Origin of the sequence: Rhodococcus rhodnii NBRC 100604, from assembly GCF_001894925.1 — a bacterium.
Classification (GTDB): Bacteria; Actinomycetota; Actinomycetes; order Mycobacteriales; family Mycobacteriaceae; genus Rhodococcus_F; species Rhodococcus_F rhodnii.
On record NZ_BCXD01000030.1, the window covers coordinates 1 to 42,559 of the forward strand.

The 42,559-nt window shown below is 69.3% G+C and carries 39 protein-coding genes, 1 tRNA gene and 1 pseudogene; 26 read left to right on the top strand and 15 right to left on the bottom strand.

All coding sequences use genetic code 11. The features are described from left to right. The 3 genes and pseudogenes from RR1_RS22655 to RR1_RS18280 all read left to right on the top strand — a co-directional run. Positions 1 to 412, top strand: a pseudogene (locus tag RR1_RS22655) (hypothetical protein); the annotation flags it as partial. Further along, positions 376 to 1,224, top strand: a complete 849-nt coding sequence (locus RR1_RS18275; protein ID WP_040772321.1) for an SDR family oxidoreductase — start codon at positions 376 to 378, stop codon at positions 1,222 to 1,224. The pseudogene RR1_RS22655 and the gene RR1_RS18275, both read left to right, overlap by 37 nt. Before the next feature lie 24 nt (positions 1,225 to 1,248). Then, on the top strand, positions 1,249 to 2,082 hold the full coding sequence (locus tag RR1_RS18280; protein ID WP_010836991.1) for a VOC family protein: 834 nt from the start codon (positions 1,249 to 1,251) through the stop codon (positions 2,080 to 2,082). Positions 2,083 to 2,110: 28 nt separating this feature from the next. On the opposite strand, the gene RR1_RS18285 is transcribed toward RR1_RS18280, so the two are convergent. Then, positions 2,111 to 4,132: a CocE/NonD family hydrolase gene (locus RR1_RS18285; protein ID WP_040772326.1), complete on the bottom strand. Its 2,022-nt coding sequence runs from the start codon at positions 4,130 to 4,132 to the stop codon at positions 2,111 to 2,113. Positions 4,133 to 4,469: 337 nt separating this feature from the next. Between RR1_RS18285 and RR1_RS18290 the strand changes: the two genes are divergently transcribed. From RR1_RS18290 to RR1_RS18335, 10 genes are all read left to right on the top strand, one after another. Beyond that, positions 4,470 to 5,921 (top strand): flavin monoamine oxidase family protein, encoded by a 1,452-nt coding sequence (locus RR1_RS18290; RefSeq protein WP_238558934.1) that lies wholly within the window; start codon positions 4,470 to 4,472, stop codon positions 5,919 to 5,921. Continuing rightward, positions 5,918 to 7,960, top strand: coding sequence for a neutral/alkaline non-lysosomal ceramidase N-terminal domain-containing protein (locus tag RR1_RS18295; RefSeq protein ID WP_010836994.1), 2,043 nt, complete (start codon positions 5,918 to 5,920; stop codon positions 7,958 to 7,960). Before RR1_RS18290 ends, RR1_RS18295 begins: the two co-directional genes overlap by 4 nt. 110 nt (positions 7,961 to 8,070) lie before the next feature. Then, on the top strand, positions 8,071 to 8,871 hold the full coding sequence (locus RR1_RS18300) for a hypothetical protein (RefSeq protein WP_010836995.1): 801 nt from the start codon (positions 8,071 to 8,073) through the stop codon (positions 8,869 to 8,871). Between the two features lie 108 nt (positions 8,872 to 8,979). Continuing rightward, a complete protein-coding gene (locus RR1_RS18305) occupies positions 8,980 to 10,245 on the top strand; it encodes an aspartate kinase (protein ID WP_010836996.1) in 1,266 nt (421 codons plus the stop codon). Positions 10,246 to 10,248: 3 nt separating this feature from the next. Then, positions 10,249 to 11,289, top strand: coding sequence for an aspartate-semialdehyde dehydrogenase (locus RR1_RS18310; RefSeq protein WP_010836997.1), 1,041 nt, complete (start codon positions 10,249 to 10,251; stop codon positions 11,287 to 11,289). 109 nt (positions 11,290 to 11,398) lie between these two features. Continuing rightward, positions 11,399 to 11,851 carry a cyanase gene (cynS, locus tag RR1_RS18315; RefSeq protein ID WP_010836998.1) on the top strand — a complete coding sequence of 151 codons (453 nt, stop codon included), beginning with the start codon at positions 11,399 to 11,401 and terminating at the stop codon, positions 11,849 to 11,851. A gap of 40 nt (positions 11,852 to 11,891) precedes the next feature. Next, positions 11,892 to 13,412, top strand: coding sequence for a flavin-containing monooxygenase (locus tag RR1_RS18320; protein WP_010836999.1), 1,521 nt, complete (start codon positions 11,892 to 11,894; stop codon positions 13,410 to 13,412). Positions 13,413 to 13,678: 266 nt separating this feature from the next. Beyond that, positions 13,679 to 14,128 (top strand): Fur family transcriptional regulator, encoded by a 450-nt coding sequence (locus RR1_RS18325; RefSeq protein WP_040772322.1) that lies wholly within the window; start codon positions 13,679 to 13,681, stop codon positions 14,126 to 14,128. A 56-nt stretch (positions 14,129 to 14,184) separates the two neighbouring features. Next, positions 14,185 to 15,642: a catalase gene (locus tag RR1_RS18330; protein ID WP_010837001.1), complete on the top strand. Its 1,458-nt coding sequence runs from the start codon at positions 14,185 to 14,187 to the stop codon at positions 15,640 to 15,642. 144 nt (positions 15,643 to 15,786) lie between these two features. Then, complete coding sequence (locus RR1_RS18335) at positions 15,787 to 16,260, top strand: Dps family protein (protein ID WP_010837002.1); 474 nt, start codon at positions 15,787 to 15,789, stop codon at positions 16,258 to 16,260. 72 nt (positions 16,261 to 16,332) lie between these two features. Here RR1_RS18335 and RR1_RS18340 read toward each other — a convergent pair whose 3' ends face one another. Together RR1_RS18340 and RR1_RS18345 are read right to left on the bottom strand one after the other, a co-directional pair. Further along, on the bottom strand, positions 16,333 to 17,160 hold the full coding sequence (locus RR1_RS18340; protein ID WP_040772323.1) for an ABC transporter permease: 828 nt from the start codon (positions 17,158 to 17,160) through the stop codon (positions 16,333 to 16,335). Continuing rightward, on the bottom strand, positions 17,157 to 18,167 hold the full coding sequence (locus tag RR1_RS18345; RefSeq protein WP_010837004.1) for an ABC transporter ATP-binding protein: 1,011 nt from the start codon (positions 18,165 to 18,167) through the stop codon (positions 17,157 to 17,159). The genes RR1_RS18340 and RR1_RS18345 overlap by 4 nt, the downstream gene beginning before the upstream one ends. A gap of 59 nt (positions 18,168 to 18,226) precedes the next feature. On the opposite strand from RR1_RS18345, the gene RR1_RS18350 reads away from it, so the two are divergent. From RR1_RS18350 to RR1_RS18375, 6 genes are all read left to right on the top strand, one after another. Continuing rightward, positions 18,227 to 19,072, top strand: a complete 846-nt coding sequence (locus tag RR1_RS18350) for a TetR/AcrR family transcriptional regulator (RefSeq protein ID WP_010837005.1) — start codon at positions 18,227 to 18,229, stop codon at positions 19,070 to 19,072. A gap of 29 nt (positions 19,073 to 19,101) precedes the next feature. After that, complete coding sequence (locus tag RR1_RS18355; protein WP_010837006.1) at positions 19,102 to 19,683, top strand: TIGR03086 family metal-binding protein; 582 nt, start codon at positions 19,102 to 19,104, stop codon at positions 19,681 to 19,683. Positions 19,684 to 19,721: 38 nt separating this feature from the next. Next, positions 19,722 to 20,408 carry an HAD family hydrolase gene (locus RR1_RS18360; protein ID WP_040772324.1) on the top strand — a complete coding sequence of 229 codons (687 nt, stop codon included), beginning with the start codon at positions 19,722 to 19,724 and terminating at the stop codon, positions 20,406 to 20,408. Then, positions 20,408 to 21,397 (top strand): LLM class F420-dependent oxidoreductase, encoded by a 990-nt coding sequence (locus RR1_RS18365; RefSeq protein WP_040772325.1) that lies wholly within the window; start codon positions 20,408 to 20,410, stop codon positions 21,395 to 21,397. The genes RR1_RS18360 and RR1_RS18365 overlap by 1 nt, the downstream gene beginning before the upstream one ends. A 104-nt stretch (positions 21,398 to 21,501) precedes the next feature. Next, on the top strand, positions 21,502 to 22,302 hold the full coding sequence (locus RR1_RS18370) for a metal-dependent hydrolase (protein WP_010837009.1): 801 nt from the start codon (positions 21,502 to 21,504) through the stop codon (positions 22,300 to 22,302). Further along, positions 22,280 to 23,128, top strand: coding sequence for an SDR family oxidoreductase (locus tag RR1_RS18375; protein WP_010837010.1), 849 nt, complete (start codon positions 22,280 to 22,282; stop codon positions 23,126 to 23,128). Before RR1_RS18370 ends, RR1_RS18375 begins: the two co-directional genes overlap by 23 nt. A 115-nt stretch (positions 23,129 to 23,243) precedes the next feature. Here the strand turns inward: RR1_RS18375 and mbp1 are convergent, their stop codons facing one another. Together mbp1 and RR1_RS18385 are read right to left on the bottom strand one after the other, a co-directional pair. Next, positions 23,244 to 23,486 (bottom strand): microaggregate-binding protein 1, encoded by a 243-nt coding sequence (gene mbp1, locus RR1_RS18380; protein ID WP_010837011.1) that lies wholly within the window; start codon positions 23,484 to 23,486, stop codon positions 23,244 to 23,246. A gap of 102 nt (positions 23,487 to 23,588) precedes the next feature. Then, positions 23,589 to 24,392 carry a sigma-70 family RNA polymerase sigma factor gene (locus RR1_RS18385; protein WP_143153921.1) on the bottom strand — a complete coding sequence of 268 codons (804 nt, stop codon included), beginning with the start codon at positions 24,390 to 24,392 and terminating at the stop codon, positions 23,589 to 23,591. A gap of 185 nt (positions 24,393 to 24,577) precedes the next feature. On the opposite strand from RR1_RS18385, the gene RR1_RS18390 reads away from it, so the two are divergent. Beyond that, positions 24,578 to 24,817 carry a DUF6480 family protein gene (locus RR1_RS18390; protein ID WP_040772330.1) on the top strand — a complete coding sequence of 80 codons (240 nt, stop codon included), beginning with the start codon at positions 24,578 to 24,580 and terminating at the stop codon, positions 24,815 to 24,817. 122 nt (positions 24,818 to 24,939) lie between these two features. On the opposite strand, the gene RR1_RS18395 is transcribed toward RR1_RS18390, so the two are convergent. From RR1_RS18395 to RR1_RS18415, 5 genes are all read right to left on the bottom strand, one after another. Then, the gene (locus RR1_RS18395; protein ID WP_010837015.1) at positions 24,940 to 26,268 is read right to left on the bottom strand and encodes an HNH endonuclease signature motif containing protein; all 1,329 of its coding nucleotides are present in this window, start codon (positions 26,266 to 26,268) and stop codon (positions 24,940 to 24,942) included. 60 nt (positions 26,269 to 26,328) lie between these two features. Further along, a complete protein-coding gene (locus RR1_RS18400) occupies positions 26,329 to 26,982 on the bottom strand; it encodes an alpha/beta fold hydrolase (RefSeq protein ID WP_010837016.1) in 654 nt (217 codons plus the stop codon). Continuing rightward, positions 26,982 to 27,200 (bottom strand): hypothetical protein, encoded by a 219-nt coding sequence (locus RR1_RS18405; RefSeq protein ID WP_010837017.1) that lies wholly within the window; start codon positions 27,198 to 27,200, stop codon positions 26,982 to 26,984. The genes RR1_RS18400 and RR1_RS18405 overlap by 1 nt, the downstream gene beginning before the upstream one ends. A 150-nt stretch (positions 27,201 to 27,350) precedes the next feature. Next, positions 27,351 to 27,424, bottom strand: a tRNA-Pro gene (locus tag RR1_RS18410). Between the two features lie 66 nt (positions 27,425 to 27,490). Next, positions 27,491 to 28,507: a metallophosphoesterase gene (locus tag RR1_RS18415; protein ID WP_010837018.1), complete on the bottom strand. Its 1,017-nt coding sequence runs from the start codon at positions 28,505 to 28,507 to the stop codon at positions 27,491 to 27,493. 67 nt (positions 28,508 to 28,574) lie between these two features. Between RR1_RS18415 and RR1_RS18420 the strand changes: the two genes are divergently transcribed. Beyond that, positions 28,575 to 29,042 carry a GatB/YqeY domain-containing protein gene (locus tag RR1_RS18420; protein ID WP_010837019.1) on the top strand — a complete coding sequence of 156 codons (468 nt, stop codon included), beginning with the start codon at positions 28,575 to 28,577 and terminating at the stop codon, positions 29,040 to 29,042. Positions 29,043 to 29,051: 9 nt separating this feature from the next. On the opposite strand, the gene RR1_RS18425 is transcribed toward RR1_RS18420, so the two are convergent. Further along, positions 29,052 to 29,852: an IclR family transcriptional regulator gene (locus tag RR1_RS18425; RefSeq protein WP_010837020.1), complete on the bottom strand. Its 801-nt coding sequence runs from the start codon at positions 29,850 to 29,852 to the stop codon at positions 29,052 to 29,054. 68 nt (positions 29,853 to 29,920) lie between these two features. On the opposite strand from RR1_RS18425, the gene RR1_RS18430 reads away from it, so the two are divergent. The 3 genes from RR1_RS18430 to dmpG are packed head-to-tail and all read left to right on the top strand — an operon-like array spanning position 29,921 to position 32,705. Further along, entirely contained in the window at positions 29,921 to 30,742 is an 822-nt protein-coding gene (locus tag RR1_RS18430; protein WP_010837021.1) for a 2-keto-4-pentenoate hydratase, read from the top strand. Next, on the top strand, positions 30,739 to 31,680 hold the full coding sequence (locus RR1_RS18435; protein WP_010837022.1) for an acetaldehyde dehydrogenase (acetylating): 942 nt from the start codon (positions 30,739 to 30,741) through the stop codon (positions 31,678 to 31,680). Before RR1_RS18430 ends, RR1_RS18435 begins: the two co-directional genes overlap by 4 nt. After that, positions 31,677 to 32,705 carry a 4-hydroxy-2-oxovalerate aldolase gene (dmpG, locus tag RR1_RS18440; RefSeq protein WP_010837023.1) on the top strand — a complete coding sequence of 343 codons (1,029 nt, stop codon included), beginning with the start codon at positions 31,677 to 31,679 and terminating at the stop codon, positions 32,703 to 32,705. The genes RR1_RS18435 and dmpG overlap by 4 nt, the downstream gene beginning before the upstream one ends. Positions 32,706 to 32,744: 39 nt before the next feature. On the opposite strand, the gene RR1_RS18445 is transcribed toward dmpG, so the two are convergent. Next, entirely contained in the window at positions 32,745 to 33,458 is a 714-nt protein-coding gene (locus RR1_RS18445) for a hypothetical protein (RefSeq protein ID WP_010837024.1), read from the bottom strand. Between the two features lie 427 nt (positions 33,459 to 33,885). On the opposite strand from RR1_RS18445, the gene RR1_RS18450 reads away from it, so the two are divergent. Beyond that, a complete protein-coding gene (locus RR1_RS18450; protein ID WP_338010964.1) occupies positions 33,886 to 37,317 on the top strand; it encodes an indolepyruvate ferredoxin oxidoreductase family protein in 3,432 nt (1,143 codons plus the stop codon). On the opposite strand, the gene RR1_RS18455 is transcribed toward RR1_RS18450, so the two are convergent. Further along, a complete protein-coding gene (locus RR1_RS18455) occupies positions 37,289 to 39,682 on the bottom strand; it encodes a penicillin-binding protein (RefSeq protein WP_010837026.1) in 2,394 nt (797 codons plus the stop codon). The two genes, RR1_RS18450 and RR1_RS18455, sit on opposite strands and share 29 nt — an antisense overlap. Positions 39,683 to 39,995: 313 nt before the next feature. Between RR1_RS18455 and RR1_RS18460 the strand changes: the two genes are divergently transcribed. Further along, positions 39,996 to 40,316, top strand: a complete 321-nt coding sequence (locus tag RR1_RS18460; protein WP_040772336.1) for a WhiB family transcriptional regulator — start codon at positions 39,996 to 39,998, stop codon at positions 40,314 to 40,316. A gap of 49 nt (positions 40,317 to 40,365) precedes the next feature. Here RR1_RS18460 and bagB read toward each other — a convergent pair whose 3' ends face one another. Both bagB and bagA read right to left on the bottom strand, forming a co-directional pair. Then, the gene (bagB, locus tag RR1_RS18465; RefSeq protein ID WP_010837029.1) at positions 40,366 to 41,499 is read right to left on the bottom strand and encodes an ArsA family ATPase; all 1,134 of its coding nucleotides are present in this window, start codon (positions 41,497 to 41,499) and stop codon (positions 40,366 to 40,368) included. Beyond that, positions 41,496 to 42,509, bottom strand: coding sequence for an ATPase BagA (gene bagA, locus RR1_RS18470; RefSeq protein ID WP_040772337.1), 1,014 nt, complete (start codon positions 42,507 to 42,509; stop codon positions 41,496 to 41,498). Before bagA ends, bagB begins: the two co-directional genes overlap by 4 nt. Positions 42,510 to 42,559 lie beyond the last annotated feature (50 nt).

A 42,559-nucleotide genomic window follows, 5' to 3' on the forward strand; every position in this document is an offset into this window, starting at 1 on the left:
AGTGAGTGCGTACGACCGAAAGTACGGCCCGGACCTCGGCGACGACGTGCCTCGCATCGGCTGGGGGCTCATCGCATGGATCGTGCCGTCGATCATCGGGATCGTGTTGCTCGAAGCACCCGGCGTGCCGCTGCTCGCGAATCAGAGTGCGCAGCTGGTGGTGCTGGCGCTCTCGGTGATCGTCTACGCGATCACGTACCGGCTGGCCCGCGGCGCGTCCCGGAACCCGCTGTCGCCACCGTGCCGGACGCGCCGGACAGCGAGGGAGATTCGGCGCGCAGCGTGCCGGCACCCTGATCCTCCCGCTCGGCGCGACAGTGAATCCAATTATGTATACACTTTGGGTGCGCTCGATCAGGGAGCAACGGAACGGAGATGGCCGTGGGTGGTGATTCACTCGACGATCAGGTGATCGTGCTGACCGGTGCCGCTGCAGGCATCGGCCGATCGGTCACACGGGCCTTCGTCGCCGAAGGAGCGCGCGTCGTCGCAGTGGACGTGTCCACCGACGTCGACTCTCTCGCAACCGAATACGGCGACCGCGTCGTCCCCGTCGTCGCGGACGTCTCGCGGTGGGAGGGCAACATCGCCGCGGCGGCGGCCGCCCTCGACACCTGGGGACGGATCGACGTGTTCGTCGGGAACGCCGCCATCACCGATTCGGCGACGGCGCTCGAAGAGATCGACGGTGATCGTCTCACCGGAGCCTTCCACGAGGTCTTCGGTGTGAACGTTCTGGCACCGCTGCTGGGGGTGCGGGCGTGTCTCGACGCGCTCGTCGCCTCTCGCGGCAGCGTCGTCCTCACGGGCTCGTTCGCGAGCACGCACGCAGGAGGCGGCGGTTCGCTCTACACGGCGTCCAAACACGCTGTGCACGGGCTGATCCGGCAGCTCGCCTACGAGTTGGCGCCGGACGTCCGGGTCAACGGTGTCGCGCCCGGCGTCGCACCGACGCGGCTGAAGGGAACGAGCGCCCTCGGCCAGACCACCGCCGATTCGGTGCTCGACGGGACGCAGCGGGCACTTCCGCTCCAGGAGATCGCACCCGTGAGCGCCTACGACGGCATCTTCACCCTGCTCGCGTCCCGCCGGTACTCGGCGGCGATGACCGGAACCCTGGTCACCGCGGACAGCGGACTGTCCGTGCGAGGAATCGCGAAGCCCGGCGGCAGGGTGCCGGCCATCGGGCACGAGCACACAGAGGTACCCGCGCCGCGGGCGTGACATTCGTACAGGAAGGGCTCGAGAATGAAGATCTACGGTATGCGCTGGGTTGGCTCGCGAACGAGCAACTACGACGAGATGCGCGACTTCGTCGCGAACAAGCTCGGTCTCACGATGGGGCTGGATCAGGAGAACGCGGTCGTCTTCGATTTCCCGGACGGATCGGCGTTCGAGGTGTTCAAGCCGACCGACAACGAGCATTCCTTTTTCGATCACCCGGTCCCGGGCATCATCGTCGACGACGTGCGCGCCGCTCGCGCCGAGCTCGAAGAGAAGGGTGTCGAGTTCATCGGCGAGGTGCACGACGGCGTCGACACGTCGTGGGGCACGGCATGGTCGCACTTCACTGCGCCCGACGGACATACGTACGTCCTGATCAGCCGCCCGGCGATGCACCCGGGCAAGACGGCCCGGGAGTTCGACGAACTGCGGATCTGCCTGAAGGTGGACGACATCGACGAGGCGGTGAAGGTCTATCGCGACGGCCTCGGTCTCCCCGTCGTGGACGACTGGACCCATCCCGGCGGCCAGCGTGGCGTGTTGTTCGGCGTCGCTCCCGCTGCGATCGAACTCTTCGACAAGGACCAGTGGGATCTCGTCGACGATTCCGAACTGGGGGAGCGGACCGGAACAGATCACGCGCTGCGGGTCGAACTCGCCGACACCGACGCCGTCGAGGCGCTCGCGACGAAGCTCGAGAAGCTCGGTGTGGGTCGCGACGGCGCGCTCACCCGTACCCCGTGGGAGCAGAACTGCCTGCGGATGAGCACGAGCGAGGGCGAGCAGTTGACGCTGTTCACGCTGCCCGCGGAGGAGCGGGTCGTCCGCGAGCACGCGCGCAGCCTGCTGCCGTACTGATCTGCCCGCGTCGGGTGATCGACCGCCGTCACAGCATCGGGACGGTGATGTAACTCGGGGCATCGGGCGACAGGAGCAGATGCTGCGGCCGCAGTTCGGATTCGTTGAGCAGCGGCCGCAGCATCAGTCCCTTCGGGACGTTCGCGGCGTAGACCGAGACGCGGAGCCGATGCCCCGGAGCGATCACCGCCTCGGTCGCGAGGAGACCGAGGTCGATCCCGGTGCGTTCGCCCGGCACGACCGGCTGCCGCGATGCGAGAGTGAGGGTGTGCACCGGGTCGACGAGGTCGCCGTTCGGTGCCCGCACGCTCTCGCTCTCGGTGACGGCCCGCAGCGAGGCCGTCACTTGCCCGGACGTCAGCTGACGAGACGTTCCGTCCGGTGCGACGTCGTCGAGCGTCACCGCCCAGTAGCCGTCCGTCGCGTCGAGGATCGTCTCGAGATGCACGCCGACGGGCCCCGAGACGACGGTCTCGCGGTCGACCGGTGCGCTCGTGAAGGTCAACGCATTCGTCTGCGCGATCCGGCCGTCCTTACCGCACGCATCGATCACCGCGAGCAGGCCCGCAGTCTGTTGCGCGGCGTCGCGAGAGCACATCGTCGTGAGTCCTGGTGCAACCGTGAGCGTCTCGGACGATGCCGAGGGCTCGCTGGTGAGCGAGCCGTCGTGCACCGACTGCGCGGTCCCGGTCGGCTCGGGCGAGAGATGCAGCCGGGTGTATTCCGCGTCGGGATTCGGGAAGGCGTCGCTGCGCTGCCACGTGCCGCCCTGCTGGAACAGCGTCACCGGCCCGTACTCGTCGATGCCGTTGTCGATTCCCTTGAGCCACTTGTCGAACCACGCCCGCTGCAACACCTCGAGGCGGGGCGGTGCGCCGTCGCGACCGAGCCCGGACGTCGCCGAGATGTGATACCACTCGCCCATCATGAGCTGCTTGCGTCCGGGCTCGGTGTCGATCGCGTCGTAGATCCGGGGCTCGGAATAGGTGAACAGATCGTGCCACCCACCCACGACGAACGTGGGAATCGTGATGGCGGAGGGGTTTCCGCTCCAGTCGCGGCGGATCGAGCTGTCGGCGTCGAGCAGATCGCGCATGTGCGGCGGGATGTCGTCGATCGTCGGCGTGAGCAGCGCGGCGGCGACGAGGTCGAAGAACACCGTCGGATGCTCGACGCGTGAGGCGAGCCAGGCCCAGTCGAACTCGCCGCGAGCGAGTGCGCCGAGGTCGGGAATCAGCTTGAGTGCGTTGACTCCCGCGAGCCACGGCGGCAGGAACCCGACGCCGAGGCCGCCGCCGGGAGCGATGATGTCGCGCAGCAGGTCGCTCCCCGGTACCAGCGGGAAGATCGCCTTCAACGCCTCGGGTCGCTTCTCGGCCGCCTGGAGCTGGTTGATCCCGGAATACGACGCACCCGTCATGCCGACGGAGCCGTCCGACCACGGCTGCGCCGCGGCCCAGTCGATCGTCTCGACGCTGTCGCGCTGTTCGCGTTCCTGGAAGACGTCCCACACGCCCTGCGAGAAACCGGTGCCGCGCACGTCGACGACGACCTGTGTGTAACCACTGCGTACGGTGTCGCGATCGAGCGCGAAGCCGCGAACGAAACCGCCGTCGAGAGTGTTGATCAGGTCGCCGAGGCCGGAGACACCGGTTCCGCTCAGGTCGACGTCGCCCGCGAGTTCGGTGAGCGCATCGGACATCCCGGGGATCGAGAACGCCGCATCCGCGAGTGCGCTGATCAGCTTCGTGTACGGCGTCATCGTGAGCAGGGTGGGCATCGGCTCGTCGATCGGTACGCCGGTCGCGTCCGCAGGCCGATAGACGTTGGCCTTCAGGACGGTTCCGTCGCTCATCGTGACCGGGACGTCCCACTCGATGTGGACGTCGGGGTACTGCGGCGGGGCGGTCGCGGCGTCGATCCACGACGACTGGTCTGGTAGCGGATCCGCCTGTGCGGGAACGGCGACGGCGGTCGCCGCCACCAGCAGTCCCGTCGCGGCCGTACCGACGAATCGTGTGACCGCGAGCCGCGAACGCGTCCTCTTCATCGCCACCCCTGTCGTCGACGAGTCGCGTGGGTCCGCCCGGCTGTCACCCGGCGAATGACTGCGGGGACTGTAAACGGGGTCACACGCGGTGGCAAGGGTTGGACGGCGTGTCGCCGAAAGTGGTGATGTCGGTGCGGTTTCCTGTGGGTCGATCGTGTGTCGGCTCTTGTCAAGGGCCGCAGGGTCCGCCACTATGCCTGAATTGGTCAATCGTCCAACCGGTTCGGCGGCGGGGAGGTCACCGATGGGGAGAAACTCGACGAGTGCACGATTCGGCGGCGGGGATTCGCCGAATTCCGGCATCCCGCGACGCCTGTTCCTTCGAGGCGTGGCAGCGATGAGTGGAGTGGCGGCAGCGATGGTGCTCGCGGAGCCCGCGCTCGCCGCGCCTGGAGAAGCCCGGCGGCGACGCGAGCACGATCCGACGCTGTACGACGCGATCGTCGTGGGCGCGGGGATATCCGGGCTCGCTGCGGCGAAGTCGCTCGTCGCCGCAGGCCGCACGGTCAAGGTCCTCGAAGCCCGCGGCCGTGCCGGCGGACGAATCCACAATCACCCCACCGCGCGACTCGGGCTCACCACGGATGCGGGAGCCGAGTTCATCGGGCCGACACAGAATCGCGTCGACGCCCTCGCCCGCGAGTACGGCGTCGAGCAACTGCCGACGTACGACGACGGTTCGAGCGTGTTCTGGAACTCCGGGCAGCGCCGCCTCTTCGCGGCGCAGCCCGGACTGCCGCTCGACGGCGGTGTGATCGCCGCGCTGCCGGTTGTCGCCGAGATCGAAGGCATCTGTGCCGGTTTCCCCGTGGGGGAGCCCTGGCGGCACCCGCGTGCGGCGGAGTGGGACGCCCTCACGTGGCGGCAGTGGGTGGAACAGCGAACGTCCGTGGCGACCGCACGGATGGTCCTCGACCTCGCGGCGTCGGCGGCGCTGTCGGTGAAGGGAGACCAGTTCTCGGCGTTGTACATGCTGAACTACGTCGCGTCGTCGACCGACGAGAACACCGGTGGTCCCTCGTATGTCGCGCGCCTGCTCGGAACCGCCGGAGGCGCTCAGGAGAGAGTCTGCAACGGTGGGGCCGCGCTGATTCCCTTGCGGATGGCCGAGGCGCTGCGTGAGCACATCGTGTTCGACGCGCCGGTGCGAGCGATCGATCAGGCCGGCGATCACGCCGTCGTCGTCTCCGACGCCGGGACCTTCTCGGCGCGCCGTGTCGTCGTGGCGATGTCGCCGGCGATCTCGCACCGGATCGAGTACATCCCCGCTCTTCCCGAGCGTGCTGCGCTGTGTGCGGGCTACACGATGGGCCGGATCGGGAAGTTCGCGGCGGTGTACGAGCGACCGTGGTGGCGCGAGAAGGGCCTCTCCGGACAGGCATTCGGAAACGCGACGCCCACCGACGTGACGTTCGAGAACTACGCCGAAGGCAATCACATCCTCATGGGTTTCGTGTCGGCGGACGAGATGGCCCGGCTTGACGGAGCGCCCGAACAACAGGTCGTCGACGAATGCATCGATGCCTTCGCCGGGTACTTCGGCGACGAAGCGCGCGAGTACATCGACTACTCGCTGTTTCGCTGGGACGACGAGGAGTGGTCGTGGGGCGGCCCCGTCGCGACCAGTGCGCCGGGAGTGCTCACGACGTACGGTCACGCTCTGCGCGATCCCGCGGGCGTCGTCCACTGGGCCGGAACCGAAACGTCGGACTACTGGACGGGATACATGGACGGAGCCGTGCGTGCAGGCGAACGCGCGGCAGCCGAGATCGTGGCGGTGTCGAGATGACCGCGAACCGACCGGTGACCGCCGCCGCGATGCCGGCGCTGTCGCGACGAACGTTTCTCGGTGCCGGAGCGCTCGCCGCGGCGGCCGCCCTCCTCGGCCCCCGCGCGCTCGCCCGGGCACAGGTGAGCGGGCTTCGGGCCGGACGCGGCCGGGCCGACGTGACCGGTGAGATCCTCGGTGCAGGCATGCTCGGTTACGCCGTCCTCGATCAGACGACGAGCGGACTGCACCTGCGGCAGTACTCGCGGGCGTTCGTCGTCGAGGATCCGTCGTCCGGTGAACGGATCGCCCACGTCACGGTGGACGTCGGGCTCATGTTCCAATCGATCCTCGAAGAGGTCGTGCGGCGTCTCCAGCAGCGATTCGGCGACCTCTACCATCGCGGCAACGTCCTGCTCGGCGCGACGCACACCCACGCGGGCCCCGGCGGGACGAGCGGTCACGCGATGGTCGACATCACGGCACTCGGCTTCCGGCAGCGCAGCTTCGAGGCGCAGGTCGCCGGAATCGTCGAGTCGATCGTCGCCGCACACGACGATCTCGCGCCGGCCGAACTGGCGGTGTCGATCGGGGTCGTGGAATTCGGGGGAGGTAATCGCTCGCCGCTCGCGTTCGCCCGCAACCCCGATGCCGACCGCGCGCGGTTCCCGAACGGAATCGATCCGCTGACACGCAATCTCGGAATCGTGCGAGCCGGTGAGCTCGTCGGCACGATCAACTGGTTCTCCACGCACGGCACGTCCCTGCCCGCCGACAACACGCTCGTGAGTTCCGACAACAAGGGGTACGCCGCGCTGCTCGCCGAGACCGAGCTGTATCCGGGGATGCGCGGCGACGGCAAGCCGTTCGTCGCGGCGTTCGGTCAGGCGACGCCCGGCGACGTCAGCCCGAACCTCACCGAGGGGATCGGCGACGACCCGTTCGCGGCGACGGCCCTCGTCGGCCGTCGTCAGCTCGACGGGGCGGTCGAGGCTCTCGGTGGCGGCGCCGCGGTGGGGACGGGTCTCGATCAGCGCCACCGCTACGTGCACCTGCCGTCGTTCGTCGTGGCGGCGCAGTACACGGGCACCGGCCGCGACGAGCGGCTGTCGCCCGCGATGCTCGGGGCGTCGTTCGCCGCGGGCAGCACCGAGGACGGTGGTGGCGGCGACGATCTGCCGTTCTTCGAAGCCGAGTACGGCGGAAACCCGCTGATCGGCCGCATCGGCGACGTCGTCGTGCCGCCGCATCTCGCCGAGCCGCAACACCCCAAGGACATTCTGCTGCCGATGGGGCTGATCGACGGGATGATCCAGCAGACCCTGCCGTTCCACCTCGTCCGGATCGGCGGGCTGTACCTGTTCACGTGCCCGTTCGAGGCGACGGTGACGGCGGGCCTGCGGCTGCGCCGCGCGATCGCGAGTGCGGTCGGCACAAGCGAGGATGCCGTCCAGATCCAGGGCTACACCAACGGATACGCGCACTACGTCACGACGCCCGAGGAGTACGACCAGCAGGAGTACGAGGGCGGCTCGACGATCTTCGGCAGATACCAGTTGCCGGCGGTCGTCCAGATCGCGACCGAGCTCGCCACCGACCTGGCGAGCGGCCGCCGCAGCGATCCGGGTGCACCCGAGCCCGACATGATCGGGCGGATCCCGCACTCGCCCGTCGGCAACCCGTCCGTCGACGTGGCGCCGGACGGTCGCACGTTCGGCGACGTCCTCACGGCACCGGCCGCGTCGTACGCGCGGGCGGAGACGGCCGTCGCGGTGTTCGTCGGTGCGAACCCGAACAACGTGCTGCGGCGCGGCGACACCTATCTCGCAGTCGAACGGCGCGACGGCGCCACGTGGTCGACCGTGGCGACCGATGCGGACGTCGCGACGTTCCTGCGGTTCGACACCGAGGGCCTCGCGACGCGAGCCCGGGTCGAGTGGGTCGTGCCCGCAGGGCAGCAGCCGGGCACCTATCGGCTGCGCTACTTCGGGGACTCGCGCGCCGCGAGCGGGGTGACGACGCCGTTCGCCGGGGCGACGGAGCCGTTCGCCGTCGCCTGACGCTCCCGCCGTGGTGCGCACGCTCCCGCAGCAGGGGGAGCGTGAGCGCGAATCGGGGAGCGTGGCGCTAGTGTCTGCGTGATTCGGCAGGCGGACGGGGGGGACACGGGATGACGCGGCATTTCTCGAGGACGGTGCTGATCGCGGTACCGGCCGCACTCGCGGTGGCCTGTGCGCCGGTGCAGGGCGAGCCGGCGACCACCGAGACGGTCGCCGACGCGGTGCGCGTGCTCGATCCGTGCGCACTCGTGCCCGAGGACTCACTGGGGGACGGCGAGATCCTGCAGTACGGCTCGGCCGTGCAAGCGACGGTGTGTGCCGCGCTCGTCCGGCGGCCGGACGGCACCGAGGTGCGCGTCGAGCTGTCGCTGCTGCCGTCGTCGTTCGCGCGCAGCGATGGCCCCGACCTCGCGCGCGGGCTGTGCGAGCGGACGTTCACCGTCCCGGGCGGCCACGGTTCGGTCCGTGTCGCGGAGGTGCCCGGCGTCGACACGTGCGACGCGGCGCAGGCCGTCGCGGACGGCGCCGCGGCGATCCTCGACGCCGGCGAGGGGCGCCGCGGCCCCACCGATCCGCTCGCCACCGATCCGTGTTCCGTCCTCGACGCGCCGGTGCCGGGGCCGCCCGGCCCACCGCGCCCCTTCCACTGCTCCGACGACGCGGGAACGAGCGTCGATCTCTCGTTGCGGACGGTCTCCGATCGAGGGCATTCGGACGAACCGGTCGTGGGCCCGGACGGCTGCACGCGCGTGATCCCGGTCGGGAAAGAGATCGACATCACTCGCGAGGACGTGGACGTGGACGAGTTCGCCCGCTCGCTGGGCCGCGCGCACGTCGTCGTCACTGTTCGCGCTACGAATTGCGGCACGCTCGCGACGGTCGCGGAGAGGGTCGAACGCGCCTTCGCGTGACGGCCGAACACCCCCGTGAAGTGCACGCACTTCCCGGACCGTACGGCCTTCTCGGTAAGGTTGCTTCCCGGACCAGCAATTTCCCTATCGCCCCGGAGGTGGGTACGCGTGGCTCTCGTCGTCCAGAAGTACGGCGGATCGTCGGTCGCAACGGCCGAACGAATCCGTAGGGTTGCTGAACGGATCGTCGAGACCAAAAAAGCGGGCCACGACGTCGTCGTCGTCGTCTCCGCGATGGGCGACACCACCGACGAGCTGCTCGATCTCGCCCAGCAGGTCTCCCCGGCTCCGCCGGCGCGTGAGATGGACATGCTGCTCACCTCGGGTGAGCGCATCTCGAACTCGCTCGTCGCGATGGCGATCCATTCGCTGGGAGCGCAGGCGCGCTCGTTCACCGGCTCGCAGGCGGGTGTCATCACGACGTCCGTGCACGGCAACGCCAAGATCATCGACGTCACGCCCGGCCGTGTCCAGGACGCGCTCGACGAGGGCTCGATCGTGCTCGTCGCCGGTTTCCAGGGCGTCAGCCAGGACAGCAAGGACGTCACGACGCTCGGTCGCGGCGGGTCGGACACGACGGCCGTCGCGCTCGCTGCGGCCCTCGACGCCGACGTGTGCGAGATCTACACCGACGTCGACGGCGTCTACACCGCCGACCCGCGCATCGTGAAGGACGCGCAGCGGCTCGAGAAGGTGTCGTTCGAGGAGATGCTCGAACTCGCCGCGTGCGGCGCCAAGGTGCTCATGCTGCGGTGCGTCGAGTACGCCCGCCGTTACAACCTGCCCGTACACGTTCGCTCGTCGTACACCGACAAGCCCGGCACCATCGTGGCCGGATCGATGGAGGACATTCCTGTGGAAGAGGCCCTGATCACCGGAGTTGCGCACGATCGCAGCGAAGCGAAGATCACGATCGTCGGCCTGCCCGACACCCCCGGCTACGCAGCGCAGATCTTCCGCGCCGTCGCCGAGGCGGAGATCAACATCGACATGGTTCTGCAGAACATCTCGAAGGTCGAGACCGGCAAGACGGACATCACGTTCACGCTGCCGAAGACCGACGGCCCGCGTGCCGTCGAGATGCTGAGCAAGCTGCAGGACAAGGTCGGCTTCAGCCAGGTGCTGTACGACGACCTCATCGGCAAGGTCTCGCTCGTGGGCGCCGGTATGCGCAGCCACCCGGGCGTCACCGCGACCTTCTGCGAGGCGCTCGCCGACGCCGGCATCAACATCGACCTCATCTCGACGTCGGAGATCCGGATCTCGGTCCTCGTCGACGACACCGAACTCGACGACGCCGTGCGCGCGATCCACACTGCATTCGAACTCGGCGGCGCGGAAGAGGCCGTCGTCCACGGCGGAACGGGGCGATAGATCATGACCACCATCGCTGTCGTCGGTGCGACCGGTCAGGTCGGCATCGTCATGCGCGCGCTGCTCGAGCAGCGCAACTTCCCTACCGACTCGGTGCGGTTCTTCGCGTCGGCGCGGTCGGCGGGCAAGAAGCTGCCGTTCCGCGGCGAGGAGATCGTCGTCGAGGACGTCGCCGCCACCTCGGACGAGGATCTGAAGGGCATCGACATCGCCCTGTTCTCGGCGGGCGGCACGCTCTCGAAGGAGCAGGCACCGCGCTTCGCGGCCGCCGGCGCGACCGTCGTCGACAACTCGTCGGCGTGGCGTAAGGACCCGGAGGTCCCGCTCGTCGTGAGCGAGGTCAACCCCGAGGAGACGAAGAACCCGCCCAAGGGCATCATTGCGAACCCGAACTGCACGACGATGGCCGCGATGCCCGTCCTCAAGGCGCTGCACGACGTCGCGGGCCTCCAGCGGCTGATCGTGTCGAGCTATCAGGCGGTCTCGGGCAGCGGCGTCGCCGGCGTCGAGGAACTGCTCACCGAGACGCGTGCCGTCATCGACGACGCCGAGAAGCTCGTCCACGACGGCAGCGCCGTGGATTTCCCGGCGCCGAACAAGTACGTCGCGCCGATCGCCTTCAACGTGCTGCCGATGGCGGGCGACCTCGTCGACGACGGCAGCGGCGAGACGGACGAGGACCAGAAGCTCCGCAACGAGAGCCGCAAGATCCTCGGCCTTCCCGATCTGCTCGTCTCGGGCACGTGCGTGCGCGTCCCCGTCGTGACGGGGCACTCGCTCTCGATCAACGCGGAGTTCGCGAACCCGATCACGCCCGAGCAGGCACGTGAGATCCTCGCGAAGGCGCCCGGCGTCGAGCTGTCCGACGTCCCCACACCGCTGCAGGCGGCGGGCGCGGACACCTCGTTCGTGGGCCGCATCCGGCAGGATCCCGGCGCCCCCGAGGGACGCGGTCTCGCCCTCTTCGTCTCGGGGGACAACCTCCGAAAGGGAGCTGCGCTCAACACGATCCAGATCGCAGAGATCCTCGTCGCGAACAGCTGATCGCACCGCTGCGTCGGCCCCGTCCTCTCGCGAGGGCGGGGCCGATGTGCGTTCCTGCTCGTTCGCTGCGAACCGCGCCCGGGTGCGGGCAGGCGCACGCCGCCCCACAATGGTCGCCATGATCGACAAACTGGAAGCCGGACAGATCGTTTCTCGTGCGCGGTTCGTGAAGGGCACGACGTGGCGCAGCCTCGCCGACGCCATCGACAAGCCGGTCGTGTGGACGACGGCGGCGCTGCTGGGTCAGCATGCGCTCACGAGCGACGACGCGTGGAGGATCGGGGAGATCCTCGAACTCGGCGACGACGTCGTCGAGGCGATGCAGGTGCAGCCGTATCGCGGCAGCGGCACGCAGCAGATCCCGACCGATCCCACGATCTACCGCTTCTACGAGGCGCTCGACGTCTACGGCCCCGCACTCAAGGAACTGATCCACGAGGAGTTCGGCGACGGCATCATGAGCGCGATCAACTTCAACGTCGAGATCGAGCGCCGCGAGGACCCCAAGGGGGATCGTGTCGTCGTCACGCTCGACGGGAAATTCCTCGATTACAACTGGTGAGGGTGGAATCCGGCATTTCGGGACCGCTAGAGTCTGCTCCGTGACGGAGAACACAGTGCTTCCCGGGTCGGTCGACACCCTCGTCGTCGGTGCCGGCTTCGGCGGGCTCGGCATGGCGTCGCGACTGCTCGCCGCCGACCCGGACGCCGACGTGCTCGTCGTCGACAAGGCCGACGGCGTGGGCGGGACGTGGCGCGCGAACACCTACCCCGGATGCGCGTGCGACGTACCGACGTCGCTCTACTCGTACTCGTTCGCGCCGCACCCGGGGTGGAGCCACACCTTCGCCCGGCAGCCCGAGATCCTCGACTATCTCGAACGATTCGCGACGACGGCGGGCCTGCGCGATCGCATCGTCGGCGGCTGCGAGGTACTCGGTGCGGCATGGGATTCCGTCGCCGGCCGCTGGCAGGTGACGACGTCGCTCGGTGACGTGTCCGCGCGGTTCCTCGTCGCGGCGACGGGTGCACTGTCGGCGCCGTCGGTCCCCGATCTTCCCGGCACAGCGGACTTCCCGGGCGTCTCGTTCCACTCGGCGACGTGGCGCCACGATCACGATCTCACCGGGAAGCGGGTCGCCGTGATCGGCACGGGCGCCTCGGCCGTGCAGTTCGTGCCCGAGATCGCCGAGCGCGCCGCGCACGTCACGGTCTTCCAGCGGACACCCGCGTGGGTGATCCCGCGCCCGGATCGCGCCTTCTCGGCGACAGAGAAGGCGCTGTACCGCCGAGTCCCGCTCCTGCACAGGATGGTTCGCGGCACCGTCTACACTTTCCGGGAGTTCCTCGGCGGCCTCATGGCCCACGCCACGGCGCTGCTGCCCGTCGTCGAGAAGGTCTCGAAGGCCCATCTGCGTCGTCAGGTGCGCGACCCGGAGCTGCGTCGCCGGCTGACCCCGGACTTCCGGATCGGCTGCAAACGCATCCTGCTGTCGAACGACTGGTGGCGCACCCTCGACCGCCCCGACGTCACCCTCGTCGACGAGCGAGCGAGCGCACTCACCGCGTCGGGCGTGGTGGACGCGACCGGAACCGAGCACGCCGTCGACACCATCGTGTGGGCGACGGGCTTCACACCGACCGAACCGCCCATCGCCCACGCCCTGCGGGGCGAGAGCGGCAGCACCCTCGCCGAGCAGTGGGCGGGGAGCCCTGCTGCCTACAAGGGCACGACGGTGCACGGGTTCCCGAATCTGTTCCTGCTGTTCGGGCCGAACACGAACCTCGGTCACGGCTCGATCGTGTACATGCTCGAGTCCCAGATCGCGTACGCGGTGAACGCCGTCACGACGCTCGGCGACGGCGAGTACTTCGACGTCACCCGCGACGCCGAAGCCGGATACAACGACGCGATCCAGCGTTCGCTGCGCACGACGGTGTGGAACGCCGGCGGCTGCTCGAGCTGGTACGTCGACGCGACGGGCCGCAACTCCGTGCAGTGGCCGACGTTCACCTTCGTGTTCCGGCGGGCGCTGCGACGCTTCGACCGCGACGCGTACGCGATACGCCGTGTGGGCGAGCGGGTACCGGAAACCGTCGTCCCGGAGGCGCCCGCAGGCTGACACCGGTGGCGTGAGCGAGGCCGCATCACCGACAGCCGGAAGCGATCGTGCGGCCGGGACCGGCCGGGCTCTTCCGGTGGCGTGTTCCGCTCTCGGTGGGCATCGAGGTGGAGGTCGACTCTCGTGGTGGTGCTCGTCGTCCGGTCCCCGGTCGAGCGCGGCACGTTCACCCCACCGCCGGGTGCACAACGGACAGGCTGGTGTGAGAAGCCGAACACCCCTCCGGTTTTCTTGACTAGTTCCAGAAAAGCGGCATACTGGAGACCATGCGACACGATCTCGACCCCACAGCGCAGCTGCGCAGCGCGGGACTCCGCGTGACAGCCCCGCGTGTCGCAGTATTGAACGCCGTTGCGAAGCAACCGCATTCGGACGCCGATCACGTCGCCGCCCTCGTGCGCGACGAACTCGGCTCCGTCTCGACGCAGGCCGTCTACGACGTGCTCAGGGCCTGCACGAGCGCGGGACTGCTGCGCCGGATCGAACCCGCGGGTTCGTCGGCGCGGTACGAGGCACGCACCGGCGACAACCACCACCACCTCGTGTGCCGGCAGTGCGGCACCGTCGTCGACGTCGACTGCGTCGTCGGCTCGGCCCCGTGCCTGACGCCGTCCGACGCCCACGGTTTCGCCGTCGACGAGGCGGAGGTGGTCTTCTGGGGCACGTGCGGCGACTGCCGCGACACGAGCGAAGCCATGCCCGATCACCAGCGGTAACCGGAACACCCCGAGGGTCAGCCCCCCCTCGGGACACACCTCTCCGAGGAGGAACGATGTCCGACGCGTTCACCACCAACAACTTCGGCATCCCCGTCGCGAGCGACGACGAATCGCTCACCGCGGGAACGCAGGGACCGATCCTGCTGCACGACCACTACCTCATCGAGAAGCTCGCCCAGTTCAATCGCGAGCGGGTCCCGGAGCGCGTCGTCCACGCCAAGGGCGGCGGTGCGTTCGGCGAACTCGTCGTCACCGGCGACGTCAGCAAGTACACGAAGGCGAAGCTCTTCCAGCCCGGTGCGCGTACCGAGTCGCTCGTGCGCTTCTCGACGGTCGCGGGGGAACAGGGCAGCCCCGACACCTGGCGTGACCCACGAGGTTTCGCGGTGAAGTTCTACACCGAGGACGGCAACTACGACCTCGTCGGGAACAACACGCCCGTCTTCTTCATCAAGGATCCGATCAAGTTCCCCGACTTCATCCGCTCGCAGAAGCGGCTTCCGGGGTCGGGCCTGCGCGATCACAACATGCAGTGGGACTTCTGGACGCTGCGTCCCGAGTCGGCACACCAGGTCACCTGGCTGATGGGAGACCGCGGCCTGCCGAAGACGTGGCGCCACATGGACGGTTTCGGCTCGCACACCTACCAGTGGGTGAACGAGGCCGGTGAACGGTTCTGGGTCAAGTACCACTTCAAGACGAACCAGGGCATCGAGTTCCTCACGCAGGACGAGGCCGACTCGCTCGCCGGCAGCGACCCCGACTACCACCGCGCCGATCTCTACGACGCGATCGAGCGGGGCGAGCACCCGACCTGGACGTTGAAGGTCCAGGTCATGCCCCTCGACGAGGCCGAGGGCTACCGCTTCAATCCGTTCGACCTCACCAAGGTCTGGTCGCAGCAGGACTACCCGCTGATCGAGGTGGGCACGTGGACGCTGAACCGCAACCCCGAGAACTTCTTCGCGCAGATCGAGCAGGCCTCGTTCGAGCCGTCGAATGTCGTTCCGGGAATCGGCTTCTCGCCCGACAAGATGCTGCTGGGCCGCGTCTTCTCGTACGCCGACGCACACCGCTACCGCATCGGCCCGAACTACGCGGACCTGCCCGTCAACGCGCCGAAGAATCAGGTGAACTCCTACTCCAAGGAGGGCCCGATGCGCTACAGCTACAACTCGCCCGACACCCCGGTCTACGCACCGAACTCGTTCGGCGGACCGCACGCCGACCCGAACCGGGCCGGCGACGAAGGGCTGTGGAACTTCGACGGCGAAGCGGTGCGCGCGGGCTACATCGAGCACGCGGAGGACGGCGACTTCACCCAGGCCGGCACGCTCGTTCGCGAGGTCCTCGACGACGCCGCACGTGAGCGGCTCGTCGGCAACATCGTCGGGCACGTCCTCGGCGGCGTCTCCGAGCCCGTCCTGTCCCGTGTCTTCGAGTACTGGAAGAACGTCGACGCAGACCTGGGCAAGCGTGTCGAGGAGGGTGTGCGCGCCGGGCTCGGGTGACCCGTGCGGACAATTCTGTGACTTTCGCAGCAGCCCCGTGAGCGCCCCACGACCGGCCGTTTCTCGCCTAATGTCGAAGGTGGAACGGTTCGGCAGGGATCGCGCCGACACCGCTGCGTTCGACCGAACGAAACGAGGTAGACAATGAGCAATCCCATCACCAGCACACTCGACGCCGGCCAGCAGAAGATCGCAGGTGAAGCCCTCCAGGCCACCGTCGTCGATCTGATCGACCTCTCGCTCATCGCGAAGCAGGCGCACTGGAACGTCGTGGGTCGCCAGTTCCGGTCGGTGCATCTCGCACTCGACGAACTCGTCACCGCGGCACGCGAGTTCACCGACGAGGCCGCCGAGCGCGCGACCGCGATCGGCGTGAGCCCCGACGGCCGCGCGGCCACGGTCGCCCGCGACTCCGGTGCCAAGGGCTTCGGTGAAGGCTGGACGAACGACACCGAGGTCATCGCCTCGATCGTCGGCAATCTCGCCGCCGTCGTCGAGCGTCTGCGCGAGCGGATCACCTCGACCGAAGAGGCCGATCCGGTGACCCAGGATCTCCTCATCGCGATCACCGCTCGCCTCGAGCAGCTGCACTGGATGTGGCAGGCGCAGGTCGCCTGACCGCTCCCACTCACGGAAGGCCGTGCCCCGCTCCCGGGGCACGGCCTTCCGTCGTCGTGGCGGCGTCGCGCGTCAGATCGTCCGGTTCACCCTCCGGATTCCGACCCACACGCCGATCACGCACGTCGCGACCGCGGCGACGGCGCCCCACGCGACCGTGGAATCCCACAGCGTTCCCGAGAACAGCGTGCGCTCGGCATCGACGATGTACGTCAACGGATTGACCTTCGAGATCGCCTGCATCCAGCCCGGTCCCGCCTCGAGTGGCAGCATCATGCCCGAGAGCAACAGCAGCGGGAAGATCACCGACTGCTGCACGCCCCAGAAAACCCACTCACGGTCCTTGGATGCGAGCCCCAGGGCGTACGACAGCGAGCCGAGGCCGACACCGAAGACGCCGAGGATCATCAGTCCCACGAGAACGTGGAGCGGATAGAACGCGAGACCGAACGGAATCGCCACGACCGTGATGAGCAGTGCCTGGACGACGAGCGGCGCGAACTCCTTGAGCGCTCGGCCCACCAGAATCGACGAGCGGTACAGCGGTGTCGCGAGGATCCGCTCGTAGGCTCCGGTCATCAACTCGTACAGCAGGTTTCCGCCCACCATGCCGGTGCCGAAGATCGCGATCATGACCAGCACGCCGGGCAGGAACCACTGCAGTGCGGAGCCGCCGCCGAGGTCGGCACCGCCCATCATGCCGTCGAGCAGCGGACCGAACAGGCCGAGGAAGACGAGCGGCTGCAGCAACGAGAAGATGAGCGTGAACGGATCGCGCAGGATGAGCAGGAACTCGCGGACGAACACCGCGCGGGTGTCGTGGACCCACTTCGCGGCAGCCGATCTCGTGGGCGGCGCCGTCGACGCTGTGGTGTCGGAAAGCTCGGTCACGGTACTCATGCGGCCTCCTCGCGCAGGCTTCGTCCGGTCAGATTGAGGAAGACGTCGTCGAGGGAGGCTTCCTTCACGTCCGCCGATCGCACCACGACGCCGGCGGAATCGAGTGAACGCAGCAGTGGCGGAACGAGTTCCGGTCCGTGCGTCGATCTCAGTACGAGTCGGGGGATGCCGTCGTCGCCGACGTGATCCTCGGCGGAGGTCACTTCGGCGGCGAGGGCCGATCGGGCCCGCTCGAGCACGCCGCCGACGGTGTCGCCCGCCGGATCGAGGCCGAGCGTCACGACGTCGTCGGCGTGGTCACGCTTGAGCTGCGCGGGCGTGGCGTCGGCGATGACCTCACCGTGGTCGATGAGCACGATGCGCTCGGCCATCGCGTCGGCCTCGTCGAGGTAGTGGGTGGTGAGCAGCATCGTCATGGCGGTCTGCTCGCGTAGTCGCATGACGTGCCCCCAGAGGTTGGCGCGGGCGTGCGGGTCGAGTCCGGTGGTGGGCTCGTCGAGGAACAGCAGTGGCGGGTGGTTGACGAGGCCCATCGCGACGTCGAGTCGCCGTCGCTGACCGCCCGAGAGCGATGCCACCGTGCGCTTCTCGAGGCCCGAGAGTTCGAGTGCCTCGAGCAGGTCGGCGGATCGTCGTCGCGCCAGATCGGAGGGGATCGAATAGAAGCGTCCCTGGTTCAGCATCTCGTCGCCGACGCGATACGAGAAGCCGCCCGCGTTGCCCTGGCCGATGTAGCCGATCCGGGCTCGCACCTCGGCGGGGTGGGACCGGATGTCGAATCCGGCGACCTCCGCCGTCCCGGACGTCGGTTGCAGCAGCGAGGTGAGCATGCGCATCGTCGTGGACTTCCCGGCGCCGTTCGGTCCGAGGAAGGCGACGAGTTCACCGTCCCCGACGTCGAGGTCGACGCCCTTCACGGCCTCGACGACCTGCTTCTTGCGGGTGAAGGTCTTGGTCAGCCCGCGCGCTCGGACGACCGTTTTCGTACGGCGTACTGGATTGGTCATGATCGAAACGGTACGCCGTACGCTAAATTGGTGCAAGAGCGATTCGAGGAGAGATCGACGTGAGTGAGAACGACGAGAACGGCCACACGAACGACGGAACCGAGCGGCGTGCGCCGACGCTCGGCGAGCGATTCGCGGCGCTGTGGCGCACCGACGACGACCGCACGCGGACCAGACGCGGCCGCCCCGCCCGAGTCTCGCGGCGGCAGATCGTCGACGCCGGTGTCGCGATCGCCGACGCAGACGGACTGGACGCGGTCTCGATGCGGTCGGTCGCCAAGTCGCTCGGTGTCGGCGCCATGACGCTGTACTCGCACGTGCCCGGGCGTGCCGAACTCGTCGACGCGATGATCGACGCCGCCTACGCGGACTTCGTCGCCCCCGAACCCGACTCCCCGTGGCGTGAAGCGCTCGAGCAGTACGCGCGCGGCGGCTGGGATCTGCTCACCCGCCACCCGTGGCTGCTCGACGTCAACGCGTGGCGTCTCCCGCTCGGTCCCCACATCTTCGCGTTTCAGGAGGCCGGCTACCGCGCGCTCGTCGACACCGGACTCACCGGCCCGCAGGTCGTCGAGTCGATCGGCATCGTCGACAGCATGGTGCAGAGCCTCGTGCGCTCGTCGCTCGCAGAGGCCGCCGACAGCCGCGACGGCATCGACTACGCGACGTACTGGAACTCGACCGGCGAGTTCTGGGAGAACACGTTCGAGCCGCACCGCTTCCCGTCGATGACGCGGCTGTGGGCGATCGGCGCCTTCGACACCAGTGCCGTGCCGTTCCAGCTGCGGATCGGCGGCCTGCTCGACTCGCTGCAGCTTCTCGTCGACGACGCACGGGCGCGCGGCGGCACGCGGATCCCGCAGGTGGACGAGTGCCTCGCGGAGATGGAGCGGCCCGAGCGATGAGAATCGGGCGGCCGCGGAGTCGGAACCGTATGCACGATCTTCGCGACGCCACCGCCGCCCTCTCCGCCCTCACCGCACGGACGTCCGACGCAGCCCTGGACGCCGAGACGCCCTGTGATCGGTCCGTCGCATGGCTGCTCGACCACATCGCCGGACTCTCCCTCGCCTTCACGCTGGCCGCCACGAAGACACGGTCCGACCTGATCGACCGGCCGCCGACGCCGTCAGAGGTCGCGCTCGACCCGGACTGGCGCCGCGTGATCCCGGAGCGGCTCGACACGCTCGCCGAAGCGTGGCGCGCGCCCGAGGCATGGGAGGGCACGACCCGGGTCGGCGGCGTCGACCTCCCCGCGGCCGTCGCGGCGACCGTCGCACTGGACGAACTCGTCCTCCACGGCTGGGACCTTGCCGTCGCCACCGGCTCGCCGTTCGCCGTCGCCCCCGCCGACCTCGACGTGGTGCACGACTTCGTCCTCGAATCGGCGGCACCCGGCGCGCCGCGAGACGGAATCTTCGGGCCGGTCGTCGCCGTCGCCGCGGACGCCCCACGTCTCGACCGCGTCCTCGGGCTCGCGGGCCGCGATCCCGGATGGGAGCCCGGCCGCAGCTGAGTGTTTGACGCCCGGCACCGACCGGGTAGGTGGGGAACGTGAGCGAATCCGACACGGCCGCACCCCGCGCTGTCCTGTTCGACATCGACGGGACACTCGTCGACTCCAACTACCTCCATGTCGAGACCTGGACGCGCGCGTTCTTCGACGTCGGCCACCCCGTCGACGCATGGCGGGTCCACCGCAGCATCGGGATGGACGGCGACCGGCTGCTCGCGCAGCTGCTGCCGTCGCAGTCCGACGACGTGCGCGAGCGCGCGAAGGAACTCCACCTTCGCTACCACCTCGACGCCGCCGACCGGATGCGCGTGCTGCCCGGTGCCCGCGAACTGCTCGCCGACCTCGCCGGACGCGGCATCGCCGTCGTGCTCGCGTCGTCCGCGTCCGAGGACGAGATCGCCGTGCTCCGGCGCGTGCTCGACGTGGACGACCTGATCGCGGCGGCGACGTCGTCGGCCTCGGTGGAGACCGCGAAACCCGAACCCGACATCGTCGCCGTCGCGCTGTCCCAGGTGAACGTCGCCGCCGAGAACGCAGTCCTCGTCGGCGACGCCGTCTACGACATGGGAGCGGCGACGCGCGCAGGCGTCACCGCGATCGGAGTCCTCAGCGGGGGAATCGGCGCGGACGAACTCGTCGCGACGGGCGCCGCCGCCGTGTTCGACGACGCCGCAGACCTCCTCGCCCACCTCGACGAATCCCCGATACGGAAGTTGGTGCAGTGATGACACGCTTCGGCTACACCCTCATGACCGAGCAGAACGGCCCGAAGGAGCTGGTCGCCAACGCGATCGAGGCCGAGCGCGTGGGCTTCGACTTCGAGGTGTCGAGCGACCACTACTCGCCGTGGCTGTCGGCGCAGGGACACTCGCCCTACGCGTGGTCGGTGCTCGGCGCCGTCGCGCACGCGACCGAGCGCGTCGAGCTCTACTCGTACGTCACGTGCCCGACGATCCGCTATCACCCCGTCGTCGTCGCGCAGAAGTCCGCTACCCTGCAGATCCTCGCCGACGGACGTTTCGTCCTCGGGCTCGGCACGGGGGAGAGCCTCAACGAGCACGTCGTCGGCAAGGGCTGGCCGTCGCTCGACACGCGGCAGGACATGCTCGTCGAAGCCGTCGAGCTGATCCGCGAGTTGCACACGGGTGAGCTGATCACCTTCCGTGGCGAGTACTTCGATGCCGACTCCGCGCGGCTCTGGGACGTCCCCGACACCGCCGTGCCGATCGGGATCGCCATCTCGGGCGACAAGAGCGTGAACCGGTTCGGGCCGATCGCCGATCACCTCATCGCGACCGAGCCGAACGCCTCGCTCGTCGAGCAGTGGAAGGACATCAGGTCCAGCGTCGGCGACGGGCCCGTCGGGCGCAGCGTCGGTCAGATACCGATCTCGTGGGATCCCGACCGCGACACCGCGACGGCTCGCGCGCACGATCAGTTCCGGTGGTTCGCGGGCGGCTGGAGTGTGAACTCCGACCTGCCGACGACGGCAGGCTTCGCGGGGGCGACGGCGTTCGTCCGGCCCGAGGACGTCGCCGAGGCCATCCCGTGCGGGCCGGATCTCGATCGCATCGTCGACGCCGTCGCGCCGTACTGGGACGCGGGATTCACCGACATCGCGCTCGTCCAGATCGGCGGCGAGACGCAGCAGCAGTTCCTCGGCGAGATCGCGGAACCGCTGCTCGAGAAGCTGCGGGACGCGGCACCCCGATAGGCTCCGGCACTCGCGTTCCGGAGGTCCCACCGGTCACTCCTGTCACAGGTCGTTGCTAGGTTTGGCGCGACCGAGTTCGACGTGGGTGAAAGGTGTTGCGCTTCATGGTGATGGGTCCCACCCATGCGATGTCGGGTGCGTTGGCGGGGCTCGCCGTCGCCGGCCTGCTGCCCGCCGAATGGGGTGCGCCTGCGTCTCCCGCCGAGACGTTCACGTTCGCCGCCGTGTGCGCGGGCGCGGCGCTGCTCCCGGATCTCGACACCCCGCAGTCGACGGTGTCGCGCTCGTTCGGCCCGCTCAGCCGCCTGCTCGCGCGCCTCGTCGACGCGATCTCGCTCGGCTACTACACGCTCACGAAGGGCAAACGCGACGGCAAACGCCGCGGCGGTCACCGCACCCTCACCCACACGCTGCTGTTCGCGGTCGCGCTCGGCGCGGGCGTCGCATACGCCGTCTCGACCCTCGGCAAGCCCGCGATCGTCACCACGCTGTTCCTCGCGCTCGGGCTCGCGCTGCGCGGGCTCGGCGGCGACCTCGCGAAGGAGAAGGGCTGGATCCTCGTATCATTGCTGGCCGCGGCGCTCGCGGCACTCACGTGGCAGTGGTACCCGACGCAAGAGGGGTCCGCGGCACTCGGCATCGCCGTGACGCTCGGCTGCATCGTCCACGGCCTCGGCGACGCGATCACCAAGGAGGGCGTCCCGCTGTTCGCGCCGTTCGTGCAGTGGAATCGTGAGAGATGGTGGGAGATCAAGCTTCCCGAGTTCCTCTCGATCCGTGCGGGCGGCGCCGTCGAGAAGGCGCTGCTCGGCCCGGCCCTCACGCTCGGCGTCGGCGTCCTGGCGATCATGGCCGTCGACGGCGCGCCGCAGGCCATCTACGATGCGTTCACCCCGGTTCGGTGACTGCCCCGAACCCACGGCGGAGGAGGACTGCGTGAGCGACTCTCGGACAGCACTGGTCACCGGCGCGTCGTCGGGCATCGGAGCCGCCGTGGCCCGACTGCTCGCCGAGCGCGGGTACACCGTCTACGGAACGAGCCGCAATCCCGCGACGGCGCCGTCGATCGCGGGAGTCACCTTCGTCGCGCTCGATCTCGAATCGACCGAGAGCATCGAGAAGTGCTTCGAGGAGGTCGGTGAGGTCGACGTCCTCGTCAACAACGCGGGCGAGAGCCAGAGCGGGCCGCTCGAGGAACTGCCGATGGCGGCCCTCGAACGACTCTTCCAGCTCAACGTGTTCGGGGCGATCCGGCTCACGCAACTCGTCCTCCCCGGAATGCGCCGACGCGGCTACGGCCGCGTCGTGATGATCGGGTCGATGCTCGGGAGTTTCCCGCTCGCGTTCCGCTCGTCGTACGTCGCGACGAAGGCCGCGATCAAGGGCTTCGCGACGGCCGCGCGCCGCGAACTCGCGCCGTACGGCGTCGCGATCACGACCGTCGAGCCGGGGGCCATCGCCACCGGCATCGGCACGCGCCGCACCCACCACCTCGCCGACGGCTCGCCCTACACGGCCGAGTACGACACCATGATCGAGCATCTCGACGCCAACGAGCGCGGTGGAATCGCGCCGCGCAAGGTGGCCCAGAAGATCGTCGCTGCAATCGAATCCGATTCCCCGCGTGAGCTGTACGCGATCGGTAGCGGAGCGCCCGCGGTGTTCGTGCTGCAGCGCCTGCTGCCGCGCACCGTCGTCACCCGGTTGGTCGCACGGCGCCACGGTCTCTGAACGGCGCGGTCTCTGAACGGCGCGGTCTCTGAACGCACGAACGCCCACCTCACCCGCGCGGGGTGTGGTGGGCGCGTCGTGAAACGCTGGGGTGACGCTCAGGCTTCGGTGCCGCTCAGTCGTTCTGTTCGAGACGCTGCTTCTTCTCCTCGGCGCCGGCCTCCGCGCGAGCCTTCTCGGCTTCGGCTTCCTTCTGCGCGGCCTCGCGCTGGGACTCGGCCTTGTCCTGCTGAGCCTGGCCCTCGCGAGTCATGTCGTCGCGGCCCGTCACGGCGCCGGCGGCTTCCTTCGCTTTGCCCTTGACGTCCTCGACCACGCCCTTGATTCCTTCGGCGGGTCCGGAGTTCTCGTTGGTCATCGACTTCGCCTCCCGTTTCGCTGGGTGCGCGGTTCCCTCATGGACACCGCGACGGGTCGTGCTCCTTCGACGGTACGTGAACGTCGATGGTCGTAGGGGACGTCAGCAGCTGGTGGTGATCGGGTGCCCGTCCCGGACGAGGGCGTCGCGCAGCGTCGCGAGGATCTGCCGAAGCTCTCGCGAGACCTGGACCTGCGAGCATCCGATCTCGGCGGCGATGCGCGACTGTGTCCGGTCGAGAACGAAACGCTCGTGCAGGATTCGCGTCCTGCGCCGCGACATTCTCGCGATCGCCGGTCGCAGCGACGCGCGGACATCGAGCGCGACGTCGCTCGCGCCGTCCTCCGCGGTCGGTTCGTGCACGAGGTCGAGTTGTTCGGTTCGGTAACAAGACTGTGCCGCTTCGGCATTGGCTATCACGGCTCGGCTCACGTCGTAATGCGACGCGAGTTCGCCGTTGCTGGGCGGTCGTCCGAGACGATGTTCCAGTTCGGTCCGGACCTCGCCCAGACTGCCGCGGATCTCCCGCGCGGAACGCGGAACGTGCACCGGCCACGTGCAGTCCCTGAAGTACTTTCGGATCTCGCCGTGCACGACGGTGGAGCCGTAGGTGCTGAAGCTCGCTCCCGCCCCGGGATCGAAGCGGTGGAGCGCCGCGATCAGTCCGCAGTAGGCGACCTGCATCAGATCCTCGAGCGGTTGTCCTCGGCCGGAGTATCGGCGTGCGGCCGCGCGCGCGATCGGCATCGCGTGGTCCACTGCGGCGGCGAGCGCGCAGGCTCGCCCCGGGTCGTCGGGCGGCAGTGCTGCGAACTCCGCCGCCGGGTCGTGATTCTGTGTCTCGCAGCCGTTCTCGTCCGCAGTGCGGAGGTGTTCGGCCGTGACGGGGTGCGGTGTGATGGTCATCGGCACACTCCATTCACGCGGTCGAACGCGTGGCGACCTGCGTCCGACCGGCGTTCTCGATTCGATCGGAGGCGTGTTTGCGCACCTGTCTGCCAGCGTACGCGGCCCACGGCCGCCGCCGGTGTCTAGCCCGAGCCGCTTCGGGGTATCCCTCGATGAAGGACCACGACACGAGAGGAGTGGAGATGCCCGACGAACCGATCGATCCGGACCCCGAACGCACTCCTGGACTCGAGCCCGGCGGAGGAACCGCACCGGGCGACACGCCACCGGCGTCGTCGCAGACCTCGCAGAGTTCGGACATCGAACACGACACCCAGGCGAAGCATCCCGGCACGTGGCCGGGGATGTCGGCCGCCGTGATCGTCGGCATCGTGTTCGTCGTGGTGGCGGTCGGCATCGTGGTCGCGATGCTGGTCAGGTGACCGCGCCGTAGCAGATGCGTCGCCGCATCACCGGCGCACACGTATCGTGCGCCGGTGGCACTGGTCGCAGCGTGGTCACCGGACTGGTCGCACGGTGCCACGGTCTCCGAATCCCGTCCCCCTCACGCTCCTGCTGCCCAGAAGGTGGGCGAGTCGGGTTCGGTGTCGTAGGCCTGCCCGTCGGACATGGTCCAGCGCAGCAGCCCGTCGCCGAGTTGCCGGACGGTCATGCGGCCCTGCGTTTTCCAGCGATGGTGGCGTCGGCAGAGGCAGGCGAGGTTCGCTTCCTCGGTCCTGCCGCCCTCGCTGGGGTTGGCGTGGTCGAACGGTGTCGTGTGGTCGATGTCGCACGACGTCGCGGGGACCGGGCAGTGCGGGAACCGGCACACCCCGTCACGGGCGCGGATCCGGTCCGCGAGGGCACGCGGGATGCGGTATCGCAGGGCCGCGATGTCCGGTGCCGGCTCGACCGGGTCGACGGCGCTGACGTGGATCCGCTGCGTCGCCGAGTGCGCGATCGCCTCACGCACGGTCTCCGGATCGAGCGGACCGACACCGGGCAGAAAGCCGATGCTCGGGATCGTTGCCGAACTACCGCTACTGGCACTGGCACTGGCACTGGCACTGGCACTGGCACTGGCACTGGCACCGAAACCGATTGATCCGTCGCTCACGACGATCTGCACGAGCGGCCCGCGCTTGCCCGTGGCGGGAATGGCGGTCGCGCAGTCATTGCGTCCACACCCACACGTGAGCCGCCCGCTTCCGTCCGCAAGCGCGACGAGTGCATCGGCGTGACGCTGCGGCATGGAACGCCCGTCACCCGCGCAGACATCGCCGATGGCCATTTCCTTCAGCCGATTCCAGATCGTCGCGGCATCGAGCGAGGGGAGCTCGCCCGAGAGGAATGCCATGCCGTCGTCGCACTGCTTGACCGAGATGTACCGCTCCTGCTTCGCACGAGCAGAGCGCTCGGCGAATCCGTCGCGGTCGTAGCGGGCCACCAAACGACGGAGCCTCCCGCTCAGCCGGGCCGGTGGTAGCCGGTCGATCGGGCCGCGAGCGAACAAGGCCGCTTCCACGATGCGAGCCTTCTCGTCGGAGAGGTTCTGCAGCAGGTGGTGGATCGTGCGGACCTGTGCCAGATCCAGCTCACCTGCCGAGAACGCGGTATCCGTGAGGGGAAGCCGGGTATCGAGGTCTTCGCACAGCGTGATCGCGAACCACACCCGACCCTCGCTCATCCCCAGTGCGAGTGACACCTCGTTGGCTGCCGACTCGCCCGGAATCCCCACCGACCCGGACGCTTCCGCCGCCACCCGCGCCGCGTGAAACCCGCCGATCACGCGAATCTGCCGATACTCCGCACACGCCAGCACGCGTTTGGACTCGGCCAGTCCCGCCACGTCTACCAGCTCGTTTCCCGAGCCGCCCCCACCCGTCTCGAACATAGGTACGACACTAGTCGAGGGGTCCGACAACGACCATCGGATGCCCCGCAGCCGGGGTACTCACCGCAGCGTCCGCGCGAACTCCGCGAGATCGGCAGCGAGCAGCGTCGGCGCCTCCCATTCCGGGAAGTGTGCGGCGCCCGGCACCGTCCGGTGCCGCGACACCGGTTGCAGCCGACGCCACCACGATTCGGGCACGGTGTACTCCTCGTGTGCGGGCTGCGAGACGGCGACCGGCGCGACCGACCGCGGCCACGTGCCGCCGAGCCGATCCTCGCGGTACAGCCGCAGCGACGACGCGACGGTGCCCGTCGCCCAGTAGACGGTCGCGATCGAGAGCAGATCGTCGGGGGAGAACGTGTCGAACAGCCGATCCGGCGTCGCACACCACGCGCGGTACTTCTCGACGATCCACGCGAGCAACCCGACCGGGGAGTCGGACAGCGCGTACGCGAGAGTCTCGGGCTTGGTGGCGTGGAGCTCGTCGTATGCGCCTTCGGTGTCGTGCCACCGCCGGGACGCCGCGACGAACGCGCGCTCGTCGTCGGTGAGATCGGCCGGGAGGTCGGCGTCGGCGGGCGCGGCCAGATGGATTCCGCCGATGTGGACGCCCGCGACGTGCCGGGGGAAGGTCGCGCCGAGGTGGAGGGCCACGGCCAGGCCGTAGTCGGTCCCGCGGACGAGATAGCGCGCGTGGCCGAGATGCCGCGTCATCAGTTCGTGGACGGCGCGTGCGATCCGCTGCGGGCCCCACCCGGGCTCGGAGGGGATCCCGGAGAACCCGAGCCCGGTAACGACGGCGCGATCACGGTCGTCGCGTACTCGGGTCCGGCGAGCGCGTCCGCGAGCCGCGTCATCTGCTCGAACGTCGCCGGCCATCCGTGCAGGGCGACGACAGGAAGCGAACGGGGACGCTCGGCGGCGTCGGCCACCGTGTCTCGCGCAACCGCGCGGTCAGCTGCTCCAGGGTTCGGTCGTCGAGGTGGATGCGATCGTCGCGTACCGGCATGGCCGCTCCCTCGTCTCGGATACGGAAAAGGCACCCTTTCCCTGAGGAAAGAGTGCCTTTTCGCTGTATCCGGTCGGGGTGGCGGGATTCGAACCCACGACCTCTTCGTCCCGAACGAAGCGCGCTACCAAGCTGCGCCACACCCCGGATGCTCGCTCTCGCGAAGCCTGAGTCAGCTTACAGCACGGCGAGAGCGGCCAGGAAATCGGCTGGTCAGCCCCGAAGAACGGTCCGGCGCGAGCGCCGCCGGCGGCCACGGACGACGTCGCTGTCGGCGTCGTCGCGCTTGGTCGCGGTCAGCGTCAGCAACGTCGCTTCGGGACGGCAGCAGAAGCGCGCCGGCGCGAACGGGGACGTCCCGATGCCCGCCGACACGTGCAGCTTGGTGTGCGAGCCCCACGCCGACGCACCCTTGACGCGCGAGCGGTCGAGTTCGCAGTTCGTGACGAGGGCGCCGTAGAACGGCAGACACAGCTGACCGCCGTGGGTGTGCCCCGCGAGCACGAGGTCGTAGCCGTCCTGCGCGAACCTGTCGAGCACGCGCGGCTCGGGCGAATGCGTGACGCCGAGCGAGAGGTCGGCCATCGGATTCGGCTTGCCCGCGATCGTCTCGTAGCGGTCGCGCTTCAGATGCGGATCGTCGACGCCGCCGGCGGCGATACGCACGCCTGCGACCTCGAGTTCGCGGCGCACGTGCGTGACGTCGAGCCAACCGCGCTCGGTGAACGCGGCACGCAGATCGCCCCACGGCAGCGGCGCACCGTGCGTCCGCTTGTGCTCGGTGCGGAAATACTTGAGCGGGTTCTTGGGGCGTGGCGCGAAGTAGTCGTTGGAACCGAAGACGAACAGACCGGGCCGGGCGAGGAGGTTTCCGAGCGACTGGACGACGGCGGGGACCGCCTTCGGGTGCGACAGATTGTCGCCCGTGTTGACGACCAGGTCCGGATCGAGGCTCTCGAGTTCGCGGAGCCAGTTCTGTTTGCGACGCTGTCCCGGCAGCATGTGCAGATCGCTGATGTGCAGCACACGCAGAGTGGGAGCCCCGGGTTCGAGCACCGGCATCGTGACCTCACGCAGCGCGAACGCGTTGCGCTCGATCAGTGAGGCATACCCGATACCGGCCGCTGCGGCGCCTGCGGCGCCCAGGGCGGTGCGGGTCAGAGTGGTGCGCGGCGAACGGCCGGAGCCGGGCCGGAGCGAGGTCGACGTCGAGAGAAACTTGTCGGACACCTCCCCAGGATATAGACACTCGCGGTCCGCGTACCCGACGGAGCGTCGCTCGCGTAGCGTTCGACCCATGGCGGATTCCCTCGAGGCACGGCTTCGCAGCGACATGACCGACGCGATGAAAGCACGCGACAAGCTGCGGACGGCGACGCTGCGCATGCTCCTCGCGGCGGTGCAGAAGGAAGCGGTCTCGGGCAAGGAAGCGCGCTCGCTCACCGACGACGAGGTGATCAAGGTGCTCACGCGGGAGTCGAAGAAGCGTGGCGAGGCCGCCGAGATCTACACCCAGAACGGGCGTGGCGAGCTCGCGGCGCAGGAGTCCGCCGAGGCCCAGATCATCGACGACTACCTGCCGCAGCAGCTCGACGACTTCGAGCTCGGCGAGGCCGCGGACACCGCCATCGCGCAGGTCGCGGAGGAGATCGGGGAGCGGCCGAGCCAGAAGCACATGGGCATGGTCATGAAGGCCGCGACCGCCGTCGTCGCGGGCAAGGCAGACGGCAAGCGCGTCGCGAAGGCGGTCAAGGACCGCCTCTGACGCCGCACGTCACGGCGTGGGGAACTGCAACTCCTCGCGCCGGACGAGGACCGTTCCCACGCCCTGCGCGGCCGCGCGCACGATCGCGACGGCCTTCTCCGGGCGGAAGCGCGACGTCGGGCCCGTGACGCTGATCGCGGCGAGCGGCTCGCCGTCGCCACCGAACACCGGGACGGCGCAGCACGCGATGCCCGGCGCCGACTCCTCGCGCTCGAACGCGACCCCGGACTCGACGATGCCGTCGAGGTGACGCTGCAGCAGGCCCGGCGCGATGATCGTGTGCGGCGTCCGGCGTACCAGCGGGCCCGACAGCACGGCGTGGCGCGTCTCCGGATCGCTGTGAGCGAGCAGTGCTTTGCCGATGGCGGAACAGTGCAACGGGATCCGGCCACCCGTCCGCGACGGCGACTCCGCCTGGCGGTGCCCACCGATCTTCGCGACGTAGACGACGTCGCGACCCTCGCGCACACCGAGATGGACGGTCTCGTGGGTGCGCTCGTAGAGATCCTGCAGAAACGGCATCGCGAGTTCGAGCAGGCTCCGCTCGACGGACGCGAGCATCCCCAGTTCGAACAGTCCTCGCGCGAGCCGGTACCCGCCGTCGGCGCGGTCGAGCAGGCGGTTCTCGACGAGCGCGCCCGCGAGCCGGTGCGCCGTCGCCTTGTGCAGGCCGGTGCGCCGCACGAGCTCGGACAGCGGAAGGATGCGGTCGTCGGGCTGGAAGGCGCGCAGAATCGCGACGGCCTTGCCCAGGACGGTGTCGCGTCCCGTCGCGGGCTCCGCCGTCGTACCGGCCCGATCGATCGACATGGTTCGAGCGTATCGCTCAGTGAGACAGAGCCCTGTTGCGTTCCGAATCGTGCCTGCACAGTGGGGGCATGAGTCAGCCCACCCAGCCTCTCGCGGTGGCCGAGAGCGACATCGCCGCCGCTGCGGATCGCCTCGTCACCGCCGCTGCCACCCGTACCGCCTGCCCGCCGGTGCGTGACCTCATCGGCGCGACCGACCTGTCGGCCGCCTACGCGGTGCAGAGCCGCGTCAACGCCGCCCGCGCAGAAGCAGGAGCGCGCGTCGTCGGGCGCAAGATCGGTCTGACGTCCGAGGCCGTCCAGACCCAGCTCGGCGTCGATCAGCCCGACCTCGGTGTCCTCTTCGACGACATGGCCTACGACGAGGAAACCCCGCTCCCGATGTCGCGGCTGCTGCAGCCGAAGGTCGAGGCCGAGATCGCGTTCGTCCTCGGCGCCGACCTCGCCGAGGGCGACCTCGACACCGACCAGGTGCGCGCCGCGATCGACTACTCCGTCGCCGCCATCGAGGTGTGCGACAGCCGCATCGCCGACTGGGACATCCGCTTCGGCGACACCGTCGCCGACAACGCGTCCTCGGGCCTGTACGTCCTCGGCACGCAGCGCCGCACGCTCGACGAGGTCGAGCCCCGCGACGTTCGCATGACGATGTCCGTCGACGGCACCGAGGTGTCGACCGGACTCGGCAGTGCGTGCCTCGGCGACCCGATCGCCGCGCTCGTGTGGCTCGCCCGCACCGCCCGCGAACTGGGCAACCCGCTCCAGGCCGGACAGGTGATCCTGTCGGGTGCGCTCGGGCCGATGGCGTCCGTCGCGGCGGGGCAGAAGGTCAGCGTCGACATCACCGGATTCGACACCATCACCACGAGTTTCACCGGAGGAACCGAATGAGTGTGAAGGTTGCGATCATCGGCTCGGGCAACATCGGCACCGACCTGATGATCAAGGTACTCCGCAACTCGGAGCACCTCGAGATGGGTGCGATGGTCGGCATCGACCCCGAATCCGACGGGCTCGCCCGCGCGGCGCGGCTCGGCGTCCCGACCACCCACGAGGGTGTCGACGGGCTCGTCGCGCTCCCGAACTTCGACGAGATCGAGATCGTGTTCGACGCGACGTCCGCGAAGGCGCACATCGCGAACAACGATCGGCTCGCCCCGCTCGGCAAGCGCATGATCGACCTGACGCCCGCCGCGATCGGGCCGTACGTCGTGCCCGCCGTCAACGGTGAAGACCACCTCGACGCGCCCAACGTCAACATGGTGACCTGCGGTGGCCAGGCGACGATCCCCATGGTCGCGGCCGTCTCGCGCGTCGCACCCGTCGCCTACGCCGAGATCGTCGCGTCCATCGCGTCGAAGTCGGCCGGCCCCGGCACCCGCGCGAACATCGACGAGTTCACCGAGACGACGTCCGAGGCGATCGTGTCGGTCGGCGGCGCCCGACGCGGCAAGGCCGTCATCATCCTCAACCCCGCCGAGCCCCCGCTCGTCATGCGCGACACGGTGTTCTGCCTCGTCGACGCGCCCGATCCGTCGACGCACGACGAGATCCGCCGCTCCGTCGAGAAGATGGTCGGCGACGTCTCCGCGTACGTCCCGGGCTACCGGCTCAAGCAGCAGGTGCAGATCGCCGAGATCCCGGCCGATCAGCCCGTCGAGACGCTGCTCGACGGCGGCACCCGGCCGACCCACCAGGTGTCGGTATTCCTCGAGGTCGAGGGCGCTGCCCACTACCTCCCCGCCTACGCGGGCAATCTCGACATCATGACCTCCGCGGGCCTGCAGATCGCCGAGCGGATCGCGCAGCAGAAGGGAGCACTCCGATGAGTGCACGCCGCATCTTCGTCCAGGACGTCACGCTTCGCGACGGCATGCACGCCGTCCGTCACCGCATCTCGCCGACCGACGTGCGCCGCATCGTCTCGGCGCTCGACGCCGCCGGCGTCGACGCGATCGAGGTCGCGCACGGCGACGGTCTCGCAGGCGGTTCCATCAACTACGGCCCCGGCTCGAACACCGACTGGGAGTGGATCGAGGCCGCCGCCGACGTCCTCGAGCGGGCACGGCTGACGACACTGCTGCTCCCCGGCGTCGGCACCGTCCGCGAACTGCGCCACGCCTACGACCTCGGCGTCCGCTCGGTTCGCGTCGCGACGCACTGCACCGAGGCCGACGTCTCGGCGCAGCACATCGAGACGGCGCGCGAGATCGGCATGGACGTCTCGGGCTTCCTCATGATGAGCCACATGGCGCCCGCCGAGGAGCTCGCGAAGCAGGCGAAGCTCATGGAGTCGTACGGTGCGCACTGCGTGTACGTCACCGACTCGGGCGGCCGGCTCACGATGGAGGGTGTCGCCGAGCGCGTGCGTGCCTACCGCGACGTCCTCGATCCCGCGACGGAGGTCGGCATCCACGCGCACGAGAACCTGTCGCTGTCGGTCGCGAACTCCGTCGTCGCCGTCGAGAACGGTGTCTTCCGTGTCGACGCATCGCTCGCGGGCCACGGTGCCGGTGCCGGCAACTGCCCGATCGAGGCCTTCGTCGCCGTCGCCGACCTCAACGGCTGGGAGCACGGCAGCGACCTGTTCGCGCTGCAGGACGCCGCCGACGACATCGTCCGCCCGCTGCAGGACCGGCCCGTGCGCGTCGACCGCGAGACGCTCACCCTCGGCTACGCGGGCGTGTACTCCAGCTTCCTGCGTCACGCCGAGGCCGCGTCGGAGCGCTACGGCATCGACGTCCGCACGTTGCTCCTCGAAGCCGGTCGCCGCCGTCTCGTCGGCGGCCAGGAGGACATGATCGTCGACATCGCGCTCACGATGGTCGCCGAACGTGAAGGTGCCGCAGTCTGACACCGGGCCTCACGGATCTCGCGAAGCCCCGTCAACCCGCTACAAGGGTCGACGGGGCTTCGGCGTGTCGGCGCTTACCCAGAGGGGACGTGCGTGAAGAAGCCCCGGCACGGCGCTTCGGCTGCGGACCCAGCCGGCGACCGCCGGATCGATCCACTCGATCACCTCGGTCAGTTCGCCGTGGAGTTCGGCGATGGTCTTGCCGGTGCCCCCGACGTCGGCCCGATGAATCGGCTCGTGGTGGGCGATTCGGTTGCGGAGCGTGTTGAGTCGATCGAGCCGCGCGTACACCGTGCGGCGTCGTTGGGGCTGCAGATGCGGATACGCCAGCCGCAAGCACGGTGTCCACAGACTCGCCTCGTACGACCTGGCGTGGAGGAATCGCCAGAATCCGAACATCAACTCGGCGACCACTCGGCCCGGGAGTTCGGGTCGGCCGCCTCGGACGGCACGATGACGTGCCTTGTCGATGTCCAGTCGAGATGCAGGACCGAAGACTGAATGGAGATACCACGGGATGGTCGTGTCCTGTCGGCGATTCCATTCCCGAAGTCGCTCGTCGCAGGCGTTGCGGAGGAGGACCTCGAGATAGCCGAAGTCTTCGAACACTGCGGCGCCCACTCGACCGTTCCATTCGTAGAGATCCAGTGCGAGGTCGAGATCGCCCCCCGCTACGGAGACGTACGGAGCGAGTCGTTCACGCGTCAGCAGCGTCTGCAGGCTTTGCGCCACGACGGCGGATCGCTTCGGCATCCGTACTCCGGTCTGCGACCTCAGGGGTCGGCGTGCTGTAGCATCGTCGACGAAGACCCCGGATCGGCCTCTGCACTCGGTGCACGTCACCGGGGTTTCGTTCTTCTCTGGGAATCTTCACCTGCGCCACCGACACTCCCGATGCGTGGGAAATCCGAAGCCGTCGCCGGTCCCCGCGGCGCGATTCTGGGCAGTCTGATCACCTGAGCCCGGCGCAGCGCGCGATACGTGCGCGAGGGGGACAGCTCTCTCCGGTTCTGTTGACCAGATCAGTGACATGGATCACTCTGGTGGAACGAGTCGACCTCGGCGCCGGGCGATCCTCGGTGCCGTGACACCCGGGGAGCCACCGATGACCCAGTTGTACGAACCTCACGACACGACCACGGACCGTCCGGTCTCCGCGCCGGGCGCACCGTCACCCGACATGCTGTCGGATCGGTACCGTCCCGGTGCGCGTCCCGCCCTGCTCAGCGGGGTGCAGGCCATCGGGCGCGCGCTCGTCGAGCAGCATGCGCTCGACCTGCGCGCCGGGCGCACCGTCGCGACGTTCGTCTCGGGATACCAGGGCAGTCCGCTCGCGGGTGTCGACAAGATGCTCACCGGAATCGACGGGCTCACCGGCGAGCACGACGTCCACTTCGTGCCCGGGCTCAACGAAGAGCTCGCGGCCACCGCCGTCTGGGGGAGCCAGAACCCGATCGGCGGGCAGGATCGCGACGGCGTCGTCGGAGTCTGGTACGGCAAGGGTCCCGGCCTCGACCGCTCGGGCGACGCGATGCGGCACGGCTCGATGTACGGCGCGCACCCGTCCGGCGGCGTGCTCGCCTACGTCGGCGACGACCCGGCATCCAAGTCGTCGACGGTGCCCGCCGCGTCCGAACGCCTCCTCGCCGCGCTCGACATGCCGGTGCTGTTCCCCCGCGACGCGAACGAGATCGTCGCGTTCTCGCTGCACGGTATCGCGCTCTCGCGTGCGTCGGGCTGCTGGGTCGGGATGAAGATCGTGTCCGACGTCGCGGACGGCCTCTCGACCTACACGCTCGACACCACAGCACTGGGTATCACTGTGCCGCAACTGGACTGGAACGGTTCGCCCTGGCGCTACGAACAGCGCGTGCTCGCCGCACCGCCCGACAGCCTGCTCGCCGAAGCGGCGCTCGTCGGCCCGCGATGGGCGATGGTCGAGGCATACGGTGCGGCCAACGACCTCGACTCGCTCGACGTCGACCCCGCCGACGCGTGGCTCGCGATCGTCGCGCCCGGAACGGCCTACGACGCCGTCCGGCAGGCGCTGCGCGATCTCGGCCTCGGCGACGCCGAACTCGAGCGCGCCGGGGTCCGGCTCCTGCGCGTCGGAATGCCGTACCCGCTCGGCGGCGACCGCGTCCGGCGCGCGGCGCGCGGCGTCGCACAGGTTCTCGTGGTCGAGGAGAAGTCGCCGTTCGTCGAACGCCAGGTCCGCGACGCGCTGTACGACGCCGCGACTCGTCCCGCCGTGCACGGGCGACGCGGCGCCGACGGAACCCCGCTGATCCCCGCCGACGGCGAGCTGACGGCGGACCGGCTCGCGGCACCGCTCCGTGCGGTGCTCGGCGAACGCCTCACGCTGCCGCGGCCGCGGCCGCCCCGCCTCGAACTCACCGTGCTGCCCACGGCCCGCACGGCGTCGTTCTGCTCGGGCTGCCCGCACAATCGCTCGACCGTCGTTCCCGACGGTTCGCTCGCGGCAGGCGGAATCGGCTGCCACACGATGGTGACGATGTCCTCGCGCCCCGACGTCGCCGTCACCGGCCTGACCCAGATGGGCGGCGAGGGCGCGCAGTGGATCGGGCAGGCGCCGTTCACGTCCGAAGGCCACATCTTCCAGAACCTCGGCGACGGAACGTACTTCCACTCCGGGCAGCTCGCGGTACAGGCGGCGGTCGCGGCCGGCGTGAACGTCACCTACAAGCTCCTCTACAACGGCGCCGTCGCGATGACCGGCGCACAGCATCCCGAGGGTGAGCGCGGCATCGCCGAGCTCACCCTCAAACTCGCGGCCGACGGCGTCCGCCGCATCGTCGTGTGCTCGGACGAGCCGCGCCGGCACCGCGGCAGCAGGCTCGCCGCAGGAACACTCGTGTGGGATCGCGACCGGCTCGACGAGGCGCAGCGCATGCTCCGCGACGAACCCGGCGTCACAGTCCTGATCTACGACCAGCACTGCGCCGCCGACGTCCGACGGCAGCGCAAGCGGGGAACGATGCCGGTGCGCAGCACGCGCGTCGTCATCAACGAAGCCGTGTGCGAGGGCTGCGGCGACTGCGGCGTGAAATCGAACTGCCTGTCCGTCCAGCCGGTCGAGACCGAGTTCGGACGCAAGACGCGCATCGACCAGACGAGCTGCAACACCGACTACTCGTGCCTCGACGGCAACTGCCCGTCGTTCGTCACCGTCGAAGCCCCCGACGAGGCGCCCGAGCGGACCGTCACACCGCCGCCGCATGTGCCCGACCCTGCGGCGGCGCCGCCGTCGCGGACATGGAACGTGTTCCTCGCCGGCATCGGCGGCACCGGGATCGTCACCGTCAACCAGGTGCTCGCGACGGCGGCGGCGAGCGCCGGCTACGTCGCGAGCGGGCTCGACCAGACCGGCCTGAGCCAGAAGGCGGGCCCGGTCACCTCGCACCTCAAGTTCTCGGTCTCGGACCTCGACGCCTCGAACCGCGTCGGCGCCGCCTCCGCGGACTGCGTCCTCGCGTTCGATCTGCTCACCGCCGCCGACGCGCGGTGGGTCGATCAGGGCGACGCGCAGCGCACCGTCACCGTCGCCTCGACGTCGCGCACCCCCACGGGCGCGATGATCCACGACGCGAGCCTCGCGTATCCCGACGAGAGCGACATGCTCGCGCGGCTCGACGCCCGATGCGCGCGGCTCGTGACGATGGATGCCCTCGCGGCGGCGCAGCGACTGTTCGGCGACACGACGACGGCGAACTTCCTGCTCGTCGGTGCCGCCGTGCAGTCCGGTGCCGTCCCGCTCGAACCCGCTGCGATCGAGCGCGCCATCACCGTCAACGGTGTCTCCGTCGAGGAGAACCTCGCCGCGTTCGGGTGGGGCAGGGCCGCGGTCGCGGACCCCGCCGCCTTCGCCCGAGCCACCGACCCGCTGCGCGCACGTGCCGAGGCGCGGCCGGTGCGGGCGCTCGACCGGTGCACGATCGAGGGGCCCGTCCGCGCGCTCGTCGACACTCGCGCAGCGGATCTCGTGCGGCACACCGGCGAGCGGCTCGCGCGCCGCTACGTCGACGCGGTGCAGCGTGCGTGGGACGCCGAGCGGCGCCTGGGGGAGCGGACCGACTTCTCGGCGGCGCTCGCGCGCGGCTGGCACAAGCTCGCCGCGTACAAGGACGAGTACGAGGTCGCGGCGCTGCTCACCGATCCCGCGTTCACCGACACGATCGGACGGCAGGTTCCCGGTGCGAGCCGCCCGACGTTCCGGCTGCATCCACCGCTGCTCAAAGCACTCGGCCGCGAGGGCAAGATCGGCTTCTCACCCAGGACGCACGGCGCCCTGCGCGTCCTCGCGGGTGCGAAACGCCTCCGCGGGACCGTCCTCGACCCCTTCGGGCACACCGCCGTCCGCAAGCTCGAACGCGCCTTGATCGCGCACTACGACGCCACGACGGCCGACCTCGCCACCCGGCTGACCGAGCGCACCTACGACGAGGCGACGGCGACGGCCGCCGCAGCCGACCTCGTTCGCGGATACGAGGAGGTCAAGCTGCGGTCGGTCGTCCGCTACGTGGACCGGCTCACCGAACTCGGCGTCGCCGTTCCGGTCGGGATCACCGGCCCGGCATCCGCGGCAGAGTGATGTCGGGCATGCCCGGGATCTGAATCGTCTGTCCGCCGCCGTTGCCCTCGGGCGGCCCGGCGCCTTCGGGCCTCGGGCCGTCGGGGGCCGCGGGAACGCTGCCGTCGCTGATCGAGATCGTGATCTCCGACCCCGGCACCGCCGAACCCGACGGCGCCTGGCTGGCGACGGTGTCGCGCTGCGCTGCCGAACGCACCGTCACGGCGTTGACGGAGAAGCCCGCGCCCTGCAGCTGCGACGTCGCATCGCCCTGCGAGAGCCCGACGACGTCCGGCACCTGGCCGGCCTGGGAGCCACGCGCGTACTTCTGGTCGATCGGCGGCAGTGCCGTCGCGCCGAAGTCGTTCACGATGGGCGAGATCGCCTGATACCAGGTCCGTGCCGGCTCGTTTCCGCCGAAGAGATCGCCGTCGCCACACGACCGGAGCGGCGACGAGCAGATCTGGCCCGGCGTCGGCGAGTCGCCGAAGACGTAGGCGGCACCCGCGAGGTTGTTGGTGAAGCCGAGGAACCCGGACGACATGTGCGACTCGGTGGTGCCCGTCTTGCCGGACATCGGGAGCGTCCATCCGGTCGAGCCCGCGGCGGCCGCCGACGTGCCGCCGGGCAGATCGTCCTTGCTCATCGCGTTCGCGAGCGTGTCGGCGAGACCGGGCTCGACGACCTGCTGGCACGCCTCCTCGGAGATCGGCACAGGATTGCCGGAGCGGTCGTACACCGAGTCGATCGGGGTCGGCGGGCACCACTTGCCGTGCGACGCGAGAGTCGCTGCGACGTTGGAGAGTTCGAGCGGGTTGATCCACGTCGGGCCGAGCGTGAACGATCCGAGGTTCTGGTCCTTCTGGAAGTCGGCGAGGCTGCGCTCGTCGAAACCGCTCGTGCGCGGGTTCGCGTAGGAGCGCATACCCAGCCGCACGGCCATGTCGACCGTCGGCTCGACGCCCGTCTCCTGGATGAGCTTGACGAACGCCGTGTTCGGCGACTGTGCGAGCGCATCGGTCACCGACAGACGCGGTGCGTACTGCCCGGCGTTCTCGACGCAGTACGTCGCCGGCGGGCACCCGCGAGCGCCGCCGCTACCCATGCCACGCGCCTCGAAGCGGCCGGGGACGTCGAAGACGGCGTTCGTGCCGAGGCCCTTCTCCATCGCGGCCGCGACCGTGAAGATCTTGAAGATCGAGCCGGCACCGGCACCGCCGAGCGAGTACGGCTGCGGCTGCACGGTCTCGTGGGCGTCGGCGTTCAGGCCGTAGGTCCTGCTCGACGTCATCGCGAGGACGCGGTGCTGATCCTGGCCCGGCTGCACGACGTTCATCACGTTCGCGACGTCGGGCAGCGACGGGCTCGCGTTCGCGGAGACGGCCTCCTTGGTCGACGCCTGGACCTGCGGGTCGAGCGTCGTCCTGATGAGGTATCCGCCCTTCTCGATCTGTTCGCGGCTGAGTCCGGAGTTCTCGAGGTACTGCAGTGCGTAGTCGCAGAAGAACCCGCGGTCGCCCGCCGAGATGCAGCCGCGCGGGAGCAGATTGGGCTCGGGCAGCACGCCGAGCGGCTCCTCCTTCATCGCCCGGAACTCGTCTGCGCGATCGGGGATGTTCTGGATCATCGTGTCGAGAACGACGTTGCGGCGATCGGTCACGCCCTCGGTGTTCGTGTACGGGTTGAGGGCCGAACTCGACTGCACCATGCCGGCGAGCATCGCCGACTGGCGGGCGTCGAGATCGGCGGCGTCGATCCCGAAGTACGTCTGCGCGGCGTCCTGGATGCCGAACGAACCGTTACCGAACGGAACGAGATTGAGGTAGCGAGTGAGGATCTCGTCCTTCGTGAGTTCCTTGTCGAGCGTGAGCGCCATCCGGATCTCGCGGATTTTGCGTGCGGGCGTCGTCTCGATGGCGGCACGGCGTTCGGCGTCGGTCTTCGCGACGACGAGCAGCTGGTAGTTCTTCACGTACTGCTGATCGATCGTCGACGCGCCCTGCTGGACCTCGCCGCTCGTGGTGTTGGTGAGGAAGGCGCGGATCGTGCCCTGCCAGTCGACGCCCTGGTGATCGGCGAATCGGCGATCCTCGATCGAGACGATCGCGAGCTTCATGTCGTTGGAGATGCGGTCGCTCGGGACCTCGAAGCGGCGCTGGTCGTAGAGCCACGCGATGGGATTGCCCTCGGCGTCGACCATCGTGGACACGGCGGGGACGGCGCCGTCCACGAGTTCGGCGGACGTGTTGTCCACGGTGTCGGCCGCTCGGTTCGATGCGTAGCCGAAGCCGCCCGCCAACGGAAAGAGCACTCCTGCGAGGAGGATGCCCGCGACCGCGGAGAACGCCACGAGCTTCCACACACTGTTCGCCTTCGCCTTCGCCACGCGTACAGGGTACGTGGGAGGGGCCGTCGCGCACCGAACCCGCACTCGCAGATTCCACCGGACTTTTTTCGGCCGATCGGTTTGGAACGTGTGGCGTGGGGTAGTCAGCCACTGTCACACGTGGGGACGCACGTACCAGTAAAACGGGGCGGACGCCTTGCATCCGGATCGGACTGGTCATAGATTGTCAGCACAGTGTGATGGAGATAACACCCAGTGAGGAGTGTTCGCGCCCTTCCGGGGGTACAAGCCCGGATACGCGCACACCGAGAACGCCGCGGGGAGCGGGGTTCGCCAGAAGAGGGGATACGACATGCACTCATCCACCCCGATCACGCGACTCAACGTGGAAGAAGCCGAGGCGCGTATCGCGTGGGTCACCCAGGCACGCTGCCGCCAGGTGGACCCGGATCAACTCTTCGTGCGAGGAGCGGCGCAACGCAAGGCCGCGACGATCTGCAGGCACTGCCCCGTGATGATGGAGTGCGGAGCCGACGCGCTCGACAACCGCGTGGAGTTCGGGGTGTGGGGCGGCATGACGGAACGGCAGCGCCGCGCACTCCTCAAGCAGCACCCCGAGGTCACGTCGTGGGCCGACTTCTTCGCGGCTCAGCGTGCCCAGAAGGCGATCTGACTCGATTCCCACAGGTCACATGCGGTCCGACGCGCGCGGCCGGTGACGCTCACGTGGTACTCGTGAGCTGATCACCGACCGCGCGCAGTGCGTCCAGGTCCGAGACCTCGAACGGCAGCGACGGCACACCCACGATCGGCACGCGGGGATGACCCGACGTGAACCGCGCCAGCAGATGGACCTCGCGCCGGGCCGTCGCGGCACGCAGCGCGTGGACTCGGAGCACGCCCACGGCGAGCTCGGCGTCTCCCGCCGACTCCAGCCGGTCCGCGGCGTCGGCGGCCTGTTCCGCCGACAGCGACAGCAGCGTCGGATGAGTGCGGTTGAGGATCAGGCCGGCGAGCGGCATGTCCTCGTCGGTCAGCCGGTCGACGAAGAACGCCGCCTCGCGCAGCGCATCAGGCTCACCCGCCGCGACGACCATGAACGACGTCCCCGGCCGGCGCAGCAACTCGTACGTCCGGTTCGCGCGCTCGCGGAAACCGCCGAACATCGAATCCAGCGACTGCACGAACGCCGAGGCGTCCGACAGCATCTGGCTGCCGACGATCGTCGAGACGCCCTTGAGGGCGAGCCCCATCGCGCCCGCGACGAACTTCGTCAGGCCGCGGCCCGGCGCCGTGAACAGCCGCATCATGCGGCTGTCCAGGAACGCTCCGAGCCGCTGCGGCGCGTCGAGGAAGTCGAGAGCGTTGCGCGACGGCGGCGTGTCGACGACGACGAGATCCCACTCGCCCTCGTGGACGAGCTGCCCGAGCTTCTCCATCGCCATGTACTCCTGCGTGCCGGAGAACGACGTCGCGACGGTCTGATAGAAGGGGTTCGACAGGATCTGTTCGGCCTTGTCGGCGGGGGAGTGCTCGATCACCATGTCGTCGAACGTGCGGCGCATGTTGAGCATCATCGCGTGCAGCGACCCGGTCGCGTCCTTCCCGAGATCCACCGGGCGTGGGGTGTTGTCGAGCTCGCCGACCCCGAGCGCCTGCGCGAGCCGCCGCGCGGGATCGATCGTGAGGACCACGACCTTGCGCCCGTTCTCGGCAGCCCGCAGCGCGAGCGCCGCTGCCGTCGTCGTCTTTCCGACACCGCCCGCGCCACAGCACACGACGACGTGCGTCGCCGGGTCCTCGATGATCCCGGCGACGTCGAGTGCCGGTGCGCTCCTGCGTTTCCGATCGGTCACCGGACCCCCTGTTCGACGAGAGCGGACGAGAGTTCGTACAACCCGCCGAGATCGACTCCACCGATGAGGGCGGGCAACTGTAGCCGTGCGCCGCCGACCTCGTCGAGCTGGGCCGAACTCGCTGCCTGCGCTCGCACGACGGACGCGTGCTCGACGGTCTCGGTGAGCAGGCCCGCGAAATCGTCGTCGTCGAGGTCGAGCGAGACCTGCCCCAGCGCCGTGCGCACCGCGTCGGCGTCCACGACGCCGTCGGCGATGTCGCCGAGCGCAGCGGACGGCAGCAGTTGCGGCAGCGCACGATTGACGACGACCGCGCCCAGGTTCATGCCGGACGCCGCGAGTTCTGCTGCGGCGTCGGCCGTCTCCTGCACCGGCAGCGCCTCGAGCAGCGTCACGAGATGCACGACGGTGTCGTCGGAGTGCAGCAGCCGCACGACGCCCTCGCTCTGCGCCCGGACGGGCCCGCCCTTCGCGAGATCGGCCATCGCCTTCGTGACGTCGAGGAAGCTGCCGATCCGTCCGGTCGGCGGCGAATCGACGACGACGGCGTCGTACGCGCGGCCGCCGTCGTCGCCGGTGCGGACGACGGTCTCCTTGATCTTGCCCGTGAGCAGGACGTCACGGAGCCCCGGTGCGAGCGTCGTCGCGAACTCGATCGCGCCGACCTTGCGCATCGCGCGTCCCGCGAAGCCGAGGTTGTAGAACATGTCGAGGTATTCGAGGAACGCCGTCTCGATGTCGATCGCGAGAGCGGTCACCTCGCCACCGCCCTGGGCGGCCGCGACGCGAGTCTCGGTGGGCGGCAGGGGCGGACGCTCGAACAGCGGAGCGATCGACTGCCTGCCCTCGACCTCGACGAGCAGCACGCGACGGCCGCCCTCGGCGAGCGCCAGCGCGAGTGCGGCGGCGACGGTCGACTTGCCCGTCCCGCCCTTGCCCGACACGAAGTGCAGGCGGGCGCGTGCGGCGGCGTCGGGCCACGTCGAAGTCGAGAGTCCGGGGGAGGACACCGTCGGTGGTGCGTCCTTGCGGGTATCGGCCACCTGTGGAGCCTATAACT

Coding starts and splice junctions, on each gene's coding strand:
- RR1_RS18275 (WP_040772321.1), top strand. CDS start 376: ATGGCCGTGGGTGGTGATTCACTCGACGATCAGGTGATCGTGCTGACC.
- RR1_RS18280 (WP_010836991.1), top strand. CDS start 1,249: ATGAAGATCTACGGTATGCGCTGGGTTGGCTCGCGAACGAGCAACTAC.
- RR1_RS18285 (WP_040772326.1), bottom strand. CDS start 4,132: ATGAAGAGGACGCGTTCGCGGCTCGCGGTCACACGATTCGTCGGTACG.
- RR1_RS18290 (WP_238558934.1), top strand. CDS start 4,470: ATGAGTGGAGTGGCGGCAGCGATGGTGCTCGCGGAGCCCGCGCTCGCC.
- RR1_RS18295 (WP_010836994.1), top strand. CDS start 5,918: ATGACCGCGAACCGACCGGTGACCGCCGCCGCGATGCCGGCGCTGTCG.
- RR1_RS18300 (WP_010836995.1), top strand. CDS start 8,071: ATGACGCGGCATTTCTCGAGGACGGTGCTGATCGCGGTACCGGCCGCA.
- RR1_RS18310 (WP_010836997.1), top strand. CDS start 10,249: ATGACCACCATCGCTGTCGTCGGTGCGACCGGTCAGGTCGGCATCGTC.
- cynS (WP_010836998.1), top strand. CDS start 11,399: ATGGTCGCCATGATCGACAAACTGGAAGCCGGACAGATCGTTTCTCGT.
- RR1_RS18325 (WP_040772322.1), top strand. CDS start 13,679: ATGCGACACGATCTCGACCCCACAGCGCAGCTGCGCAGCGCGGGACTC.
- RR1_RS18330 (WP_010837001.1), top strand. CDS start 14,185: ATGTCCGACGCGTTCACCACCAACAACTTCGGCATCCCCGTCGCGAGC.
- RR1_RS18335 (WP_010837002.1), top strand. CDS start 15,787: ATGAGCAATCCCATCACCAGCACACTCGACGCCGGCCAGCAGAAGATC.
- RR1_RS18340 (WP_040772323.1), bottom strand. CDS start 17,160: ATGAGTACCGTGACCGAGCTTTCCGACACCACAGCGTCGACGGCGCCG.
- RR1_RS18345 (WP_010837004.1), bottom strand. CDS start 18,167: ATGACCAATCCAGTACGCCGTACGAAAACGGTCGTCCGAGCGCGCGGG.
- RR1_RS18355 (WP_010837006.1), top strand. CDS start 19,102: ATGCACGATCTTCGCGACGCCACCGCCGCCCTCTCCGCCCTCACCGCA.
- RR1_RS18365 (WP_040772325.1), top strand. CDS start 20,408: ATGACACGCTTCGGCTACACCCTCATGACCGAGCAGAACGGCCCGAAG.
- RR1_RS18370 (WP_010837009.1), top strand. CDS start 21,502: ATGGTGATGGGTCCCACCCATGCGATGTCGGGTGCGTTGGCGGGGCTC.
- RR1_RS18375 (WP_010837010.1), top strand. CDS start 22,280: ATGCGTTCACCCCGGTTCGGTGACTGCCCCGAACCCACGGCGGAGGAG.
- mbp1 (WP_010837011.1), bottom strand. CDS start 23,486: ATGACCAACGAGAACTCCGGACCCGCCGAAGGAATCAAGGGCGTGGTC.
- RR1_RS18385 (WP_143153921.1), bottom strand. CDS start 24,392: ATGACCATCACACCGCACCCCGTCACGGCCGAACACCTCCGCACTGCG.
- RR1_RS18390 (WP_040772330.1), top strand. CDS start 24,578: ATGCCCGACGAACCGATCGATCCGGACCCCGAACGCACTCCTGGACTC.
- RR1_RS18395 (WP_010837015.1), bottom strand. CDS start 26,268: ATGTTCGAGACGGGTGGGGGCGGCTCGGGAAACGAGCTGGTAGACGTG.
- RR1_RS18400 (WP_010837016.1), bottom strand. CDS start 26,982: ATGACGCGGCATCTCGGCCACGCGCGCTATCTCGTCCGCGGGACCGAC.
- RR1_RS18420 (WP_010837019.1), top strand. CDS start 28,575: ATGGCGGATTCCCTCGAGGCACGGCTTCGCAGCGACATGACCGACGCG.
- RR1_RS18425 (WP_010837020.1), bottom strand. CDS start 29,852: ATGTCGATCGATCGGGCCGGTACGACGGCGGAGCCCGCGACGGGACGC.
- RR1_RS18430 (WP_010837021.1), top strand. CDS start 29,921: ATGAGTCAGCCCACCCAGCCTCTCGCGGTGGCCGAGAGCGACATCGCC.
- RR1_RS18435 (WP_010837022.1), top strand. CDS start 30,739: ATGAGTGTGAAGGTTGCGATCATCGGCTCGGGCAACATCGGCACCGAC.
- dmpG (WP_010837023.1), top strand. CDS start 31,677: ATGAGTGCACGCCGCATCTTCGTCCAGGACGTCACGCTTCGCGACGGC.
- RR1_RS18445 (WP_010837024.1), bottom strand. CDS start 33,458: ATGCCGAAGCGATCCGCCGTCGTGGCGCAAAGCCTGCAGACGCTGCTG.
- RR1_RS18450 (WP_338010964.1), top strand. CDS start 33,886: ATGCTGTCGGATCGGTACCGTCCCGGTGCGCGTCCCGCCCTGCTCAGC.
- RR1_RS18460 (WP_040772336.1), top strand. CDS start 39,996: ATGCACTCATCCACCCCGATCACGCGACTCAACGTGGAAGAAGCCGAG.